47 protein-coding genes (2 of these 47 cut by a window edge) are annotated in these 57,671 nt (G+C 27.4%); 8 read left to right on the top strand and 39 right to left on the bottom strand.

The genetic code is table 11. The features are described 5' to 3' along the window. Positions 1-573 carry the 5' portion of an SDR family NAD(P)-dependent oxidoreductase gene (locus J7M87_RS11190; RefSeq protein WP_291651133.1) on the bottom strand. It extends 195 nt beyond the left edge of the window, so the window shows 573 of its 768 coding nt (coding positions 1-573); it begins with the start codon at positions 571-573; the stop codon falls past the left edge of the window. Positions 574-718: 145 nt separating this feature from the next. Next, the gene (locus J7M87_RS11185) at positions 719-1,408 is read right to left on the bottom strand and encodes a hypothetical protein (RefSeq protein ID WP_291651132.1); all 690 of its coding nucleotides are present in this window, start codon (positions 1,406-1,408) and stop codon (positions 719-721) included. A 122-nt stretch (positions 1,409-1,530) separates the two neighbouring features. Here J7M87_RS11185 and greA point away from each other — a divergent pair, with 122 nt between their 5' ends. Continuing rightward, on the top strand, positions 1,531-1,995 hold the full coding sequence (gene greA / locus J7M87_RS11180; RefSeq protein ID WP_291651131.1) for a transcription elongation factor GreA: 465 nt from the start codon (positions 1,531-1,533) through the stop codon (positions 1,993-1,995). 445 nt (positions 1,996-2,440) lie between these two features. Here the strand turns inward: greA and J7M87_RS11175 are convergent, their stop codons facing one another. The 3 genes from J7M87_RS11175 to J7M87_RS11165 all read right to left on the bottom strand — a co-directional run bounded on the left by J7M87_RS11175 (position 2,441) and on the right by J7M87_RS11165 (position 5,428). Then, complete coding sequence (locus J7M87_RS11175) at positions 2,441-3,457, bottom strand: oxidoreductase (RefSeq protein ID WP_291651130.1); 1,017 nt, start codon at positions 3,455-3,457, stop codon at positions 2,441-2,443. Positions 3,458-3,531: 74 nt separating this feature from the next. Beyond that, positions 3,532-5,064, bottom strand: a complete 1,533-nt coding sequence (locus J7M87_RS11170) for a hypothetical protein (RefSeq protein WP_291651129.1) — start codon at positions 5,062-5,064, stop codon at positions 3,532-3,534. 304 nt (positions 5,065-5,368) lie between these two features. Continuing rightward, a complete protein-coding gene (locus J7M87_RS11165; protein ID WP_097033772.1) occupies positions 5,369-5,428 on the bottom strand; it encodes an SHOCT domain-containing protein in 60 nt (19 codons plus the stop codon). A 586-nt stretch (positions 5,429-6,014) separates the two neighbouring features. Here J7M87_RS11165 and J7M87_RS11160 point away from each other — a divergent pair. Further along, positions 6,015-6,668 carry a pentapeptide repeat-containing protein gene (locus J7M87_RS11160; protein WP_291651128.1) on the top strand — a complete coding sequence of 218 codons (654 nt, stop codon included), beginning with the start codon at positions 6,015-6,017 and terminating at the stop codon, positions 6,666-6,668. A 166-nt stretch (positions 6,669-6,834) separates the two neighbouring features. Here the strand turns inward: J7M87_RS11160 and J7M87_RS11155 are convergent, their stop codons facing one another. The 6 genes from J7M87_RS11155 to J7M87_RS11130 all read right to left on the bottom strand — a co-directional run bounded on the left by J7M87_RS11155 (position 6,835) and on the right by J7M87_RS11130 (position 13,130). Continuing rightward, on the bottom strand, positions 6,835-7,830 hold the full coding sequence (locus tag J7M87_RS11155) for an ornithine cyclodeaminase family protein (protein ID WP_365845339.1): 996 nt from the start codon (positions 7,828-7,830) through the stop codon (positions 6,835-6,837). Positions 7,831-7,877: 47 nt separating this feature from the next. Next, a complete protein-coding gene (locus J7M87_RS11150; protein ID WP_291651127.1) occupies positions 7,878-8,771 on the bottom strand; it encodes a sulfite exporter TauE/SafE family protein in 894 nt (297 codons plus the stop codon). Between the two features lie 5 nt (positions 8,772-8,776). Further along, positions 8,777-9,592: a TrmB family transcriptional regulator gene (locus tag J7M87_RS11145; RefSeq protein ID WP_209738493.1), complete on the bottom strand. Its 816-nt coding sequence runs from the start codon at positions 9,590-9,592 to the stop codon at positions 8,777-8,779. Positions 9,593-9,903: 311 nt separating this feature from the next. Then, complete coding sequence (locus J7M87_RS11140) at positions 9,904-10,542, bottom strand: nitroreductase family protein (RefSeq protein ID WP_291651126.1); 639 nt, start codon at positions 10,540-10,542, stop codon at positions 9,904-9,906. A gap of 123 nt (positions 10,543-10,665) precedes the next feature. After that, the gene (locus J7M87_RS11135; RefSeq protein WP_291651125.1) at positions 10,666-12,474 is read right to left on the bottom strand and encodes an ABC transporter ATP-binding protein; all 1,809 of its coding nucleotides are present in this window, start codon (positions 12,472-12,474) and stop codon (positions 10,666-10,668) included. Between the two features lie 101 nt (positions 12,475-12,575). Next, positions 12,576-13,130: a MarR family transcriptional regulator gene (locus tag J7M87_RS11130; protein ID WP_291651124.1), complete on the bottom strand. Its 555-nt coding sequence runs from the start codon at positions 13,128-13,130 to the stop codon at positions 12,576-12,578. 252 nt (positions 13,131-13,382) lie between these two features. Here J7M87_RS11130 and J7M87_RS11125 point away from each other — a divergent pair, with 252 nt between their 5' ends. Then, positions 13,383-13,832 carry a DUF2975 domain-containing protein gene (locus J7M87_RS11125; protein WP_291651123.1) on the top strand — a complete coding sequence of 150 codons (450 nt, stop codon included), beginning with the start codon at positions 13,383-13,385 and terminating at the stop codon, positions 13,830-13,832. Positions 13,833-14,313: 481 nt separating this feature from the next. Here J7M87_RS11125 and J7M87_RS11120 read toward each other — a convergent pair whose 3' ends face one another. From J7M87_RS11120 to J7M87_RS11105, 4 genes are all read right to left on the bottom strand, one after another. Beyond that, positions 14,314-16,554: an excinuclease ABC subunit UvrA gene (locus tag J7M87_RS11120; RefSeq protein ID WP_291651122.1), complete on the bottom strand. Its 2,241-nt coding sequence runs from the start codon at positions 16,552-16,554 to the stop codon at positions 14,314-14,316. A gap of 271 nt (positions 16,555-16,825) precedes the next feature. Next, positions 16,826-17,845: a glycoside hydrolase family 130 protein gene (locus tag J7M87_RS11115; RefSeq protein ID WP_291651121.1), complete on the bottom strand. Its 1,020-nt coding sequence runs from the start codon at positions 17,843-17,845 to the stop codon at positions 16,826-16,828. Between the two features lie 200 nt (positions 17,846-18,045). Then, positions 18,046-19,128: an electron transporter RnfD gene (locus J7M87_RS11110; protein ID WP_291651120.1), complete on the bottom strand. Its 1,083-nt coding sequence runs from the start codon at positions 19,126-19,128 to the stop codon at positions 18,046-18,048. 13 nt (positions 19,129-19,141) lie between these two features. Next, entirely contained in the window at positions 19,142-20,263 is a 1,122-nt protein-coding gene (locus J7M87_RS11105) for an SGNH/GDSL hydrolase family protein (protein ID WP_291651119.1), read from the bottom strand. Positions 20,264-20,493: 230 nt separating this feature from the next. Here J7M87_RS11105 and J7M87_RS11100 point away from each other — a divergent pair, with 230 nt between their 5' ends. Further along, on the top strand, positions 20,494-21,120 hold the full coding sequence (locus J7M87_RS11100; RefSeq protein ID WP_291651118.1) for a hypothetical protein: 627 nt from the start codon (positions 20,494-20,496) through the stop codon (positions 21,118-21,120). Positions 21,121-21,252: 132 nt separating this feature from the next. On the opposite strand, the gene J7M87_RS11095 is transcribed toward J7M87_RS11100, so the two are convergent. From J7M87_RS11095 to J7M87_RS11075, 5 genes are all read right to left on the bottom strand, one after another. Continuing rightward, entirely contained in the window at positions 21,253-22,059 is an 807-nt protein-coding gene (locus J7M87_RS11095; RefSeq protein ID WP_291651117.1) for a MurR/RpiR family transcriptional regulator, read from the bottom strand. 96 nt (positions 22,060-22,155) lie between these two features. Then, positions 22,156-23,715, bottom strand: a complete 1,560-nt coding sequence (locus tag J7M87_RS11090; RefSeq protein WP_291651116.1) for a PTS transporter subunit EIIC — start codon at positions 23,713-23,715, stop codon at positions 22,156-22,158. A gap of 30 nt (positions 23,716-23,745) precedes the next feature. Continuing rightward, positions 23,746-25,074 carry a 6-phospho-alpha-glucosidase gene (locus tag J7M87_RS11085; protein ID WP_291651115.1) on the bottom strand — a complete coding sequence of 443 codons (1,329 nt, stop codon included), beginning with the start codon at positions 25,072-25,074 and terminating at the stop codon, positions 23,746-23,748. Positions 25,075-25,360: 286 nt separating this feature from the next. Beyond that, on the bottom strand, positions 25,361-26,920 hold the full coding sequence (locus J7M87_RS11080) for a PTS transporter subunit EIIC (protein WP_291651114.1): 1,560 nt from the start codon (positions 26,918-26,920) through the stop codon (positions 25,361-25,363). Positions 26,921-27,084: 164 nt separating this feature from the next. Further along, positions 27,085-28,407, bottom strand: coding sequence for a 6-phospho-alpha-glucosidase (locus J7M87_RS11075; protein WP_291651113.1), 1,323 nt, complete (start codon positions 28,405-28,407; stop codon positions 27,085-27,087). A 185-nt stretch (positions 28,408-28,592) separates the two neighbouring features. Between J7M87_RS11075 and J7M87_RS11070 the strand changes: the two genes are divergently transcribed. Then, complete coding sequence (locus J7M87_RS11070) at positions 28,593-29,348, top strand: MurR/RpiR family transcriptional regulator (protein ID WP_291651112.1); 756 nt, start codon at positions 28,593-28,595, stop codon at positions 29,346-29,348. A gap of 314 nt (positions 29,349-29,662) precedes the next feature. On the opposite strand, the gene J7M87_RS11065 is transcribed toward J7M87_RS11070, so the two are convergent. The 11 genes from J7M87_RS11065 to J7M87_RS11015 all read right to left on the bottom strand — a co-directional run bounded on the left by J7M87_RS11065 (position 29,663) and on the right by J7M87_RS11015 (position 42,618). Beyond that, positions 29,663-30,850, bottom strand: coding sequence for a macrolide family glycosyltransferase (locus J7M87_RS11065; protein ID WP_291651111.1), 1,188 nt, complete (start codon positions 30,848-30,850; stop codon positions 29,663-29,665). A gap of 32 nt (positions 30,851-30,882) precedes the next feature. Then, entirely contained in the window at positions 30,883-31,320 is a 438-nt protein-coding gene (locus tag J7M87_RS11060; RefSeq protein ID WP_365845326.1) for a helix-turn-helix transcriptional regulator, read from the bottom strand. 643 nt (positions 31,321-31,963) lie between these two features. Further along, entirely contained in the window at positions 31,964-32,506 is a 543-nt protein-coding gene (locus J7M87_RS11055) for a hypothetical protein (RefSeq protein ID WP_291651110.1), read from the bottom strand. A 340-nt stretch (positions 32,507-32,846) separates the two neighbouring features. Next, a complete protein-coding gene (locus J7M87_RS11050) occupies positions 32,847-34,097 on the bottom strand; it encodes a HAMP domain-containing sensor histidine kinase (RefSeq protein ID WP_291651109.1) in 1,251 nt (416 codons plus the stop codon). Further along, positions 34,090-34,770, bottom strand: coding sequence for a response regulator transcription factor (locus J7M87_RS11045; RefSeq protein ID WP_291651108.1), 681 nt, complete (start codon positions 34,768-34,770; stop codon positions 34,090-34,092). The genes J7M87_RS11050 and J7M87_RS11045 overlap by 8 nt, the downstream gene beginning before the upstream one ends. Next, positions 34,763-35,302, bottom strand: a complete 540-nt coding sequence (locus J7M87_RS11040) for a DUF4342 domain-containing protein (RefSeq protein ID WP_291651107.1) — start codon at positions 35,300-35,302, stop codon at positions 34,763-34,765. Before J7M87_RS11040 ends, J7M87_RS11045 begins: the two co-directional genes overlap by 8 nt. Before the next feature lie 500 nt (positions 35,303-35,802). After that, the gene (locus J7M87_RS11035) at positions 35,803-36,117 is read right to left on the bottom strand and encodes a hypothetical protein (protein ID WP_291651106.1); all 315 of its coding nucleotides are present in this window, start codon (positions 36,115-36,117) and stop codon (positions 35,803-35,805) included. A gap of 787 nt (positions 36,118-36,904) precedes the next feature. Beyond that, positions 36,905-37,447, bottom strand: a complete 543-nt coding sequence (locus tag J7M87_RS11030; protein WP_291651105.1) for a DUF4342 domain-containing protein — start codon at positions 37,445-37,447, stop codon at positions 36,905-36,907. 272 nt (positions 37,448-37,719) lie between these two features. Further along, the gene (locus tag J7M87_RS11025) at positions 37,720-38,262 is read right to left on the bottom strand and encodes a hypothetical protein (RefSeq protein ID WP_291651104.1); all 543 of its coding nucleotides are present in this window, start codon (positions 38,260-38,262) and stop codon (positions 37,720-37,722) included. A gap of 236 nt (positions 38,263-38,498) precedes the next feature. Beyond that, positions 38,499-41,906: an FtsX-like permease family protein gene (locus tag J7M87_RS11020; RefSeq protein ID WP_291651103.1), complete on the bottom strand. Its 3,408-nt coding sequence runs from the start codon at positions 41,904-41,906 to the stop codon at positions 38,499-38,501. A gap of 10 nt (positions 41,907-41,916) precedes the next feature. Beyond that, on the bottom strand, positions 41,917-42,618 hold the full coding sequence (locus tag J7M87_RS11015) for an ABC transporter ATP-binding protein (RefSeq protein ID WP_291651102.1): 702 nt from the start codon (positions 42,616-42,618) through the stop codon (positions 41,917-41,919). Positions 42,619-42,832: 214 nt separating this feature from the next. On the opposite strand from J7M87_RS11015, the gene J7M87_RS11010 reads away from it, so the two are divergent. Then, the gene (locus tag J7M87_RS11010; protein ID WP_291651101.1) at positions 42,833-43,384 is read left to right on the top strand and encodes a TetR/AcrR family transcriptional regulator; all 552 of its coding nucleotides are present in this window, start codon (positions 42,833-42,835) and stop codon (positions 43,382-43,384) included. 220 nt (positions 43,385-43,604) lie between these two features. Here the strand turns inward: J7M87_RS11010 and J7M87_RS11005 are convergent, their stop codons facing one another. The 4 genes from J7M87_RS11005 to J7M87_RS10990 form a co-directional block, all read right to left on the bottom strand. After that, on the bottom strand, positions 43,605-46,856 hold the full coding sequence (locus J7M87_RS11005; protein ID WP_291651100.1) for a sensor histidine kinase: 3,252 nt from the start codon (positions 46,854-46,856) through the stop codon (positions 43,605-43,607). Between the two features lie 245 nt (positions 46,857-47,101). Then, positions 47,102-47,896: a MurR/RpiR family transcriptional regulator gene (locus J7M87_RS11000; RefSeq protein ID WP_291651099.1), complete on the bottom strand. Its 795-nt coding sequence runs from the start codon at positions 47,894-47,896 to the stop codon at positions 47,102-47,104. 59 nt (positions 47,897-47,955) lie between these two features. After that, positions 47,956-50,577, bottom strand: a complete 2,622-nt coding sequence (locus J7M87_RS10995; protein WP_291651098.1) for a glycoside hydrolase family 38 C-terminal domain-containing protein — start codon at positions 50,575-50,577, stop codon at positions 47,956-47,958. An 87-nt stretch (positions 50,578-50,664) separates the two neighbouring features. After that, positions 50,665-52,653 carry a fructose-specific PTS transporter subunit EIIC gene (locus J7M87_RS10990; protein WP_291651097.1) on the bottom strand — a complete coding sequence of 663 codons (1,989 nt, stop codon included), beginning with the start codon at positions 52,651-52,653 and terminating at the stop codon, positions 50,665-50,667. 590 nt (positions 52,654-53,243) lie between these two features. Between J7M87_RS10990 and J7M87_RS10985 the strand changes: the two genes are divergently transcribed. Beyond that, positions 53,244-53,519 carry a CD3324 family protein gene (locus J7M87_RS10985; RefSeq protein WP_291651096.1) on the top strand — a complete coding sequence of 92 codons (276 nt, stop codon included), beginning with the start codon at positions 53,244-53,246 and terminating at the stop codon, positions 53,517-53,519. Positions 53,520-53,615: 96 nt separating this feature from the next. Continuing rightward, entirely contained in the window at positions 53,616-54,269 is a 654-nt protein-coding gene (locus J7M87_RS10980) for a FusB/FusC family EF-G-binding protein (RefSeq protein ID WP_291651095.1), read from the top strand. A 99-nt stretch (positions 54,270-54,368) separates the two neighbouring features. Here J7M87_RS10980 and J7M87_RS10975 read toward each other — a convergent pair whose 3' ends face one another. The 4 genes in view from J7M87_RS10975 to J7M87_RS10960 are tightly spaced (at most 12 nt apart) and all read right to left on the bottom strand, a layout consistent with a single transcriptional unit that may run on beyond the window. Next, positions 54,369-55,115 (bottom strand): ABC transporter permease, encoded by a 747-nt coding sequence (locus tag J7M87_RS10975; protein WP_291651094.1) that lies wholly within the window; start codon positions 55,113-55,115, stop codon positions 54,369-54,371. Beyond that, positions 55,102-55,830 carry an ABC transporter ATP-binding protein gene (locus J7M87_RS10970; protein ID WP_291651093.1) on the bottom strand — a complete coding sequence of 243 codons (729 nt, stop codon included), beginning with the start codon at positions 55,828-55,830 and terminating at the stop codon, positions 55,102-55,104. The genes J7M87_RS10975 and J7M87_RS10970 overlap by 14 nt, the downstream gene beginning before the upstream one ends. Beyond that, on the bottom strand, positions 55,830-56,750 hold the full coding sequence (locus tag J7M87_RS10965; protein WP_291651092.1) for an ABC transporter substrate-binding protein: 921 nt from the start codon (positions 56,748-56,750) through the stop codon (positions 55,830-55,832). Before J7M87_RS10965 ends, J7M87_RS10970 begins: the two co-directional genes overlap by 1 nt. A 12-nt stretch (positions 56,751-56,762) precedes the next feature. After that, positions 56,763-57,671: the 3' portion of an aryl-sulfate sulfotransferase gene (locus tag J7M87_RS10960; protein ID WP_291651091.1), read on the bottom strand. It continues 579 nt past the right edge of the window; the window shows 909 of its 1,488 coding nt (coding positions 580-1,488); its start codon lies beyond the right edge, outside the window; its stop codon occupies positions 56,763-56,765.

Raw genomic sequence — 57,671 nt, 5'->3', positions numbered from 1 at the left:
TAAGCCTGGACAAACAGAATTTACTGTTATACCAAATTGAGCATAAGATGCTGCCATACCTCTTGATAATCCTAAAACTGCTGCTTTAGATGCATTATAAGAATGTCTAATAAATACATCAACTTTATCTGCTAATAATGCGTTTATAGAGCTAATATTAACTACTTTCCCGTAATTTTGATTTTTCATAACTGGAATAACATATTTACTAACTAAATAAATGCCCTTTACATTGGTATCCATACTCTTATCCCAGTCTTCTTCACTAAGTGTATCTACTCCACCACGTACTGCTACTCCTGCATTATTTAATAAAATATCAATTCTTCCAAACTTATTAACAATAGTTTCTACCGCTACTTTAACTTCCTCTTCATTAGTGACATCGCATTTAACAGCAATAGATTCTACTCCTAAGCTTTCTATTTCCTTTGCTAAACTTTCTATTTTTTCACTTCTTCTTGCTAATACACAAACATTGGCACCTTCATTAGCATATGCTAATGCTGCATCTCTTCCAAGTCCACTTGATGCCCCTGTAACAACTGCTATTTTCCCCTTTAAGTCAAACATATTTATACCTCCCATAATTTTAATGTACAAGTTTATTTATACATTATATTATATTGTTCTTTCTTTCAAAAAAGTCTTACTCATAGTTTGTGTATATTTTTATTTTTTATTTATCATTTATTGTTAGTACTATAGAATTTAATAACTAATCATTGCTAACATCTTTTAAATCTATAATAGTATTTATTTTAAGTCCAGTTTCTTCTAATGAAAGTGATTTTAAATTAATACCCTTGAAATTATCTTTATATACTATTACATCTCCTTTATTGAATTTTACATTTATTTTTCCATCCTCAGGAAACCAATCTTTTACAAAACTCTTTAAAGCTAAATTAACTACCCAATCTGCTATTTTTAAATCTAAAAACCTTACTTCATCTATTGTTATTACTAAATTCTCCTCAGCATTAATGCTTGGCTTAACTTTTACTTCAACAGGTGTTTTTATGTTATTTAACGCTTCATAATTTACATAAATACTTATATATCCTTCTCCTATATTTATTTTTACATCTTTCATTTTTTCATTATTAGTTTTTTCTAAAAAATAATTCACTCCATTTAATATAGTTTCTTCTGGAGCAAATAACTCACCCTTAATTCCTATTGGATCCTTTATTACTTCTATATTATTTGCTTGAAGACCAGCTATTGAACTTATAAAATTTAATATTTCACTTTGATTTTCTATCATTTCTATATTATTTGCTTCATTTTTATTCTCATTTACATTTTCATCTTTACTTCGACTAAATATGTTGAATGATATAACTGCAAATATAATCAAAATAGAAAATATAGAAACTAATATTATTGCTAATCTCTTATTCATTATTTCTCCTCCTTATAACTATTTACATAATATATTATATTGCTTTTATTTAAATAATCTTTTATTTTTTTCTATATATTATATAATATTAACATGATATTTTTTGAGAGGGGTTTAGTTTTATGAATAATACGCTAACTGAAGAGAATATAAAGAAATTAAGAGAAGAATTAGAGTATAGAATGACAGTAAAGAGGGCTGAAATAGCAAAAGAAAAAGCAATAGCAGCTGCACATGGTGATAGATCAGAAAATGCCGAATATAAAGAGGCTTGTGCAAACTATAGAGAAAATGATAATAGAATTCAGTACTTATTAAATATGATTTCAACAGCAACTGTTATAGATGATGAAGAAATTGATAAATCTGCTTTAGGAATAAATAGTAAGGCTAAAATCAAATTTGTTGAAGATGATTTTGAAGATGTCATAACTTTAGTTACTGTTATGGATTCAGATCCTGAAAATATGTGTATAAGCATAGAATCAGATCTTGGATTAGCTTTAAAGGGAAAGAAAGTTGGAGATATTGTTGAAGTTGATGCTCCTGAAGATAAATACTCTGTTGAGATATTAGAAATCTTATAACACGAAAAATAGCTACCTTACAAATAAAAATGAAAAATAATTATAAATTCGAATATAATGGCTACGATAACTAGATATGTTCTATAAGCTAAATAGCTACGCAGGTATTGAATCCTTAGTGAAGTTAAGTAAAGCTATAACTGAACTTAGTATAAAGACCCATCTACTGAAGCTTGCCTAAAGTAGATACTCCTGTTAATTGGTGAAAAAACTACTATGCCAATAGTTTTGGTTAACTCGCTGCGTTCAAACAATTAAGCAACACTAATGCCTAGTAGTTCTTCCCACGCCAACTACTTCTAATGCCTGTATATGCTTATTCCGCAGTCTATTTATCTTCGCCATATTATATTCTACACTTAAACTTATAAAATGAAGAATTAACCTCATTAATTATCTGTATTAAATTAGATATTTTATTGTAATGAGAAACTACAATTCTTATTTACTTTAAATTCTTTATTCCTTCTTCTAATATTTTTAATTGCAGTAAAGTCTGTTCATCTGTTATAGTTTTATTTTTATTATTTACTATTGCTTCATATAAATCATCATATACTCTACCATAATCACCATTAACAGATTTAACTTTTTCTTCACGAATTGTTCCTTCGTCATCCATATATGTTAATGTTCCATAATGGTTAAAGGTATCAACTCCAAAATCCTTATTTGTTGGCATATAGAACACTTTTAAATGCTCTTCTTGACGATCTTTAGTTTCTTTTACAAAGCATCCCTTTTTACCATATAAAACAAAGCTAGGTCTTTCCTTTATTCTAAAATAACTAGATTTTACAGATACTTTTAATACCCCATAATATAAATCCAAATCAAAGTAGTCATTCATTCTGCCGCTTCCTAATAATTGTCTAACATCATAATGAATTCTGCCAGGCTCACCAAAATAACTTATAACTTGATCTAATGTATGACAAGCATGACCATATAAATATGAATCATATGGTGAAAAACTATTAGTTGATTCTGGAACCTCTGGACGATAATAATCAAAATGCATTTCAAGCTCCAATAATTCTCCAAGCTTTCCTTCTTCTATTACTTTTTGAACTGTTAAAAAATCACTATCAAATCTTCTATTTTGATATGCTTGAACTATTAGTCCTTTTTTCTTTGCTAAGTCAAATATTTCTTTAGCTTCATCATAAGTTTGCATAAATGGCTTTTCAACTAAACAATGCTTGTTATGCTCCAATACTAATTTTGCGTAATTATAATGACTATCTTGCTTTGTACAAACGACAATTAGCTGTATATCTTTATCATTTAATAATTCATCTAAGTTAGATGTATAGTTTACTCCATCTATTCTATCCCAAGCCTCATTTTTAGGATTTCTTTGATATATTGTCTTAATCTTTATATTTTTTCTTTGTAAAACAAATGGTAAATGATATCTATTAGTACTTTTTCCATTTCCTATATAACCAATTGTAAGCATATTTGTCCTCCGTAAAATTTATATTTTATTGAAATTATATCATTTTCCTTATAAACTTATATAGTTTTTACTATTTATTCTCTTACTTGCTTATCTTCTTCAACATATTCCCATGTACTTCCATTATCCTTTGATTGATATAATGCACTAGAATTTCCATTATAGTCCCCATCAGAACCTTGCCCAACTAACACATTAAGAACTCCATTTTCTTCATAAGGCATTTCTGGAAAATCAAATGGAGAAATAACACTTCCATTATTAAGAGTTACATCTCTTTTAGGAATATCTATTACTTCAAAAGATAATCCTCCATCTTCAGTACGATATAGATCACCATAACTACCACCACTATGAGATAAAGCTATAAATCCAAGCTTCTCATTTATAAAGGCTACTCCTGATGCTCCTCCACCTCTTCCCATAAATGGATCTTCATTTATAATATCCCATGTAGCTCCCCCATCCTTAGTTCCTTCTAAAGAATAAAATCTACTACCTGCTGCTGCCCCAACAACTCTTAATTTATATCCAATACTATCAGATAAATAAAATTCTTTATCTTCACTATTTGCTGTACTCACAGGTTTTCTATTTTCATTTTTATTTAGCTTATCGCCTTTTATATTATTTAAATCTTCTACTAAGTTATATCTAACAGGAGTATATATATCCTCTTTTCCTGGAACATATACTGAAACTGTATATCCTATTATTTCAGAATGTATTTCACCTGGTGACTTTATATTTCCTTCAGAGTCTATATAAACAATTCCTTCTTTGTTAAAACCAAAGCTTCTTTTCCCATAATAAAGAATACCATATTTATTTTCATTCCAATTACTTACCGTTTCCTTAAGGGGAATAGCTTTCATTGTATCAATTAATGGTTCTAAAAGCTTATCCTTATTAAAATCTGCATTAACATAGCCATTTAAAGATATAATAATCTTTTTAGATTTGTTACTATCATAAGAAATTAAATAACTTTCTAATTCATCTTTATCATTTTTTCCATAAAGAAAACCATAAATTGACTGAATTGTTCCATCAGAATCAAACTCAAGGCTAAAGTCGTCAGAAACATATAAAGTCTCAGGCATATGAACTTTGTCATTAATATCATTAAATAATCCTTCTATACCATCTTCATATATATTATTATGTTCAAGTTTTATTTCTTTTTTATGACCTAAATCATGTAAAACCCACGAAAGCTTTCCCCTAAAGTTTGTTGCACTATAATATATTTTTGCTCCGTAAAATACTGTTATAATAACCATAATAATTATAGCTATATATGTCCAAATAGTTTGTAGAGAAGATTTACTCCACTTCCTTTTACTGTTCTCATCAAAAGTATAATCATCTGTAGGATATTGTGGAGAAATCATATTTTTCTTTCTAATAGCAATTATTGAATAAATAATGCAAGCCAAAAAGAATAACATACATATAAATAAAATTGTAATATTATGATCAACTCTTCCAAACCTACACAGAGTATATAATTCATAAAATGATATCCAATATACAAGTATAAATATTGGATTAATTATTATAGATAATAGTTTACTAAAAATCGTGATTTGTTTACTTTTTTTCATTCCAATCCTCTTCCTCCTTGTAAACAATTAATATAAATAAATTATACACCATTTCCCAATTTACAGAATAAAACTTTTTATTACTCTTATCTTATATTTTTTCTATTCTCTATTTAACTGAAATAACTTAGCTTTTACTAAAATTAATAATTATAGTTCTAATATAATATTATCAAAATAATGAGTTTAACCCATGAAAATCTACTATTGAGATTCTCATGGGCTTATTTTATATCTGTAATATAAAATTATACTTATACCTAATAAACCATTCTTATATATGGACAATAGTTTTACAAGTAAATTAAATACCAAGGATTTGTTTTTTCTTAATATTAAACTCTTCTTCTGTGATAACACCCATATCTAATAATTCTTTAAATTTCAAAATCTCATCCTGCTGAACTATAAGCTTGTTCCACTCCTATTTTCTGTGACGCTAAATTTACCTTAGACTCATGTATATTTAAAATCAATTCATTTATTTTATCATTAATATTTCTTGCCTCGCTTTTATTTATTGAAACATTTTTTGCAATAATTATACCGCTTCCATTTTTCTATAATATTGATGCAATAAAACTTACACTCTTAATATCATCAAAAGTACATTCTTCTGTTTACATCGCTTATTTTATTAATATTCTTGAGTAAAAATTATCATGCTTGAAACCTATATTATCTTCTACAATTTAATGAAGTTCAATCTAAAAATAATTGCTTTTGGCATAGTAGCCCCTCTATGAAAATAGCTCAAGTACATACGGTACTATAAAAAAATGTCTTCTGGAAATTATTTTTTACTTCTAGTATCAATGTAATATTTCTAACTTTCTAATCTGTTCTTATTATTTATTAGTAATAATCTTAACAGTATGATAATATTAACTAGACTGAATATGTCCAAAATAAAACTTATTATATCCAAATGGATTAAGATGGAGGCACTAATGGCTGTAAATAAAAACGTAAAAAGAAATTTTCATTATAATAATATAGAAAAGAAAGATAAAAACTTTATGTATCAAAATCTTGAAAAGAGTAATTGCTATAACTGTAATTTTGCTGGTTCAAATTTTGATTATGTAAATTTTAGAGGAGCACATTTTAAATCATCTAGCTTTTTAAAATGTAGTTTTAAATGGTCTGAATTTATAGGAACAAATTTTAGAAAAAGTAATTTTAAAAATGCAACCTTTGAAAATACAATATTTGACTCTGCCAAATTACAAGATGTTGATTTTAAAGATGCTAAATTTATAAATACTATATTTGTATCAACAGACATAAGTCAAGCAAAAAATTTAGATATTGATAATCCAGAGATAAGAATTTTTGATGAAATGCCTAAAATAGAAATAAGCGAAGAACTTAAAAATGCAGCTTTTAATACTTTCAATAATAAATACATAAAAGCTTCAAGAATTTTAGATACAAAAGACGGAGATCTTAATTACTTAAACATTATGATTCTTTTAGAAAACTTTGATGAGGATACATTAATTAAAGGATTCAATTTTATTACTAATGAATTAAATAGAGAATTTTATACACTAAGTTATATAATAAAGCTTATTAAAAATATTCCAGTATCTGAAAAATAATAACTCTTGAATAATAAATTTTATTAAAAGTGGCTCACGTTTCGTTACACCTTTTGTAATTAATCTATAAATGTTATAACTTCTTCTAAGATGATTTTTTAGTCTTAGAAGAAGTTTAAATCTATTAATATCTTTATATAATTTTTAATGAGTACTCTTTTAATTTCTATAATTTAACTATCTCGCCAACCTTATTTTCTAACGCTTTTTCATAGATTCTACGAGCAGTAACAACATCTAATACACTACTTCCTACAGTTTTAAAGAATGTGATTTCATCTTCATTCTCACGACCTTGTACTTTACTTAAGATAACTTCACCTAATTCTCCAACAACTTTGTCAAAAGAATAGATACCTTTATTTACTGGTACTATTAAATCTCCACTTTCATTAAAGACACCATCTCTTGTATCTACATATACCTTTGCAGTACATACTAAATCTTCATCTATTTCTTGCATATCTGGTGTATATGAACCAACTCCATTTACATGAGCGCCCTTCTTAACTAACTTACCATTAAATACTGGCTTCTTTGATGTTGTTACAACAGTTATTATATCAGCATCGTATATAGCATCATCTGATGATTTCGCCGCTACTATCTTAACCGAAAATTTTTCTCCAAATTTTTCACTCATATTTTTTACAAAGCTATTTCTTCTTTCTTCTGAAATATCATATACTTTAACCACTTCTATATCTCTTACATTCAATACAGCTTCGAGTTGTGTTTCAGCTTGTCCTCCAGTACCAAAAAGAGCAAATACCTTTGAATCTTTTCTAGACAAAATATCTGTAGCTGCTCCTGATACTGCTCCTGTTCTTATCCTAGTTAAAAACGTTCCATCCATCAATGAACAAACTTCCCCTGTTTGATTATTCACAAGAACCATAGTTGCTGGTACAGATGTTAGCCCCTTTTCTATATTCTTAGGATATACAGAAACAATTTTTACTCCTAAAGCATTTGTATCAGCAGCATACCCTGGCATATATAAACTCTGTCCTTCACTCTCTGGTACATTTATATTTACTCTTAGTGGAATATCTGCTCCATTTTTTGAATATATCTCAAGTGCGTCTTTATCAGCTTGAATTGCATCTGACATTGTAAAAATATTTTTCATATCCTCTTCTCTTAGTATTACTATATCCATTATTTTCTCCTTTACACTGTTCTAAAACTTTTAATAAAATTTATATATTATACACTTTCTTTTAATTCTTTTATTGCTTTATTCTTTAGTATTTCTGAAATCATATTGTATGCACTATATAATAGCACAATAACCACTACCCATTGTAACATACTAACATTTAAACTTTTAACAACATATGCAGCTACAATAACTCCTAAAACTCCAAAAGTTGAAGTAAAGAATGTAATTTTACGTGAATATGAATCTAATTTAATAAATTGCATACTTCCTATTGGTACTGAAAATGTGCAAGCACCCATCATTATAGGAAATGCTACAGCTGGATTTAATCCTAATGCATATACTGTTGCCATTGTTAAAGCATATGAACCTATGCCAACATTATTAAATGCACCAAAAAGTAGAGATAAAAATCCTAACATTACAAGTTTCCAACCAGTAAGCCCTACCTCAGCTCCACCTGATGGATATACTCCAAACTTACCCATTAATATTAATATTGCTGCTATTATCAGTCCAACTGAAATAAATTTCTTTATTGACGTAACATTCATTTTAACAACAAATCTTGGTCCAATATATGCTCCTATAACTTGAGCTATTATACAAACTAATAAAGTTGTTATTTCCACATCTATTGATGATATATATATAAGTGCCATGGCTGCAACTGGTAAAACACATTGTGTATTAAGACTACCTGGCAATTTTTTATCATTAACAAATTTCATTTTTCTATAAAAAACAGTACTTACAGCAAAATCAGAAATCCCAAAAGTTGATAATACAAATATAATGAATGAAGAAATGGCCATTATAATTGGATTACCATCTTCCTTCATAAATTCACCTTTATTTTTTATTAAATCTCTTATAAATGTAATTGCAAATAAACCATTGATGATAATAACGAATAATAATACTACTTTTAATATCATTAACTTCACTCCCTTTGAATATTAAACAAATCTCTCACTCCAAGCATTTTACTACCAAAACTTCTTTTTTCCTCATCACTCATTCGTTCAATTAATCTGATACAATATGCATCATGTTTTATGTATTCATTAGCAAAGAAAACCATACTATCATTACTTGTATAGATTCCTTCTGCAACTTTATCATTTTTAATTGTTGCATAAAACATTTCTTTTGAATCAATAGTAACAGTTATCCATCTTCCACCTATATCATTAATCTTATTTACTTCAAATCCATGTCTATAGAAATAAGGGATGCTCGTACTGTATTCTTCTTTAGAATCATACAGAACCACTAATACTTTTCCTAATTCTTCTTGCTTTCTACGTAAAATCTCCTCAAGTTCTTTTGACAAATCTTCTTTCCAAACCTGAATCAGCACTTGTTCTTGTGAATTTCTTATCATACTAAAGCATTTTGCAAGCAAGTTACTATATCCTTTAACTTGCCAAATTTGTTCATTATCAACTTTTTCATCAAAATGCTTTAGCTCAGATTCTAATTCTAAAAGTATATTTTTATTTTGATTTTTAAGATTATTTATAACGCATTCAACGGATTCAGCCTTATATAAAGAAGACTTCTCTACATGAGTTACCATTACAGCACCTTTTTGAATTAAAATTTCCAATATATTATATACTTTAGATCTAGGTACTCCTGATATTTTACTTACTTCATATCCACTTCTTGGACCATTTTGTAATAATGCAATATAGATTTTCGATTCTGATTCAGTAAAATTAAAATGCTTTAATAAATTTATAATTTTTTCCATATTTACCTCCAAATAATTCATAAAATATTAAATATTAATTATTATAACACATAACTTCATTATCGAATTATTTATCGGATTTTGAATATAGTAGCTACCTTTAGTAACTACTATATAACTTTGTTTAAAATTTGTCAATATATATCTACATTAATTTTTAATAAAAAAATAGTACCCAAACTGAAATAAATTTAAATTATCCTAGTTCGGGTACTATTTTCTCAAAATCACAGTATACTATTCAGTCTTAATATTTAAACTATACTAATTTCATACACTTTATTTATTATAGATTAAATATATTTTTGTTATTAATCTATAAATGTTATAACTTCTTCTAATGGTTTACGTGGTGGCTGTTTTGGAGTATTTTCTTCAGGTACTCCTAAAGCAACCATAGACATAAGCTCATATCCCTCTTTATTAAAGTTAATTAAACTCTCTATTTCACTTTTTGCATGTGTAGGTCCAGTCATATAACAAGTTCCATATCCCATTTCTGTTGCTGCTAATAATATATTTTCTACTGCTGCTCCTATTCCTTGTGCTGCTGATTGTGGTGATAATAATACATCTAAAACTTCTTTTGGTGCATTATTTTCTTTTAATATTTTATATTCTATCATTTTATATTCACTACCATATACTAATATCACAACAGGTGCATTTTTAAAACATGTATAATAATTTATTACACTCATATGTCTTTTAAAATCTTTTTCATTTTTTGCAAGTTGTCCGATTCTTTCATGGCTTTTAGTAACTATGTTAGCTACTTCATCTATTACTTCTTTATTTTGTAACACAACAAAATGCCAATTTTGTTGATGCTTTGGAGATGGTGCATAAGTTCCCGCCTTTATTATCTCTAATATATCTTCCCTGTTCACTGGTATGTCCTTAAACTCTCTTATGCTTTTACGATTATAAATAAAATCCAAATTTGTCATTAGATATTTCTCCTTAATTAAACTTAATGCTAAAGAAATTATAAAGAAAAAGGTATTTTACGTCAACTTTTTAAATTTCCCGCTATACCTTATTCTTATTAAATATGAATTAAAATTTATAACTTAAGCTTTTCTAAATTGAGTATCATATAGTTTCTTGTAAAGTCCACCTTCTTCTAATAGGTTCTCATGCTTTCCATTTTGAACTATCTTTCCATCTTCAAAAACTAAAATGTTATCTGCTGATAAAATTGTAGATAATCTATGAGCAATAACTATACTAGCTCTACCTTTTAATAATGGCACTAATGCTTTTTGTATATACATTTCAGAAACAGAATCTAAGGAAGATGTTGCTTCATCTAAAATAAGAATTTTAGGATTTTTTAAGATTACCCTAGCAATAGATATACGTTGCTTTTCTCCTCCCGATAGCTTAATTCCACGATTTCCTACAATAGTATTATATTTTTCTGGAAGAGACATTATAAAATCATGAATATATGCTGATTTACATGCTTCAATTATTTCTTCATCAGTTGCATCTTCTCTCCCATATCTTAAGTTTGCCTCAATTGTATCATTAAATAAATACGGCTCTTGCATTACTATACCTATTTGACTTCTAAGAGACTGACGCTTAATATCACTAATATCAATTCCATCAATCTTAATACTCCCTTTAGAGACCTCATAAAGTCTTGGTATAAGGTTTGTAACAGTAGTTTTTCCTACTCCACTTGCACCAACTAATGCAGTCATAGTATCAGGCCCTATAGAAAAGTTTATATTATGCAATACCTCAAGCCCCTTCTTATATGAGAAGGAAACATTATCAAACTCAATATACCCTTCTATATTTTCAAGATTCTTTGCATCTATCTTATCTGACTTTTCCTCTTCCATATCAAAATAATCAAATATTCTTTGGAATAATGCCAATGATCTTGTAACATCAATATGAATATTAGATAATTGAGTTACTGGTCTATATAATCTATCTAATAAAGCAACAAAAGCAACTATTTCTCCAATAGACATCTTATCTTGCATAAATAAATATCCACCATATAAATAAATTATCATAGGTCCAAGGGTAATAAAAATACTCATAGTCATAAAGAACCATCTTCCAGCTAAAGATTCTTTAATTTGTAAGTTTATAACCCTTTTATTAGTACTTTCAAATTGATTATAAGCCTCTTTTTCTTTAGTGAAAATTTTCATTAAGGTTGATCCACTAATACTTAAAGTTTCTTGAACTAGTTGATTTAATTCTCCAAGCATTTTTTGACTATCTAATGCAACTTTCCATCTATATTTACCAACCTTCCTTGTTGGTAAAATAAATACTGGCAATATTATCATGCTTATAATCGCTAACTTAAAATTCATTGACAATAATAATACCATAGTAGTAAGAATGGTTAATATACTACTTAGTGCATTTACAACAGTTGTTTTAAATATATCTTGAATACCTTCAATATCACTAGTCATTCTAGTAATAATTTCTCCAGGTTTTGAAAGAGAAAAGAAATTCATGGACATATGTTGTAAATGCTTGTACATTTCATTTTTCATATTATAAATAATATGCTTAGATATCCAAGTATTGATGTAATTTTGCCAAACAGATACTAACTCCTTTAAAACCGTTGCTCCAATACATGCAAGTATAAACATTATAAGTAAGTACATACTTCTTTGTGGTAATGCCTTATCAATTATATTCTTAGTCATTATTGGTGGTATTAGCCCTAGTAGTGATACAATAAAAAGTAATGTAATTGCTAATAATAATTGCTTCCAGAAAGGCTTGAAGTACTTTACTATCCTCAATAAAATTTCCTTAGTTATTTTTATCTCCTTATCTTCCTCTCTGGCAAATCTCATTTTATTGCCTCCTTGTCCACCAAATCCTCCTGCCATAAATTTTCCTCCATTTATATTGTTATTTATTATAAAAGCTCCACAAAATCTCCTAAATTATAATTTATATAAATACAATAAATATCTAATCTCTTATTAAACTATAATAAATTTTTCTTGCATCCATGATGATGGTATCTTCCTTCTCTTTCATAGTTTCTATGATGTCCTCTATGCCCATGATGAACTCCTCCACATTTATCATCATTTTCATCTATATTATTTAGTGACTCAAGGTTTTTGTTTACTTTGTTTATCATACCTAACATCACTTCTTTTTCTTCAATAGTTAAACAATTAAAGATTGAATTTGATAATTTGCTATTTACTCTTGTAACTTCTTCTAATTCTTCCTTTCCAGCTTCAGTTAAATAAACATGCATAATTCTACGATCATTTTCATCTTGCTCACGCTTAATTAATGAATTTTTCTCTAAGTTAGATAACATTTCTGTTAATGATGATGGGCGCATATCCAGCATTTCTGCCAAATCCCTTTGTATAATCCCATCATTTTCTGAAATCAAAGCTAATAATTTCATTTTTCCACGATGAATTCCATCCTTTGATTTCATCACTTTATGTCTACTTCTATGCATATATCTATTTAATCTTTGCATTGCATCATATAATTCACTTGAAAACTTATCTACCATGTTTTATTCCTCCAAATTATTTTTAATTATTTAGGTCCCTAACTAATTAAAGTATATGCTACTATTTCTATAATTGTCAACAAAAATATTTAGGTACCTAATTATATTTTTCTAAACTTTCTTACTTCTTAATTAGTAAAGAGAATATAATAAATCAAGATAAAAATATATTGTTTAATGATATTTATATATTGATTAATGATAACCATTGTATTATTATATAAGTTATTAATGAATAATTGAGGTGATATTATGAAACAAAAAACAACAGTTTTTTTCAAATTAGCTATTATTTTTATTAGTATAACTGTTTTTGCTTTATGTGTATTTGGTTTTTATTTTTTAGCTAATAATTCAGCAAATCCAGATTATGCCTATATACTATATCCAATTTTAATAGGTATATATACATCAGTAATACCGTTTTATATTGCATTGTATAAATCTTTTAAACTTTTAAGCTATATTTCCAAGAACAAAGCTTCCTCACAAGCTTCTGTTAAAGCTTTAATTACTATAAAATATTGTGCAATTACAATCAGTACCTTGTATTTATTAGTGATGCCCTTTATTATTCTATTGGCAGATAAAGATGATGCACCAGGAGCGATACTGATAGGAGCCTTACCTATCCTGATTTCAATAATAATTGCAGTATTCGCTAATGGTCTTAAAAAGAAGTTACAGAGAAGTATAGAATAGACAGGTTACTATTGGCTAATGTTTTTTATATCTCACTATATTAAATTCCAATATAAAGGCGAAGATAAATAGTATATGTTCCATAACCTTAAATAGCTACGCATGCATTTAATACTTAGTGAAGTTAGCTAAACTTAATATGAAAGCCTATCTACTGAAGCTTATCTGAATTAGATGTTCATATTAAATTTCAAAAATCTGCTATGCCAAGAGTGTTGCTTAACTCGCTATGCTTAAACAATTAGGCAACACTAATGCCTAATAGTCTTCCTTCACCAAGTACTTCAAATTGCTTACCATATGCTTATTCCAAAGTCGATTTATCTTCGCCAACTTATATTCTGCAACTTTACTCAGTTAAATTAAGAATTGTATTCAATATTATATAAAAATCGAAAAGTTAATACATATCCTTAAGTTTAATTCTCATTTTATAAATAATGTGATTCAGTTATAATCTAGAATATATTTCATAATAAAGTTAAGAAATATATTTTGCTGTTAATGATTCTTTACAGTTACATAGTTCCTTTGGTGTTCCTTCAAATATTATTTCTCCTCCTCTTGTTCCACCCTCAGGTCCCATATCAATAATCCAATCTGCTCTTTTTATTACATCTATATTATGTTCAATAATTATAACTGTATTTCCGCTATCTACAATCCCCTCAATTATATTAACAAACTTTTCAATATCAGACATATGAAGACCTGTTGTAGGCTCATCTAGAATATATATTGAACTTTTATTATGTAATTCACTAGCAAGCTTTAACCTTTGGCACTCACCTCCAGATAACGTATCAAGTGTTTGACCTAAAGTTAAGTATCCAATTCCCATATCTTCAATAGATTGTAGCTTTGTTTTTATTGGTTTTATATCAAAAAATTCTATTGCTTCTGTAACTGACATTTCAAGGACTTCTATTATGTTCTTTTCTTGGAATCTATAATCTAAAACTTCTTTTCTAAACTTTTTACCTTCACAAACATCACAAGTACTCTTTATATTTTCCATAAATGCAAGATTTGTTTCTATAACCCCAGTTCCATTACAGTTTTCACAAGCTCCTTCTGAGTTTGAGCTAAATAGTGATATATTAACATTATTTACTTTTGCAAAAGCTTTTCTTATATTATCCATAATTCCACTATATGTTGCTAAACTAGATCTTGAATTAGCTGATACAGGACTTTGATCTATTAGTACAGCATCTTTATTTTGCTTTAAAAATTCATATTTAATTAATGTACTTTTTCCAGACCCTGCAACACCTGTTACTAAAGTTAATATTCCTTTTGGGATTGTCACAGATACATTTTTCAAATTATTCTTATTACAATTTATAACTTCTAAGTATCCCTTATGTTCTCTTACGTTTTCCTTAATAGTTAAAGCTTTATTTAACGCATTGCCAGTTAATGTACCTGATGTAAGCAGATTTTCATAGCTTCCTTCATATACAATTTCTCCACCATATCTTCCTGCTCTTGGACCTACATCAATAATATGATCTGCAATCTTTATAACATCTGGATCATGCTCAACAACTATTACTGTATTACCTTTATCACGTAATTTTATTAAAAGATCATTTAGCTTATGTACATCTCTTGGATGAAGCCCTACACTTGGTTCATCAAATATATACATTAAATCTATAAGATTACTATTTAAGTACTTTACCATTTTTATACGTTGGGATTCACCACCAGATAGTGTTGATGTTTCTCTATCTAAAGTTAAGTACCCAAGTCCTATATCTATTATATTGTTTAATTTTTCTGTTATTCCTTTTATCAAAGGTGCAGCTTCTGGCTCATTTATTTCTTTTATCACTTTAACTAATTCATCAATTTGCATACTAGTTAAATCTGCAATATTATACCCATTAATTAAACAATCATAGACTCTTTGATGAAGTCTTTTTCCATGGCAAAGAGGACATTTATCTTCTATAAGTAACTTACTTAACTTTTTCTTTGTTGCTTCAGATGTATCTCCTTGCTTACCTAAATATAATCTATTAAACTTATTCATTAATCCTTCATATGTTATATTTGTTGTACCTGTTTCATCTATTTGAATTTTATGTGACTCTCCATATAAAAACTTTTTCAATTCTTCCTTTGAATAATCCTTTATTTTCTTATCATTATCAAAATAGCCTGATTGAACAAATATCTTCCAGTGCCAAGAACCTACTCCAAAACCTGAAAGTAAAATAGCTCCTTCATTTAAAGACTTATCCATATCAAGTATTTCATCCATATTAGGAACTAACTTTTTACCAAGTCCCTCACACTCTTGGCACATTCCATTAATATCATTAAAGGAAAACATATTGGCTTTACCTATATAAGTACTTCCAAATCTTGAATATAAAGCTCTTAAATATGAATTTATATCTGTAATAGTACCTAAAGTTGATCTTGAATTACCTCCAAGTCGACTTTGATCAATAATAATTGGTGTCGATAAATTTTCTATATGATCCGCCTTAGCTTCACCATACTTAGGTAAAAAATTTCTTATGAAAGCACTAAATGTCTCATTTAATTGACGCTGTGCTTCCTTTGCAACTGTTTCAAAAACAATAGATGACTTTCCTGAACCAGATACCCCTGTAAATATTGTTATTTGCCTCTTAGGTATTTTTAATGAAACATCTTTTAAATTATTTTCCTTACAGCCCTTTAAAACTATAAATTCTTTATCCATCTTTATCCCTCCTATATGTAGTAATTTCTTAATATACTTAAAGTAGGTTCTCTTATTTAGTAAGCAATAAATTTAGATGAAGAATTAAACTTTCTAAGTACTTCTTCTAAATCACATTAGAAATTATATCATATAACATAAATTCTATTGCTACAGTGTAGAGCTTATGCTTGTTGCTTTATCAAAAAAATAAGAGCCATTATAATATTATAACGACTCTTATATAAAGGTATAGCAAAATTTATAAATATATTTTTTTATTAACTAATAATTATTTAAATTCTATATCATCTCCATATACTAACTCAGAATTTTCTTTTATATATTGAACTAACTCATCAACTTGTGTATATGCTACTGCTACATAAGTATCTGCTGCTCCATAATAAATAGCCATTCTTCCAGTTTCAGCATCTTGCAATGTTGCACAAGGGAATGCTACATTTGGAACAAATCCTGTTGTTTCATAATCCTTTTCTGGAGTTAATAAGTAATCTCTTGTTCTATATAAAACTTTTGAAGGATTTTCTTTATCTAAAATTGCTGCTCCCATGCTATAAACAAATCCATTACAAGTTCCAGATACACCATGATAAATCATTAGCCATCCTTCTGATGTTTCTATTGGAGTTGCTCCTCCTCCAATTTTAGTTCCTTGCCACCAGCCTGAACCACCTTTGCTCATAACTCTTCTATGTCTTCCCCAGTGAACTAAGTCTGGACTTTCACTTATAAATATATCTCCAAAAGGAGTATGTCCACTATCACTTGGTCTGCTTAAAAGCATGTATTTTCCATTAACTTTTCTTGGGAATAAAACTCCATTTCTGTTAAATGGAATAAATGGGTTTTCAAGTCTAACAAATTCCTTAAAGTCTTTTGTTGTTCCAAGTCCAAGTGCAGCTCCGCCAAATTCAGCACACCAAACAATATAATAAGTATCTTCAATTTTAACTAATCTTGGATCATAAGAGTAGTTTGGTTGGTAATCATTACCATCTTCATCTTTCCAACGAATTTCTTCATCCTCAATGTCCCAAGCTAGTCCATCTTTACTTCTACCAACATGTAATTGTGGCTTACCATTTTTATGGTCTGCTCTAAATATTCCTATAAATCCATCTTCATAAGGTAATACTGCACTATTAAATATTCTTGCTGATTTTTTTGTAGGATTCCAGTTTATAATTGGATTACCATCATGTCTCCATATAACTCCATCGAAGCCTTCTGGCTTGTCTTGCCAAGGCATATTGCATAATTTTTCTCCAAATATCTTTACGTGTTCCATAAAAATCCTCCCAATCTTACTATCTTTAAATTAAATATTCCTATATTAGATATAAATTAATAATTTTACTAGCTAAATAAACTTGTTAACAATTACATATTAAATTTACTATCTATTAACTTTAATTTCTATATTTAAGCTGTTTATACTTTATTATTGTTTATATTTCTGTAATAATGTTATATTTTTAAACAACAAACTTATTTCCATATACTTTCTCCAAAAGATTCTATATAGCTAGTTAATTCATTTGCCATTTCTTCTGCTTCTGGAATTCTTATATGACCTGGAGTTCCACACCCATTTCTTTTAAACTTATATCTAACTATCTTTTCATCATTTAACTTATCAACCATTTCATCAAGAGCATCATCCCATCCCTTACTATGACATAAAATAGTTGTTATAACTATAAATAGAGCCTCTGGATATTTACTTCTTAAATCTGTTATTATTTCAGCATATTTAGATTTCCATATTTCTCTCTTTCCCTTATCATCATCTATATAATTTTCAGGATGAGCATCATTTTGTCCTAGTGCCATAATTACTACATGTGGTGTATATCTTGAAAAATCCCAATCATTACAATATCCAAGCTCTGGATTATATCTAAGCTTATTATAAGTAAATTCTACCCCTAAATATCCTCTATCCGGATTAAAATAACCTGTTCCATCCATTACTGCAATTCCACCCTGAGCATTATTATTAATTTCTGCTACTAAGTTTCTTGCTGTTATCATTGAATATGAATACCATGAATTAGAGTAAATTCCTTCATGCCCTTCTGGATCTACTTTACCAATATAATCAACTGCTTCAGATACTTCTCCTGCTGAAACTGAATCACCAAAGCACTCAATTCTTCTATTATACTTTTGTTGTGCTTTTTCTGTATAAGAATCTTTATCTATTATGATTCCATAAAAATCAAAATAATGAGCTGAATCAGATCTTTTATACAAAACTAAATCATGTAATTTATCCTCTAAACCTTCTGCAATATCTATTACTATATCTTCATAGTGATCTTTTATTACAGCTTTACCTTCTATTTCATTATCAATAATAAATCCAATAGCATTTTCATAATGATTATGATAATTCTTTAAAGAGACTTTTAAACTTGTCCCGCTAAATTTAATTTTTATCATGCTACCAGCATAAATAATTGTTGGCGCCTTAGAATTTTCAAAATCAATTCTTCCCATATATTTATAATGAGAATTATCAGCTTCTACAAATTTATAATCCTTCATATTAAATTCTTCTAAGTACATAACCTCTTTCCTCCTAAGATACTAAAAATCCCATTATATATGTTTCCGTCGCATTTTCTTCATCAACTACACTTATTTCAATTCTATGATTAGATATATTTTCAGATTCAACTAATAACTCTGTTGCTGAATAGTCTCCCCATCCATCTTCAAAGTAAGTATCAATTATAATTGGATCATTTTCATCTACTATTACTTCCATTTTACCTGCTGATTCTTTAACTGATTTTTTGTATAATAAAAATATATTTTTACCTTCAATATCAACTGATAAGTAAGCTGTATTTCCTTTTTCTAAATTGCATTTCCATCCATCCTGAAATATTTGGAAACCTTTATTGTCTTCAACAAAACCTTTTATTTTGCTGACTTCTAAACACTTATTATTTTCTATAAATCCATTCTTATATTTTTCTCCAAATACTGTGCTTTCAAAATCAATTTCTTTTTTAGCAATTTTAGTATTATCAGTTTTATTTATATCAGCTAATAAATTTTTTATAAAATCAATTAATAGCTCTGATATTATGAAATGACCATAATCATTTGGATGAACTTCGTCAGTAGCTACATCTTCCCATTTAAAATTTCCTTTTTCTATTTCTGAATGCACTGTATTTCTAAAACTTATCATAGGAATATTATATTTTTTCCCAATTTCTATTTGCTGGTCTTGTACATTGCTTCCATCGAAATTACTCATAAATACTTCCACTATAGCTGGAGGATTTTTCACTGATAGTATTCTCCTTACTAAGCTTTCATAAGCCACCTTGTCATAAATCATACTTTTATCGTTTACAGCAAAGTCAATAAATATTATATCCGGCTTCTTATCTAATACTTGTTTTTGAACTCTATGAACCCCTATAATTGATCCAGTTGCTCCAACCCCTGCATTTATAAAATTGACATTTGTATTACTAAATGTATCTTTAAACCATAGATATATCTTACTTGCATAGCAATCTTCCTGCTTAGTTGCATTACATCCTTGAGTTATAGATCCACCTAAAAAGGCTACTGTTATTTCTTGCCCACTTTGAGCTTTCTTTAAAACTTCAATAATGCTCGACATATCCCCTTCACTAACTAATGAATTCTTTATCATTTCTTTAGTAATTACATACTCCATATTATACCTCCATAAAAACGTAAATATAAATTGTTAAGGTTCTACATTTAAATTGTATATCTTTTATTTTATAAAGTATATATCTTCTTATTATTTTTATATAAATCTGAATAATTGTTTATAATCATCTCACAAATTACTTAATTTAATTAACATTTTATTTGCACATTTTATATACTGTAATATGAATCAAAAGATAAAATAATAATTATTATGGAGATGAGATAACTATGTTAAGTAAACTAAATACTGAAAATCCTTTTATACCATCAGGAAATAATGTAATACAAGAATGTTCAAGTCTTTTATATAGAATACCAGTTTTTCTAAGCCATCCAAGCAGATTAAATTCAATTCAACAAGAATTTGTAAGTACTATCATTATGGAAATCAAAAAAGCTTTGTTACTTCCTAGAACCCTACCTGTTACTGAACAATATCCTGAACCACCACTCACTAATATAAGAAGGATGATATTATCAAGCTATGGCTTTATAGCTCTTAATCTTGCTCAAAGAGAAGTTAGAGCGTTAGAAAACAATTTAGGAGAAGAGTTAAACTTCACAACCTGGGAAGGTAGTCCTTTTGCACAAATTGAACCTGCCATGGCTTTTCAATTTGGTCTTCCTATGCTTTTAATTAGAGAATCAACTGTTGAACAAACTGGAATTTGGTCCTTTGGAATAGGGCCTTTCTTATTGCTAGAATGGAATCCGAATTTACCTTTAGAGGATTTTTTTAATAGTACTGCTTGGTTACAAATTTTTCAAAATTGGATTTCTCAAGTTAGAAATGGATTTTATCTTCAAACTCAACCACCTTTTAGATATGCTTGCACTAGAGATGGCGTGAATTAATATAGAAATATAGTAATATCTTAAAATATATAAATCTAGGGGGCTGTCTCATAAATCTATTTAATGTATAGTGTAAAATTGTGCGACAGCTCCCATATATTAAAAACTACACTTTACTTTAATTTGCTATATTTATTGATTATATAAATACGCATAATATATATATAAAATATCAACTATACTATTTAATGCATGATCTTGGATTATAGCGGTTTGAAACTGATCCATTTTTAATGAACTCACTAATAATCTAATTTCCTTAAATGAGTCATTACTTTCTCTTTGTGATGTAATCCAAATTATTCTTATATTCTTTTCTCTTAGCATTGTATGTATCTGTTTTATATGTCTTGTTGTACCTGAAAATGATACTATTATTGCAACGTCATCTTTTTTCATATTCTCTATAGCTAATAGTTGACTCTTTAATGTAGGAAAAGAATATGTTGTTTTATCTAAACGAGTAAACTTTTCACTAAAACTTTTAGCAATAATATTAGAAAAAGAACTTCCGAAAACATAAATAGCTTTGGCTTTATTAATCCACTCAACAACTTTAAGTAATTTTTCTTCACTAATTAGCTTTTTTGTTTCATTAAAAGATTTATGAACTGATTCGAAATAATTTTCTAAAATATCATTACTATTGATATCTACTTCATAATTATCAATGCTCTTATGATTTATTTCCCCTTCTAAAAATTCATTATAAACAATAACATCTTCCTTTAATTCCTTAAAGCTTGAATTATTAACACGCTTGCAAAATCTAGTTACCGTAGCTGCTGAAGTGTTGCATTCTTTTGCAATATCAAATATAGTCATTTTAGGTATTTTTTCATGGTTATGTAAAATATATTGAGCTATATAACTATCAGTAGAAGAGTATTCTGTTATTTCTTCTACGCATCTTTTTAAATTAGAAAAAAATGAGTACATGATTCCCTCCACTTATTGAATGTATACAATTATATTATACATTCTTAAATATAAAAAATATAGGATAGTAAAAACTAGCCTATATTTTTTATAATATTACTCTAATCCTAAGAATTCTCTCATTTCAGTCTTATAAACAGAAGCCTTATTTCCATAAATTATTTGTACTCCATCTGAAACCTTAACGATTCCATTAGCAGACAATTCATTTTTAAAGTACTCATTTGGTTCTATTATTGATGTATCTTTCAATGACAAACGTAATCTTGTAAAACATGCTTCAACTTTTAAAATGTTTTCCTTACCACCAACAGCTTCTACTATTCTAGGAATTAAATCCCCTGTATTACTTTCACTTAATGTATCCTCTCTATTTTCTTCAACTTCTCTTCCTGGAGTTTTTAAGTTAAGTTTAATTATTACAACTTTAAATACATAATAATATATAACAAAGTATATAGGTCCAAAAATAAGTAACCAATACCAATTTGATCCCTTATCAGCATTTAGTATTCCGTTAAATATCCATGATAGTAATGGTCCTCCAAATGCTGATGGTCCAGCTACATTAAATGAAACAAGATAAGTAATTACATAAGCTATACCTGATAATAATGCGTGTACTCCAAAAAGTATAGGTGCTACGAATAAGAAACTATATTCTAATGGCTCTGTAATTCCCATTAAAGCACAAGGTATTACTGCAGCTATCATAAGAGAAGCTACTTTTTTTCTATTCTTCTTATGCGCTGTTTTATATATAGCAAGAGCTGCTCCAGTCAAACCAAACATTGCAAATAATACCTTTCCATTCATTACATAACGACTTATATTTATGTCAAACATAGCTCCTGGAGTATTTAATATAGCGTTATATATATTAACTGCACCTTCAACTATTTGTCCTCCAATCTCCATTATTCCGCCAAGTGATGTAAAGAAGAATGGTAGATATATAAAATGATGTAAACCAAAAGGTAGTAAAATACGTTCAGAAAATCCGTATACAAAGGCTCCAAATACACCTGTTGAATTAATAAATTCGGAAGATAACTGTAAAGCATTTTGAATTGGTGGAAAAATAAATGATAACCCTATTCCCACAAGACTTGCTACAATAATAGTAATTGCTGGTATAAAACGAGTTCCATTAAATATTCCCAATACTGCTGGTAATTGAATCTTATAATATTTATTATGAAGATAACTTACTACAAGACCAATTATTATTCCACCAAATACTCCTGTATCTAGTGTTACCACACCTAAAATTGCCTTTTGACCTGTTATTAAATTACTTGTATCTATAATGCCCCTAGCAATAAGAAAACTCCCCATAACAGTATTCATTGTCATATATCCTAAGAAACCTGATAATGCTGCTGTAGCTTTCTCTGACTTTGCATATCCATAAGCAATACATATAGCAAATATTATTGAAATATTGTTATTTACAACGTTCCCTGCATCTTTCATAAGTTGAAAAAGCAAAGAGAAAAAACTATTATTTAAAAATGGAGCTACTTTAACTAAACTCGCATTAGTGAATGCACTCCCTATTCCAACAAGTATCCCTGAAATAGGAAGTAATAAAACTGGTGCCATTAAAACTTTACCTAGCTTTTGGAATGAGCTAAATAATTTTTTCTTATCCATAAAAATCTCCCCCTTATCCTTGAATCACTACTATTTTAACTCTGGCCAGTAATCACCATTTGCTTCAATCAAGTCATCCAATATTTGTCTTGCAACTGTTGTAGATGGTACTGTTTTATTTATTGCTATAGCTTGTAAAGCTTTCTCGTAAGAATTTTCAAAATATGCATCAACTGCTAATTTTTCTGAAGCTACTTGATTTTCTATCATTCCTTTATAGAAGGTTGAAATTGCAGGAATTGATATAGGCTCTGGCCCCCATGAACGTATATATGCAGGTACTTCTACCATAGCATCAGCTCGAATATTAGGAATAGCTCCATTATTCTCAACGATTACTAGGAAACGTTCTCCCTTATTGTATGCAATAGATGCTGCTGCATCAACTATAAAATCTCCGAATACTGTGAACTCTTGTAATGGGCTCTTATACGTTTCTGGTGATTCTAAGTATTTTTTATGTTCTGCAAACATCTCTGTTTCACGGCCTTCTATAACCATATCTGCTCTAGTACGATTTATATCCATCTTGTCTACCATATCTGATGAATATAAATAGTATTGAAGATAACTGTTTGGTAAATATTCTGGATAATCCTTCACTATCTTAGCATACTGTTTCCACGTCTTTTGCCAATCTGGATCTTTATGATGTTTATCACTTGAAGCTGTCATTCCAGAAGTTAATATCATTTCTCTTAACTCTGGTAAACGATCATTTCCATCTTTATCAAATAAAGCTGTAAACCATCCAAAATGGTTTAATCCAAAATAACATGGATCTAGAGATTGCCAGCTTTCTAAACCTAACATCTTAGAATAAGATAGTAGAATAGCTGTTGGCATATCACATATATTTAATACTCTCTCATTATTAAATTCTCTTCTTGTAGCTTCTGCAACAACAGCTGCTGGATTAGAGTAATTTAATACCCAACAATTAGGAGAATATTTTTTTGCCATCTTTATCATATGAATTATAGCTGGAATCGAACGCATACCATAAGAAATTGATCCTCCAGGTCCACAAGTTTCTTGTCCAACTACTCCATATTTTAATGGAATTTTTTCATCTGAACTTCTTAATTTTAGCCCACCTTGTCTAATTTGAGCAAAAACAAAATCTACACCTGTATAAGCTTTTTCTTCATCTGTTGTTACAATTACTTCAAGATCAGGATAAGTTTCTTCAATAAATTGTTTCATAATATCATATACTAAATTTAGTCTCTTCTCATCAATATCAAATAGAGCTAATTTTCTTAAAGGAAAATCATCCTTTTTTTGTAATAAACTTTGTATTATACCTGGTGTGTGTGTGCTTCCTGCACCAACAATAACTACTGCATTTTTTTTCATTGCAATCATCTCCTTTTTGTAAATGTTTTCTCTTGATGTTTATACTATATCATGTGAAATAAATAAAAATTGAAAAATTTCACATTATGAAATTTTTGTTACTCATACTTTTATATAAGATGAAAACTATCTAAAATCTAAATTTGATTCGAAATTTATTACTTAATATGAAAAATCTCTCAATTTAAAATTGAGAGATTTATCTATCTATATAGTTCTTAGTTAAAAAATGATTTTTTATTGTAAAATTTATAATAAGATATTTAATAATAAGCTTTTAATCTAATTACTCAACACCTAATACTTCTCTAATTTGAGTTTTATATACATCTGCTTTAGAACCATAGATAACTTGTACTCCATCACTTACTTGAACAACACCATTGGCACCAAGCTTTTTCCAAAGATTCGCATCTCCTACAATTTCTTTATTCTTAACCTTTACTCTTAATCTTGTGAAGCATGCATCAACATGTAGTATATTATCTTGTCCACCTAGTCCCTCTATAATATCGTATAATACATCTGCTTTAGATAAATTATTATTTTCTGATGTCTCATCTACTATTTCATCTTCTCTTCCTGGAGTTTTATAATTAAACTTTAATATCATAAATTTAAATGTAAAGTAGTATAAAAAGAAGAAAATAATCCCTAAAATAGGTATCCAAATCCAGTTTGAACCCTTATCAGCTTGCATTATACCATTAAATATTGTACTTAAGAATGGTCCTCCAAACGCTGATGTTCCTGGAACGTTTACTTGTAGAATATAAGTTAAGAAATATGCAAGTCCTGAATAAAGTGAATGAACTACAAATAACATTGGTGCTACAAATAAGAATGAATATTCAATCGGCTCTGTAATCCCTGTAAAGAAAGCTGGTATTGCTGCTGCAATTATTAACCCTCTAACTATATTTTTCTTTTCTGGCTTTGCAGTCTTATACATTGCCAAAGCCCCACCTATTAAACCAAATGCAGCTACAATTATTTTACCATTCATTATAAATCTTGTTACATCAATATCAAACATTGCTAATGGAGATGCTAATTGAGCTTGGTATATGTTAACTGCTCCCTCTACTATATTTCCATCAATTATTGCTGATCCACCTAAATTAGTGAAGAAAAATGGTAAATAAACAAAATGGTGTAATCCAAAAGGTAAAAGCGCACGTTCTGATAAACCGTAAATAACTGTTCCAAATGCCCCTGTAGAATTAATTAAATTACTTAATGAAGTTAATCCCCCTTGAATCGCTGGCCAAATTCCCGCCATTATAAAACCTAAAATTAATGAACATAATATTGAAATCATTGGTACAAATTTTGTTCCACTGAAAATCCCTAATACTGGTGGTAATGCAATATTGTAAAATTTATTATGTAGGAAAGCTACCATAAAACCTACTATAATTCCACCAAATACTCCAACATCTAATGAAGGTATTCCTAAAACTAATGATTGACCTGTAGTTAAGCTACTTGGATTAAGCTTTCCTAAATGCATTAATAAAGTACTCATAATATTATGCATAGTTATAAAAGCAATCACTGATGCTAATGCTGCTATTCCTTTTTCTTTTTTGGCATATCCAATTGCTATAGATATAGCAAATATTATTGGTAAAAAATTAAATACTGAATTTCCTGCTGATTTACATAAATTAAAGAATAACCTCAAGTAATCGTTTGCAAGCAATGGAAATGTACTTACTAAATTTGTACTTGTAAATGCTGCTCCAATCCCAAGTAAAATACCCGCTATTGGTAGTAACATAACTGGTGTCATAAGAACCTTTCCTAACTGTTGAAAGGCTGCAAAATACTTTGAATCTTTCATAAATGATGTCTCTCCCTTTTTATAATATTTATATGACCTGACTAAGATATTGTCATTTCTCTTTCTATTCAACATATACCTCAATCAGGTCAATTTTACTATTGTATTATTTAGTCAATTTATTAACTTATATCTTCTTTTAATATTTTTAATTTATTTAATTATTACTTAAATTCTGGCCAGTATTCTTTATTAGCTTCAATCAGTTTATCTAAAATTTTTCTTGCTTTATATGCGTCTACAATTGTTCTATTTAAAGTTAATGCTTGAAGTGCCTTTGAATAAGATCCTTCAAAATAAGCATCTACAGCTAACTTTTCATAAGCTAATTGTGCTTCTATTAAACCTTTATAGAAGGTTCCTATCTTTCCTACTCTAAGTGGTCTTGGTCCGTTAGCTGTTAATACTGCAGCGACTTCTACCATTGCATCATCTTGAATATTTGATATTGCTCCATTATTTTCTACTATTACAATAAAGATTTTCCCTTGATTATATGCTATAGATTCTGCAACTTGAATCATAAATTCACTATGTGCATCATTATGAACCATTTCGCATCCTTCCATAGTTCCATGATCAATTACTTTTTGGCACTCTTCAAATACTCTTTTTTCTCTACCATCCATAACCTCATTTGCTCTTGTATATTCTGGATTTAATTTTTTCACCTTGTAATCTGGATATAAGTAGTATTGAAGATAAGTATTTGGTAAATAATCGCTAAAATCTTCACACATGTTCTGAACCATGCCATACGTATCTAACCAAGATTGATCTCTTTGTTCAGCATCAACAGGCAAGAATCCTCTTTCTTTTATTAAAATCTTTAATTCTGGTACTAAATCATTACCTTCTGAATCATAAAGATTAGTGAACCATCCAAAGTGATTTAATCCAAAATAGACAGGTTCAAAATCCTTTGAATCTCGTCCTAATATTCTTCCATAAGATCTCAAAAGGTTTACAGGTTGATCACAGATATTAAGTATTCTCTTATCTTCTGGGAATTCTCTTCTAATTGCTTCAGCCACTATTGCTGCTGGGTTAGTATAATTTAATATCCATGCATCTTTTGAATAAGATCTGATATCATTAACTGTATCTATCATATCTCTAATAGATCTTAACCCGTAAGCAAATCCACCTGCTCCACAAGTTTCTTGTCCAATTAGTCCCATGCTTAGTGGTATCTTTTCATCCTTTTCTCTCATTTCATATCCCCCAGTTCTCATTTGCATAAATACAAAATCAACCTCATTATATGCTTCTTCAACCTTAGTTGTATATTTAAAATCCAATTCAGGATACTCTTCTTTAAATAATACCTTAGCAAATTCTCCTATAACTGCTTGTCTTTCCTCATTTATATCAAATAGAACTAATTTATTTAATGGAAATCTTTCCTTCAATTTGCATAGTGTTTGTAATAAACCTGGTGTCCAAGTACTTCCCCCACCAACTAGTGTCACATTAAATTTCTTCATCTCTACCAACTCCTTAGATTAAATTATTGTTTGTAGTGCCAGCTACATGTATAATTATATTAGGCATGAAAATGTTTTTAAAGGCTCTTTATACCTTTATCAATTTTATTCAAAAATTAAAAAATTTTCATTTGATGAAATAATTTTCACTACGAGGCTATCACTAACTTAAAAGGGGACAAACAATGGATTTCTATAAAATGATAAGTACAAATACAGATAAACTAAATAAAAATGAATTAGATATTTTAAATTTTTGCATGAAACGTGCTAATGATATTAAATCAATTAAAATTAATGATTTAGCTGAAAATACCTATACATCTCCAGCTTCTATAGTTCGTTTCTGCAAAAAGCTAGGTTTTGCAGGTTTTGCAGAATTTAAAGCATCTTTTGCATTAAATATAAAAAGTTCCGAAGAAACTTTTAACAATCACTTTAATGAAAATTCACCTAACCTTTTTAAAGATATAAATAAATCTATTGAACTTATTAATGAAGATATTTTAGAAGAAATCTTAGATCTTTTACATAATGCAAATAGAATAGAATTTTTTGGAGAAGGCTCATCTAGACTAGTTTGCTCTGAGGTAGCAAAGAAATTTAGAACCATAGGAAAAACAGCCTTTAACTATGATGATAGTAGTATGATGTACATAGCTGCTGCATCTTTAACATCCAATGATCTTATCTTTGCAGTCTCTATGTCAGGAGAAACTATACAAGTATTAAAGGCATTAAATATAGCTAAAACTAGAGGTGTTAAAATAATATCGCTTACCGATTTAAGCAATAATTCTCAATCAAAACTTGCTGATAAATCCCTTTATGTTACTTCAACATCTTTTGTTCGCAAGAATTATAACATAGTTTCTCGTACTCAAGCTCTAATAGTTTCAGAGTATATATTTTTTAGATACCTTGAAAAATATATATATTAAAGTAAAATAAGAATGCTCAAGATTTTTTAATAGAAGCGCTTGGTTAGAAAATTTTTAAAATTGGATTTCTCAAGTTAGAAATGGATTTTATCTTCAAACTCAACCACCTTTTAAATATACCTGTACTAGAGATGGTGTGAATTAATGTAAATATGTAAGAATTCAATAATCTTAAAATATATAAGTCTAGGGACTGTATAAACTTTATTTTATACAGTCCCATATACTAAAAATTATACTTTAATTTAATTTTTTACTTAAAAAATCAATAACTATATCTATAATTATATTTCATATTAGGTCTAATTCTATATTTAAAAGTTATTAGATTTACTATGACTTATAAGACTTATCACTGTATCTGCTGCTTCTTTATATCCTCCTGCACTTCTAAAGCTCTTTCCTAATTTTTCTGCATTTTCTTTATATTTATTGTTCCTTGTAACCTCCAATAATGCTTCCTTAATGTATTTAGGGTTATTACCTTTTAAAACTATTCCAGCACCCAAATCAGCAACTCTCCTACATACCATACCTTGTTCTGATTGCCTAGGATACATAACCATAGGAACTCCATAATATAAACTTTCATTAACACTATTCATTCCGCAATGAGTAATAAACACATCTACATTTTGAAGAACTTTAATTTGCTCTACACTGTTTTTCACTTCAAAATTACCTGGTATAATACCTAGTTCCGAAATTGAAGTTCCCTTTCCAATTGACATAACAACGTCTAAATCACAATCTTTAAATGCATTAATACAGTTTTTATAAAATTTAATATTTTTATTATTTACAGTTCCAAGTGAAATATATATTTTCTTACGCTTTCTTTCTTCTTTTTTAATTGTAATATTTGCAACCGATGGTCCTACAAAATAATATTTCGAAGAAAAGGTGTCTACCATTGGCTGAAATTCCTTTGATGTATATACAATAGTGTTTGTTTCATTATCATTTTGAATTATAGAAATAAAGTCCTTAACATAATATCCATGACTTCTTAATAATTCTAATTTTTTATTAATTCGTCCCACGCCTAAAATCATACGGATAATTTCTTTAAGCCCTTGCTTCATCATTTTTGCTGTATATTTATTAAATGCAAAAGTTGTTGTTGAACATATATAAGGAATATCCAATTTTTCAGCAAATAATTTCCCCCAAAAGCATAAAGAATCTGATACAATACAGTCAGGTTTAATACTTTCTAATTCAGCACATACTTTTTTATCTAAAGCTATAGTTGTATCCACTACCATTTCTATTAAAGCTGAAAAATCCTTACCTATTTTTTTCTCATCTTGTGGACGTAATTCTGGAAGATAATCATCACAGCTTATAAAATTTGCACCTGCATCTTGAATTTTATCTTTAAATTCATTAAATGAATAATACCATACTTCATTGCCTCTAATTACTAATTCTCTTACTACTTCAATAGTAGGATTTGTATGTCCACTTGCAGGAATACAAAAAAATACTATTTTACTCATCTCAAATCATCCCTTATCAATTTATTTTACTACTAATCATTATTTTCTCTTGGAATTCCTATTTCTCCTATGAAGTTTATTAAATTCCTTTGATGCACAATTGCAAGTCCTCTATCTTCATCTCCTAATATCAATAGCTTATCTCCTGAATTAATATTAAAAACTTCTCTTGCATCTTTAGGAATTACAATTTGCCCCCGCTCTCCAACTGTAACAGCTCCAAAAAAGTATTTTCCTTTTGGTGGTATTACAATGCCTGACTCTTCTTCTGAATGGCTAACTAAATTATCTATTGTTACATTATATAATTTTGCAAGTTCAGTACAACTAATTATATCAGGTGTAGATTCGCCACTTTCCCATTTTGCAATAGATTGTCTTGAAACATTTATCTTTTCTGCTACTTGCTCTTGAGTATACTGATATATTTTTCTTAACCTTTTTAAATTTTCGCAAATCATATTTATCATACCTTTCATACTTATTATATTTAACTTTACACTTAATTTCTATCAACTAATCTTAACATCAAAGTATATATTCATAGCATTATTTTAAATTAATTATACAAAAATAATAAATAATTATGCCAAAACCAGCTTCCAACTACCTTACATTGCTACTACAAACAAATAAGCTATATATTACTAATTTGCTTTAATTTACACTTGCTTTTGAGTGAATATCAAGAACTTTTTACGCAAATAATAAGTATTAAAGTAAGGTGGTGATATATATGGGTAGTTCTCAATATAACAAAAATAAAAATAACAAGAGTAATTTTGGGAAAAATAGGGACAACAATAATAAAGATAAGGGAAACAACCAAGTAAAGTAGATAATGAATTAAAGCTTCCAACTAATAAAAAACTCTAATAAATTTTTCACTTCTTTTATTAATAACCAAAGTGACAATAAATATAGTATTTATTTTATATTTATTGTCACTTTTTTCATAGAAAATATTCATTAATTATTCTATCTAGTACAAATATTAAATTATTGTAACTTAAAGTAAATTTGTTTTTAATTGTATAAAATAAAAAGCCACTAAAATCTCAGTTTATTTTAGTGGCTATCATTATATATCAATAATTAAAATATAAAAGTTTTTTAAGTTATCCTAAAATATGTTTCGATATAAGCTATCATATTGTCTCCTAAAGTAAGATAATAATATACTGGTATTAAATATGATGAATAAAATAATTTTTTTGCTTCTTCTCTATTACTTTCCAACTCTCTTATTAAATTTTGTTGTTGTCTTATACTTATAACAAAACTTCCAGCTACAAATAAAATTTGTTCTGAAAAGAATACGTCTGAAAAAGAATCTTTATATGAAACTTTATGATTTTGTAAATTTTTCTCAATAGTCTCAAATTGTTGTATATAATATTCTAAATCTTGATTAATAGATTTCAAATCTTCTGGAGTTGAATCAGCATTTATGTTTATAGCACTTAAATTTTTTCTTATTGTTTCAATTTCTCGTAAACTTCTTACAAGCTCTTCCTTATTTTTCAAATCTTCAACTTTTGGTCCATATGGTGCTATTGGTGCTATTTGTTCTGGTGGTTGTGCATACGCTATATTAGACATAGTTAATGTTAAAATTATTGCGTATATTATTATGCGGCCTATTTTTTTCTGCATTGTTCTTTACACTCCTTTAACAACATCATCTTAAGTTATTTATTAATTTTATTTTATAAATCTACCATATATATTTTTAGTTTGTTTTAGGTATTTTATTCTGATAAAAATCAAAATAAAATCTTATTCAGAATACTCATTTTTAAATACATCTATAACATTTTTTTTCTCATAATTAAATTTTAATAATTTTATAGTTTGCATCTTAAATCAAAAAAATATATAATAAAGGAACCCACAAAAATCTAATAATTTGATTTGGGTTCCTTTATTAATACTATATTATATTTAAAGTAATAAACCTCTTTTGCCTTTTCTAGTTGTTATATTATATATTCCACTACTTTCTAGGAAGTATAACAGTTATTCTTGTACCTATGTCCTTCCTACTTAAAACACTAAAATATCCATTATGGCTATCAATAATCCATTTAGCAATAGAAAGCCCTAGTCCTGTACCACCATTCTTTCTAACCCTTGCAGTATCTGCTCTGAAAAAACGTTCAAATATGTGAACTACGTCCTTTTCATCCATTCCTATTCCATTATCTTGAATTGAAAAATAAGGTTCATTTTTATCATTTTTCCCACATCTTAGTATTATATCTTCACCTTTATCTGTATATTTGGCTGCATTTTCTATTAATATTCTAGCTGTTTGTTTAAGTAATGATATATCACCATAAACTTTTATATCTTCCGAATCTATATATGTGTATGCGTGATATTTATCTATCATTTTAGACTCTTCCAATACTTCTCTCATCATATCATTTAGAGAAAACTCTATTATCTTAAGTTGAGTTTTACCATTAATGCCTCTAGCTAAAAACAATAACTGCTCTACTAAGTTCTTCATATTTTCTGATTCACTTTTTATAGCTGCAATAGATTCTTCTAATACTTCTTCATCATTTTTTCCCCAACGATCTAGCATATTAGCATAACCTTGTATTACAGAAATAGGGGTTCTAAGCTCATGTGATGCATCTGATACAAATCTTGCTTGTTGCCTGTAAGATTCTCTCATCCTATCTAATAAATTATTAATTGCTTCCTCTAACCCTTGAAGATCATTATCTCCAATCTGAATCCTTTCATCTGATGTAATAGGACTAATCTTAGATATAGCATCTTCAAGACTTTGAAACTTTTGCTCATCAAAAGCCATATCACTAAGCCTACTTGCAGTTTCTGCTATTTCATTAAGTGGTTTTAAAATTCTTCTTTTTTTTGAAGTACCAAAGATCATTTCATTTAATAGTATTATTAATTCTATAATTCCAATAGCACCTATTCCTCTTATAAGAAGATTTAGAAAAGTTGTAGCCTCTTTTATCATCACTTTTCCATTATCAAAAATAACTTTATAACTTGCTGTTTCTATAGGATAAAATTTAAATGACCTTTGAGCATTTTTTACAAACTCACCATAAAAGCTTAATTCGCTTTCAATACACCAAACTCCAATAAATAAACCCACTATGCATATATCAATTAAAAGAAACTTGAAAAATAAATCTCGTACAAAAATAGAATTTAGCTTTATTGCAATAGATGTAACATTTTTATTTTTACTTTTTTTACTCATCTTTAATTACGTACCCCACACCACGAACTGTAGTTATTATTTTCACCTTAAAAACATCATCTATTTTTGTTCTTAAATATCTTACATAAACATCTATAACATTTGTTTCTCCAATATAATCATATCCACATACCTTCTCCATAAGTGTACTTCTAGTTAGAACTATATTCTTATTTTCCATTAATATTTGTAATAAATTAAACTCTCTATTAGTAAGCTCTATTTCTGTGCTATCATACATTACTTTATGTTTCATTTTATCTAAGGATAATAAACCACATCTTATTATGTCTTCATCCTTTTTTACTGTAAGTATTCTCTTTTTAAGTGCTGTTCTTATCCTTGCAAGTAACTCTTCTATTGCAAATGGCTTAGTTATATAATCATCTGCACCTGCATCAAGGCCTGATACTTTATCCATAACTGCATCTCTTGCAGTAAGCATTATAACCGGAATATCGGAAATCTTTCTAAGCCTTCTTAATACTTCAAGTCCATTAAGTTCTGGAAGCATTATATCAAGAAGAACCAAATCCACTTCACCTTTTTCTGCAATTTCAAGACCTGTTCTACCATTATTAGCTTTTACTATTTCATATCCTTCATGTTTTAACTCAAGCTCAATAAATCTTGATAATTTTTCTTCATCTTCAACTATTAAAATCTTAATCATTCTTAACACCCTTTTTAAACTTCTCTTTTATATCTTTTACGTACTCTGAAATCTCATTTAATACTTTATTAATCTTATCTGTATTAATGCTATTTGCATATACATAAAATTCTATATCAAAAAATAATCCAACAATAATTAAAGGTATAATAATCCAAAACATAAAAAATGAAAGTATAGCAACTACTGTAAGGGGAATCTTTAAAAATATTTTATCCTTCTTTTTTATTTGCAAGAAAATATTATTACCAATATCTATAAACTTACATATAGTCTCAAAAACTCCTTGAAAGCTATTTGGAGCTTCATGCTTATATTCCTTATTATTTCTAATTACTTGACTTTCCCCACCATACCTTGATTCATTAGTATAAAAAATGCTAATAGAAGGTTTTTCTACTCTCCCAAGCTCTTCTAAATATAATAAAGCATCTAATATATCCCAATTATTATTTTCTAAAACTGTTTTGGCTTCTTCATAACTTATATTCGTTTTTTCTCTTAATTTATCTATTAATTTAATTTTCTCCATAAATAGACCTCCATATCTATGGCTTAAAGAATAACATATATTATTTAAATTTTACTATTTTACTTGCTATAAGTATATTAATTTTTAAATAAATTGTATTATAATTTTACAAATAAATATCTGGTAGATAATTTGAATTTATTGCTAAGTAATTAATATGATTTGTTCCTTGAAAATTCAATAGTACAGCCTTTATAAAAAAATGTTATAATTCATATAAAATTATATAGATAAATTAAGGCATAAAAGTGGAATTTTATAAATAAAAGATGTGTATGAGTATGATATTTAATTTTGGACTAAACTTTAAATAAAAAGAAAAATATTAAAGTATAGTTTATAAATTAATATTAAATAAAATACATAACGTATTAAAATGCTTCATTATTAATATTAAGAGTATGCGGTATGTTTTAGATCATAATTCAAATAAAAATTGAATGGACTACATAAGTAATCCACTCTATATAGTTAGAAATATAATGGAAATTAGAACTAGACTAAGATATATAAATATTTCCTTTACCAACTATTACAATTCTATAGTCTGGCTTTAAAGCGGTTAAGTTAAATTTATCTGATTTAGGAGGAAGACGAATAGATTGAAGGATTATTTGATTTTCATCAAATACTTGTAAGTAAATACTATCAGTTTCAGAAATATTTTGTACTATATATTTATTCTCTGGTGATAAATTAAAGTCAGAAACTTGATAGACTCCTTCATCAAATATGTTTACAGCATATGCTGATTGAGTAAATATACCAAAAGATAAAGAAAAAGAAATTAAAAGCATAAAAATAAACTTTCTCATTATAACAACCACCTTTCAAAACTAGTTTGTGCGCATAGACATTAAATATACAAAATAATAAATAGACTCGAGCTTTGAAAATTGAATAGTACTGTATTAGAATTAAAGGAGATTGCTAGTTGAAAAGATAAATAAGTTTCAAAGTTTTATTATTTTTCTGATGGTTTTGTTTGGAATTCTACTTGGTGAAATAGCTCCTATACAAATTTATTCATAATATTTAATTATGCCATCATTAACAATAATGTTGTTTTTAGTATTTATACAAGTCCATTTAAGTGAAATATGAAATTCATTTAATAATATAAAATTTACATCTACATAAATTACTTTTATTGCCTGTATATATATTATTATTAGGTGGAACTAGTATATCTATAAATGTTATAAGCTTAGGTAACGGAATTGTCATTAGTTTAATAATGATAAATAAGATACTCTCCCCTTTTTCACTATTAAATTTAAAATTGGCAAGGATAAATAGGATATGTGAACTAAGCATATAGCGAGCAAGTAGAAACACTGGGCTAAGAAAGAACTACTAGGCCTAAGTATCGCCTAATTGTTTGAACACAGCGAGTTAACCAAAACCCTTGGCATAGTAGTGATTCTTTCTCCATCTTATATTTTCAATTTAGATTATTAAATTAGAATTGTATTCGATATTATATAAAAATCAGAAAATTAAGGATTTTTGAATAAAAATGTGCTTTACACTAATTTAATCTTAGTTTTGCAAAGCAAAACATGCTTAACCTTTTCATTCTTTCGCTCTTTGATTTTTCCATTATTTTTCATATCCTTCTTTAAAGTCCTTTTTAATAGTATCTGCTGATTCTGATACTTTTTCAAAAACATTATTTACTCCATAATAATTGATGTTCGAACCAACTAATGAATATTTATATCCACAGAATAATCCAATTACTAATAATACCAGAGTTGGTACAGATAAAAATACTAATAAAAGTATTGATATTGTTAATGGTATTCTTATTGGCTTTTCATTTTCTTTTTTAATCTCAAAATAATTCTCATTTCCCTTTTTTATAACTTTACCTACAAACTTAAATATTCTACCTATTATTTCACCAATTCCACCATATCTTTCTTCATGCTTTTTACTCTTTTCCTTTTTTTCTTGCTTTTGATCTTCTTCTTTAACCTCAATTATTGTAGTAGTTTCATTATTTTCTATTTTTCCATTTCTCTCTAAATATATAATAGAATCTACAACATCCCAGTTGCACTTTTCTAATACTTCTATTGCCTCTTCACGAGTTACATTAGCCTTTGCAATTATAATTTCAATCATTTCATTTCTTTCCATTTGATTTACCTCCATGTATTTGTTAATCATTCATCATGGTTATATAATACTGTCTGAAGATTAATCTAAAATATAAGAAAGATTAAAATTAGATTAAAAAATTAAAACTTAAAATTTAAAATTTTAAATTTAATAACAAAGGCTATCACAGACAGCCGTTTAATGTAAAACTTAAAATGAAATTAGTGTTTCATAATGAAAAACTTAAATTCATTATACATTCTACATTTTTAACTGTGTGACAGCCCAATTATTTTTAATTAACTTTTTTCTTAATTGCTTAAATATCTAAATTCTATACTTGTTAAAAGTAATGCACCAGCATAGTCATTATTGGATGCAATACGTGCAACACTTAAAAGAGCAAAATCTTCTGTCCTAATAACATTATTTAATTCAAACTCTAATACATAATGATTATATTGAAAATTTCCTGGTGAATTTTGTATTGGAATATTAACTCTGTCAATAGTCCTTAAATCTGCTATATTTACTACCCCATTAGCCCTAGTAAATAATGATGAAAGTCTGATTGCAAACCTATTTCCAGTTGGGGTATTGGAGTTGTCAGTTAATAAATGAACAAATACTTTAGCCCTTCTAGCCCTTCTAGCATCCCTTGGAACACTAAAAGTTAGTGAATACTCATCTGTATCCCCTTGAGGAAGAAGCCATCCTAGTATCCTAATACTTGAATTAGCACTTCCAAGAGGTACAGTATCAGGTGAAGTTTCTTCGGCATCATTCATTGTTCCAGCATTAAATATTAATGATTTAAATTCTAATTCATTATTAAAACAATAATCATTTAACATCTTGAATCACCTCAAAATTATTAAAAACCTTATGTTATATTATATTACACAGTTATAATTATGTTACTAACCATTAATTAATATATATTTAATCCTAGCTTTTTATTTTCTTATAAAAATATCATAAGTAATCTACTCTAAATAATAAAAAAACTTACTCATAATCTGGCTATAAGTAAATTAAAATATTAATAGCTAAAGGGAATCGCGAAACGCGACCCCCTTTAGTATGACTTTTATTCTATAGATTTCAATGCATCTACCATATTTACTTTTTTTAGTTTTAAATGCATCATTATCATAACTAATATGGCAAAAAACATTGTAATTAACCCAGAAATTATATAACCAATAATGTCTACAGTTGGTATCATCATCATATTATCCATTTCTGCTGTACTTACTAAAAATACATATAATATTTTCCCAAGGAATGAACCTGCAAGTATTCCTAGTATCGTTAGTATTATATTTTCTCTAAATATATACATTGCTACCTCACTATCATAAAAGCCTAATACCTTTATTGTGGATATTTCTCTTATACGTTCAGATACATTTATATTAATTAGGTTATATAATACAACAAAAGCTAAACTTCCTGAAGCAACTATTATTACTATCATAACTAATCCTAAATCAGCAGATTCACTTAAACTTCTCATCTTTGAAGCAAGTGTAACATTTATTACTTTATCATTATCCATAAGAGTAGTAGATAATTTACTATCATCTTCTCTATCTGAATTTAATTTTAGTAACTGTGCATTATATATTGGATCATTATTAAATATTTCTTTATAATATGCTGGTGATAAATATATATAATGTCCAGCATAATTTTCTATTATATTATCTACTTTAACTTCATGATCATTATTATCCGAATCTGTTACAATTATATTATCACCCACAGATGCATTTAAAATTTTTGCAAGTTTTTCATTTATAATTACACCATTATTTGATAGTTTGTACTGTGTACCACTTTCTCTATCATTTAATAATATATAATCATTTAAGTCATCTGTATTTTCAGGTACATACATAGTGGCAGTTTGCTTACTTATACCTTCTTTAGTAAATGTAACTGAATCTTGGTAAATATTTAAGCTACTTTCATATCCTTTCAAGTTCTTTAAAGATTCACTGTATTCTTCAGTTTCTTTTTCAATATTCTTATCATTAAATACAACCATAGCATCATATTTTATTAATTTATCAAATTGAATATCCATAACTGAAGAATTAGATTTTTCAAGAGCTAACCCTGCTACAAGCATAGCCATACATCCTGATATACCAAGTATTGTCATTAACATTCTTTGCTTATATCTAAAAAGATTTCTAAAAGTAACTTTTTGATTAAAGTTTAATCTTTCCCATAATGGTGTAATTCTTTCTAACAATATCTTCTTCCCAAGCTTTGGAGCCTTTGTTCTCATTAAATTAGAAGGATTTTCTAGCAATTCTCCTTTTAATACAATTAAAGCTGCTCCTACTGTACAAACTATTGATGCCACTAAAGATTGAATTATATATGATAGATAAAAGTTTATTTTTATATCTGGTAAAGTAAATGCAGATGAATATGCTTGTTTTATTATATAAGGAAGCATAGTACTTCCAACTAATATTCCAATTATACTTCCTGCAACACTTGCTAATGCTGCATAAACTATAAATTTTCTAGCTATTTCTAAATCTCTATATCCTAAAGCCTTTAGTGTTCCTATTTCCACTCTATTTTCTTCTACCATTCTAGTCATTGTAGTTAAGCATATAAGTGCTGCAACTAAAAAGAAAAATACAGGAAATACTGAGGCTATTTTATCTAAACTGTCAATTGAACCTTTATAAGTTAAATAACCAGGATTATCCTCTCTGTCAAAGAAATAATATTTACTATCGTCTAAATCATTTAACTTCTCTTTTTCTTCATCTATTTCTTTGCGTCCATCTATTAATTTTTCTCTATTTTCTTTGATCTCCTTTTCTCCGTCAAGAAGTTTTTGTTCTGAATCTTCAAGTTCTTTTTCAGCCTTATCAAGTTCTACCTGCCCTTGTTTTTTACCTTCTTCAAGATCTGCTTTTCCTTTTATAATTTCTTCTTGAGCCTTATCTAATTGCTTTTCGGCCTCTTCAAGTTGTACTTTTCCATCATTAAAGATACGAGCTTGCTCTTCATAAGCAGTTACTCCTTGCTGATACTTAATTATTCCAGATACTAAAACTTCTAATTTATATTTATTTTCACTTAAAGTTTTACTAGCACCTTCTATACTACTTGAAATATTAAGTGCTAAAGAAATATTTGCTGGATTTTGTTCTAAAGCATTTACTAATTCATTTAGACCATTTAGCCCTAAACTAGGGTTAGATATAACAATTTTCCAATATTGAATTTTCTCATTTGAAATTTTGTCACCTTCTTTAAGATTACTTGCTGTTTCTTTTATATCCTTAGAAAGTGCATCATATGTTCTAATCAAAGTATTTAATCCTTCTATTTGATTTTCATACTCTTTTGTACTTTGAGTTGGATCAATTCCTTGATTTAAAAATTCTTGTTTCGCTTTATCAAGTTCAACTTTAGCTGATTGAAGCTTTATTTCACCATTTAAAAATTGTTCTTTTTGCTTATCTAGTTCATTTTGCCCATCAACTAATTGCTTTTCACCTTCAATTAGTTTCAATTCACCATTTTTAATTTCTTGATTGTACTTTTCTACAGCTTCTTCATATTGATTTTTACCGTCACTAAGTTGAATCTTACCATCATCTATTTCTTTTTGTGCATCTTCAAGCTTTTTTTCACCATCTTCTATTTCTTTATAAGCTTTATCAAGTTCTTTTTGTGCTTCTAATTTTATTTCTTCAATTCTTTCTATAACTCTATTTGAGTATAAATTTTCAAGATATTTATTATTTTCTTCCATCTTTTCTTTATACTCATCACTATATGATCCGATATCTTCTACATTTTTAAATCTTACATATATCTCAGTGTATACATCCATAGATATATCACTGCTATTTAAAATTGCAAAATAATCTATACTTCCTTTTCCAACAGTAGTTGTCCCTCTAGATATATTTTCTATATACATAGGACTTTGTACAAATCCAACAACCTTAAAAGTTTTCTTATTAAAGTATTCATCTAAATCTACATCAGATTCTATTATATAATCATCGCCTATTTTTAGATTTTTATTTTCCTTTAAAGCATTTTCATCTAAAGCTATTTCTCCACTATTTTCAGGTAATCTACCTTCTGTAACCATAAGATTATTCATATTGGTAGAATCATTTGAACTATATTCCATAAATCTAACAACATTATTTGTATTAGTTAAATTCACATCTACACTATGTGTTGCATAGTAATCTAGAATTTTATCGTTATTTTCAAGTAACTTTAAATCATTATCATTAAGCCCTATACTAGATACTATCTTGCTATCCATTAAATTTTGTTCGCTAAAAAATTCATTTATAGACTCTTTTAAGTCTGGTCCAGTGGATTTTATTCCAGCATAAAAGGCTACCCCTAAAAATATTATAGCTAATATAGAAATGAATCTTGCTTTTGAAGATAATATTTCCCTTGTTATTGATTTTTTATATGCTGTATTTTTCATTTTTTATCCTCTACCACTCTATAGAATCAACTGAAACAGGATTTTCATTTACTTCAATACTTTGAACCTTTGCATCCTTAATTCTTATAACTCTATCTGCAATTGGTGCAAGTGCTGAATTATGTGTTATAACAATTACCGTTGTTCCTGTATTTTTACATGTATCTTGCAAAGTCTTTAAAATCTGCTTACCTGTTTTATAGTCAAGGGCACCAGTTGGCTCATCACACAAAAGTAATTTAGGATTTTTTGCTATTGCTCTAGCTATTGCTACTCTTTGCTGTTCTCCTCCTGATAACTGAGATGGAAAATTACCTTTTCTATGACCAAGTCCAACTAACTCAAGAGTTCTATCAACATCTAAAGCATTTTTTGTAATTTGCGTAGCAAGTTCCACATTTTCTTTTGCAGTTAAATTTTGTACTAAATTATAAAATTGAAATACAAATCCCACATCATATCTTCTATAATTTGTAAGCTGTTTATTGTTAAACTTTGATATATCAACATCATCAATAATTACCTTACCTTCATCACAAGTATCCATTCCTCCAAGTATATTTAGTACAGTTGTTTTTCCAGCTCCACTGGGTCCTAAAATAATAACAAATTCTCCTTTTTCTATTGAAAAATCAATACCGTTATTTGCTATTATAGTGTTTTCTCCAACTTTGTATCTTTTATATTCATCTCTTATTTCTATATATGACATTTTTCTCTCCCTTATCCTTATCTATTCAAAATACTAAATGTTATTAAATAGACATCTTGTTTGCTTAATACTACAATACTTAGTATAATTAAAATATAATGTAGTTACAATAATCATATATTTTCGTAATGTTATTAAATATACACTTTTGTTATTTTTGTTTATTTATTAACATATATTTAATTTTTAATAAATACTTAAAAGGATGATTTAAATGGCAGGAATTAAAGGAAATAGAAGAACTTTATATACTAAAAAAATAATTAAAGAAAGTTTAATTGATTTGCTTCAACATAGAAAAATTCATGAAATTACTGTTACTGATATATGTAAAAAATCAGATATTAATAGAGGCACTTTTTATGCTCATTATAAGGATGCTTATGACCTACTTAAATCAATAGAAGATGAATTATTTTATCAGATTTCCGAATATATTGAAGAAACTCCTGTTGAAGATTATAATAATGTTTTATTACTTAAAGCTCTTGAATTAATCAAAGAAAATAAAGAGTTGTGTAAGATATTATTTAGTAAACATATGGAAAATAATATTATGGATCGTATTATCTATGTAGCAAATAAGGCTCAAATTGATAAGCTTGTTAACAATTCTCAAGTTAATGAAGTATTTTTAGATTATTTTATAAAATACGCTATAGGTGGAGTTGTTTCAGTTATTCAAACATGGCTAGAAAAAGATTTAAAGGAATCACCTAAAGAAATAGCTAAAATTATAAATGATATTATTTCTTTTCATCCTTAATATTTTTACATTAAGAATAAAATCTACCTTTTGATATTTAATTGAAATAATTCATCTATACAATTCATATTTTTGTGCGCAATATATTAACTAAAAATTTAAAATTATAAAAAATAAAATAAGCTAGATGAAGTATTAATTACATAATCTAGCTTGTCTCTTATATACTTTATTTAAATCTTAACCAATTATAGTATTAGCTATTACAAATAGTAATTTCTTATATAGCGGGAATTACTAAAGTAAATTTACTACCTTTATTAAGTTCACTTTCAAGTTTAACATATCCATCATGAAGCTCGACTATATACTTAACAAGAGTAAGTCCAATTCCGCTACTACTTACTTTTGTAACACCTGTTCCTTCAACTTGCGAAAACCTTTTAAATATAAATCCTTGATCTTCTTTGGATATTCCTATCCCTGTATCTTCAACGGAAATTTCAATATTATTTTCAATTTCTTTAATATATACTCTAATTTCTCCACCTTCTGGAGTGAATTTAACTGCATTTGCTAATAAATTAATTACGCATCTTTCTATTTCATTACCATCGCAAGAAATAATTTTTTCTTCCATATCAGGATCAACTGTAAGAGTTAGACCCTTTTCTTCTATAAATTCACTCATATTAAGAGCCGCTTCTTCCACTATATATACTATATCATTATTTTTTTTATTAATTTTATACTGACCTGTCTCTATTTTAGAACTATCTATAATATCATTTATTATTTTTAACAGATTGCCACAGTTTTTACTTATAATATTCATATATTTATTAGATTGTTCCTCTGTTATACATTTATCTTTACTAAGTGTATTTATTAACTGCACTGTTGAGGATATAACATTTATTGGAGTTCTAAGTTCATGAGATAAATTCACAAAGTAATTATTTTTAAGCTTTTCTTTATTTATTATTTCTTCGCTTAACTTTTTATTTTCTTCTAGTTGCTTATTTAATTTTATCGTCTTTTTTTCTACTAATCTTTGTAATATTTTAACATAATAAATTATACAAGCACTAACTATTATTATTATAAATATATATACTAAATATGCAAAAGGCGTTTTCCAAATTGGATTTTTAACTCTTATATTAATACTTGTCTCTTTAGTTAATTCACCGTGACCATTTCTAGCCCTTATTTTTAAAATATAATTACCCGGTTCTAATAATTTAAAATCTAAATTACTTTTAGAATCTATATATATCCAGTCTGAATCAATTCCTTCAATCATATATTCATAAGTTATGTTATTTAAATTTTCGTAATTAGGTACGAAATAATCAATTGACAAATTTTTATCTTTATAATTCAAAACTAAATTATTACCATCATAAACAACTTTATCTTTTCCAATGTAAATATCACCAATTACAACTTCATTGTTATTTGACTTAGGAGTAACTATATCATCTGGATAAAAATATGAAAAACCATTTGTACTTCCAAATATCATCATACCATCATTAAGCTTAATGCTTGAATTTAAATTAAATTGATATCCGTATAAACCATCCATTCTTGTAAAGTTTATTAATTCTTCTTTTTTTATATCAAATTTATTTAACCCTTTATTTGTGCTTATCCAAAGATTATCATTATTATCTATTAAAATTGAATTTATAAAGTTATTTGTTAATCCATCAGCAGTAGTATACGAAGTAAATTTATTTGTTTTTATATCAAGTTTACTAAGCCCTATATTGGTTCCTATCCATAGATTTCCTGAATTATCAAACGTCATACAATTTATATAATTACTAATTAAGGAGTTTTTATCTAGAGATTTATTGGTATATTGTTCTATAACCCCCTTTTCTTTGTGGTATTTAACTACTCCTATGTCAATTCCACCCAGCCAAAGAATGTCTTTGTCTTTATAATCTGGCAATATATATTTTATATGCCCAGGGTTTATATCAAACTCCATTAACTCTTTACTATAATACAATTTTTCTCTAGTAATAATATTATAACTATAAAAATCTGCTGTAGATGCCAGCCAAATAATCTCTCCATCACTATATACATAATTTATTTCTGTGTAATAACTATCTTCAATTAGTTGATAAGCATACAATGATTCTTTGGTGTTAACTAATACAGCTCTCTTATCAGTTATAATAAGAATATTCTCATCATTTATTTTAAATAAACTCTTTATATATTGATTACTTAAATCTATTCTACTATCATCTTTATATATTTGATCCACTAAATTTCCCATTGTTTTATCAAATATATATATTCCGTTATACTTAGTAGCTAACCATATATATTGATTATCTTGCAATATAGAAACTATATTTTTATCACTTAAATATATTTCCTGGGGCAAGAAATCAAATTGATTATTATTATTTAATATATTTACGCCTTTATCTGTTCCAATCCATATTGTCCCATTAAAATCCTCATAAAAATATGTTATAACATTACTATTAAGGGAATTAACGCCATTACTATCTTTCTTTAATATATCAAACTCTTGTCTGTCATTTGAATATCTTAATACGCCCTCACTACTAGCTATCCATATATTATTTTTACTATCGCTTAGAATATAATTATTATTATAAATTTCTCTTTCTTTATTTTTATTAGTATAAACATCATAATTTTTTTTTTCTTTTAAATCATATTGTTTGATTCCACTATCATTAAATATCCATGCAACATCTCTTTCTTCTTCACCTATGTTATAATTAAGAATGCCATAGTTTGTAGAAATCCATACGTTACCTAAATTATCAATTTCTATATGACAGATAAATAAATTATCTGCATACATTTTAGAACCACTATAGACTATTTTTGAATTTTTATCTATAATATTTATTCCATCTTTTGTTCCTACCCATATTGTGTTATCTTTACCTTCTTCTAAGCAAGTTATATATGAATTAGTTAATGAATTTTGATCATCTTTATCATTATAAAAAGCCTCAACCTTTTCATTTTCAATATCTATTTTCATTAATCCATTTTCAGTGCCAACCCACATAATATTTTCATCATAACTACTCTTTAATAAAGAAGTTATTTTTAACTCCCCTAAATTATATTTATCTATAGAAAGGTCTTTCATTCTCACAATATTATCTTTATCTCTAACTAAAAAATCTAAACCCCGATCAGTTCCTATCCATAGATTCCCCTTCAAATCTTCCTCGATCTCAGTTATATATGTTGAACTCAAAGAATTTTTATCTTCGTAACTAGAATTATATATTTTTATCCGTTCACCATCATACCTATTAAGCCCATCTACTGTGCCTATCCACATATACCCTTTACTATCTTGAAATATTTTGGTTACATACTCATTTGAAAGTCCATCGTCAATAGATAGCTTCTCAAACTGCTCTTTTCTAAATGTTTCTGCTGACACCTTGATAGGAATTAAATTGTATATTATTACACTTATTAATAATATCCATATTAGTAATTTTGACTTCATATATTTACTCCTTCACACTCCTAAATCTCATGTATCTTTAGTAAGACCGTTTCTATATTTATGTAATTAACACTTCCCTTAAATCATACCATTATCATTATATTAATTCACCTTAATTTGCACAAAATATATTTTAATATATACCGCACTATACCTTATATCATAGTAGATATTATTAATTCTAATAAAAAAGGTCTGCTAGCCAATTATTTTTAAATCATTTGCTAGACAGACCTTTAACTATATTATTTATTAAATACTTTCTCTGTTGAAACCCACTCATCAAGAACTTCACTATACTTCCTAACATAATAATAATGAATAAGATCTATTTGAATTAATATAGGTATTTGTGCAGATATCATTCCTGTTGATTCTTCTCCAGAAAGATTATCTGTTATTATACTAATATCTGCGTATTCAACTATCTTACTATTTCGATTCCCAGTAATAAGAATAATATTTGCGCCTTTTTCTCTTAAAAGTTTAGCACACTTTTGAAGATGCTTATTTCCTCTTAATGTAAAGATAAATACAAGATCATTTTCTTTTATTAAAGTTGATGCCATTTCTATTGCATCTTTATCATATATTACTTCTACAAGCTTACCCATTCTTGAGAATCTAAACTTAAAATCTTGAGCTGCAGTAGCACTAAGACCTAATGCAAATATATGCATAAACCTATTATTATGTATAGCTTCACAAATTTTCTCTACTTTATCTCTATCAAAATTTGTATCAATATTATTGAAAATTTTAAAATAGGAATTTTGTAAATCTGAAGATATTTTATTCGACTTTATACCATTATTTTCTTTTAAGTGTTCACTATATAAATATACAAGTTCTTTATAATTATTTAATCCTATCTTTTTACAAAACCTAGTTATAGAAGCAGGAGAGACACATAACAATTTAGATAATTCATTTATCGATTTTGGTTCTCTATTATTCAAAAAATACTCTGCTATTTGCTCCTCTACATAAGTGAAATTTACCTTTGCGTGAGTTATTCTAAGTATAATTTCTTTTTCCATAGTATCCTCCAAAACAATTATTATACCTTAATGTTATATGTCTCTTATTAATTAATCAACTAAATATTTATTTTTAAAGTTTTAATTTCTCCACTTTTAAATTTACCAATATTGATAAATCCATCTATATCTTCTTTATTAGATATATTCTTATTGTTCATATTTACCCATTCATAGCTTTTGCCCTTTAAGGCTTTAATATTTCCGCCATCTATAAATTTATCTGTGTAATTCACAAATCTTATAGTAAATGAATTCTTATCTACTGGTATTATTGAAGTTACTACAATATCTTTCAAGTCGTTACAATCTATAATACCTTTTACTTCTTCTAGCTTATTTTTTAATGGATGCATAACGAAGTATTTCAATGTATTAGTAAACCTATTTATTTCTTGAATTTGATAATTTGGAATAGTAATGCTGTAGTTTTTCCAAATCTTATTTATCTTTGTTATATTAACTTCATTATTTATAGCAATAGCAAATTTAAATTTAAGTTTTTGTTTTAATTGACTATCTGGTGTTTCTATATATCTAAATTCATTTCCTGAAGCAATACCAGGTCTTCTAATTAAATCAGGTTTACCAAGGAATCCAACACCTCTAAATAATGTTAATGCAATATTTGAATTTTCTAATATCTCATATTCTTTTATTCCTTTTGCTAACATAAATACAGATTTATTTTCTTCTTCAATACCAACGAAATGTAACATTGGATATATTGGTGATGGCTCTTCTTTCCAACCAAGCTCTCTCCAATCATTTATATGAGCTGGAACATTATCTCTTCTAATTGTACCAAATGAAGTATCACTTATACTTTCTTTAGAAGTAATATCTGTTCTAAATACAGCTCTCATTCTGTGATCACAAGCTTTATTATCTATTTCTAAATAACATTCTATTATCTCTTTATTAGATAAAGTTAATATAAGTTCATATGGTATTTCTGTATTTCTTATATTTTTCTCTCTATCTTTAAGATTCATAGGAACTTTAAATTCTCCTGAAATTTTTATTTCCTTATAAAGTTCTCCATTATTAATATCTACTTTTGCATTTTCGAAATTTAAGTTATATCTAAAATCGTATTTCTCTTCTGGTGGTGAATAATCATAAGTATCACCATCATCACCTGATTCTTCAATATATAAGCAATCTTTTAGTTCTCTATTATTTATTTTATCTATGATATTAACTCTACCATCTACAACTTCAACTTTATAGAAACTATCTTCTATAAAATTATTAGAAGTTTTTTCTTTTATATTTATTTCTTCTTCTAATTGAATTACTTTCAATACTTCTATACTTAATGGCTCTAAAGAACATTTTATAGCAATTTTAGATACATAATAATATAAGCTCTCATCATATTGAGATTCATCCTTTTTAAGGCTTCCTGCATATTCTCTCTTTATGTCAAGTAGTTGATGTTCAATAATATTTCCATTTTTATCTTTAATTATAAAGTTTTTAGTCTTTGTAGTTACTATAATCTTGCTTACTTCTTCTCTATTGTGTGGTAATGTATTAAATAAAATTATATTATCCTCTTCAATGCCATTAATGGATTCACTTATCTTTCTTATAATATAGTCACAAGCTGAATATGATAGTTGATCCGCCTCTATAAGTCTTGCTAAAATACTTCTATTAGTTTTATCACTATTACATCCACATGCACTATCATGAGCATGATTCATTAATAATTTTTTCCAAATCTCTTCAATCATTTCTATCTTTGGATCAATACCTAAGTTTTGAGCAATAACCATAAGGGGCTCTAAATGATAAATTAACTTTCGTTCTACCTTATCATTTAAATATTTATGATCATATCTTGATGAATAAATTGATCTATGGATTTTAGAATTAGATGGATTGACAAATTCACCTTTTACTTCTATTAAGTCATCCGCTTTCTCTAGTTCATCAAAGAATTTATTACAATCACTTTCTATATACTCAAAATTATTTTTACTTCTTTCATTATAGTAAGCAATTCTTTCTTTTAAGTTAAAATCAACATACCTTTGGTCTCCCCCAACAGGTAATAGAATATTTTCAGTTTGAGATCCATCTAAAATAGTTTTCTCAAGCTTTTCTACATCATCACTATAAATTAAATTTCCACCATAAAAATATCCATTCTTTATGTTGTAAACTAGAAGTGAACTATCATCTTCACCTTTCCATATAAATTCTCTACTCGGGCAAACATCATTTGCTACCCCTCTCCAGAAAATGCTTCTATTAATATCAAATCCATTTAAAATCTTTGGTAAATCTTTAGTTTGACCAAATGAATCTGGTAAATATCCTATTTTTAAATAATCACCATACTTTGATGCACTCTTAATTCCATAGAATAAATTTCTTACTATTGATTCTCCATCTATAATTAATTCATCTGTTTGTGTATACCACGGTCCTATTAATAACTTTCCAGATTCAACAAGCTTTTTTACTCTTTCAAAATTACTTGGTATAAACTTTATATATTCCTCTAATATACTTAACTGCCCATCAAGAAGATAAGTTTCTAAATCACCATTTTCTAATGCTTCCATTACTTCATCCATATGATAAATTAATTGTATAATTGATTCATTTGAAGTAAAGTACCATTCATAATCCCAATGGGTATGTGGATAAACGTGTATTTTTTTCATTATCGGTCTCCTTTATTTAATATGCTCCTATATTAAATATCCACTAGAGCTTATTAATAATCTCCAGTGGATTTATTTATTTATTTATTAAAATTTTATTTCTTTTACTAAGTCATATAAACGCTTAGTATCAGTTTCAGTAGTAATATTATTTCTAAAATCATCATTTAATAATTCTTTAGCAATAGTACTTAATACCTTAAGGTGATTTTCTGCTCCATCCTCTGGAATTGTTAGAGCAAAAGCTGTTGTTATTCCTTGCCCATCTAAAGAATCCCATTCTATTTTATTTTTGAATTTTATTAAAAATACTCCTGGTGCAATAACTGTTTTATTTTTACTATGAGGTATAGCTATACCATCATTAAACCCTGTTGTTGCTTCTTTTTCTCTTTCATGCAATCCATTATAAAAAGCTTCTTCATCTTTTACATATCCATGCTTTTTAGCTATTGAAGCAATAAATCTAAATGCTTCATCTTGTGTAGTTGAATTTTCATCAACATATATGTGATTTTGCTCAAATAACTCTTTGTCTGAATTTATATTTCTTTCAATGATTTCTTTTGTATCAACTTCTATTTCTTTTAATTCTTCTATCTCTTCTATGTCTTCCTCTTCTACTGGTTTTCTCCAGAAACCAATTATTAATGCTGTTACTAAAATACCTGCTGATATACTTAAAATCCAAGTTATAAATGGAATTGGTTGTTCTATATACCCAATTATTGCTCCTAAAGGTGATCCAATTCCTCCATAGAATTTAACTCCGAATATTGAAACAAGTCCACCAGCTAATGCTGATCCTGCAACTGATGCAGTAATCATTTGAACTGGATTAGAAGCTGCAAATGGAATAGCTCCTTCCGTAACACCAACCATTCCCATACCAAAGGCTGAACTTGCTGATATCCTTTCATCCTTAGTAAATTTATTCTTAAATAATACTGATGCTAACCAAATTCCTAATGGTGCAACTGAAATTGCTGCTTGTGATGCTGTTTGTGGAACAAAATTTGCATTTGCTATACCAAACTTAGCAACTGTATCTGTATAAACTGCTGTACCAAATATAAGTGCTGTTTTATTTACAGGACCACCAAAGTCAAATCCAATCATTGCTCCGATTATTGCCCCTATTATAAATGGAGCCCCTGCAAATGTTTCATTTAATGTAGTTAATCCACTATATAATCCATCCATTAAATTGGCTATTGGAGTTCCAATTAAATAAGTTACTATAATCATTATTATCAATGTAGCTATTAATGGAATTATCATTATTGCTAATAATGGTTGTAGTACCTTAGGCCATTTAATTTTCTTTAAGCCTTTTACTAAATAACCAACAATAAATGCAACTAAAATTGCTCCTAAGAAACCTCCACCTGTTTGAGTTCCTAAATATGTTGCATCATTAACTAAATATGCTCCAATCATTGCTGGTGCAATTGCAGGTTTGTCTGCTATAGAGTTAGCAACAAATGCTGCAAATAATGGTATCATTAATTTAAATCCAATTTGTCCAACTTCGAAAAGCTTAGACATGAAGAACCCAATTTGAGTTGATTTATCAAATCCCCAATTTACTATTTGACCAAGTTCATTTTCTTGGAATGCAAATATATTTGCAATTGCAAGTAATATACCTGATGCAATAACCATAGGTGTCATATATGATATACCACTCATTATATGCTTAACAAAACTACTTTCTGTTTTTCCTAATGTAACTTTACCTACTTTAGTTCCCTTTGCACCAAAAACTGTTGCTTCCTTGTATGCTCTATCTATTAAACCTTCTGGATTCTTAATTGCATCTATTGACTTTACTGATAAAATTCTTTTTCCTGAGAATCTCATTAAATCAATATTTATATCTGCTGCTATGATTACTAAATCTGCGTCTTCTATATCTTTTTCAGTTAATACATTCTCTGCTCCAATTGATCCTTGAGTTTCGACTTTTAAATTATACCCCTTTTTCTTTCCAGCTTTAATTAAGCTTTCTGCTGCCATATATGTATGTGCAATACCTGCTGCACATGCTGTAACTGCTATAATCTTTCTATTCATAAATCATTACCTCCTCATCACAGTTCCAATTATGCCATCACTAACTCTCTATGTAAACCTTTTGAATCCCTTTAGTATAAGTTTTCTTTTTTTCTTTTTTTATTGAAAATATTTTCACATTTTTATTATTTTTTATTATCTTTTAATTAAAACATAATAATATTTTCATTCATAAATTACTTCTATAATTTTTTCAAAATAGATAAGGCTCTATTATATTATAATTTAAATTGATTAACTTCTTAATCACCGTAATTTTATAATTAACTTTTTTATCTGTTCTTTCAAAATATATTCTAGTTTTATATTCTAACTAATAAAAAGCTTTTATTATTATTTGTTAACTATGCTATAATATTTTTAAGTTTTTCATATTAGGGGGTGTTTTTTAATGAAGGGTTATAATACGTTCAGCCTTAAATCAGTTTGCTCTTTGCAAAGACTACAAAAGTCAGCTATGCTTTGTTTAGAGCTTAAACTGTTTAATTAGCTGAAAGCTTTATACTTTTTAAGTTCTGTAACACATAGTTTATTGTATTCTTTGCCTTAATTCTTTATAAAAAAATTAAGGAGATTAAGGAGTAAGAAAAATGAAATATGCAAAAGCAAATGATGTGTTACCAGATGAAATAATTGAATTAATACAAAAATATGTAGATGGAAAATATCTTTATATTCCTAAAAAGAGTGCTACGCATAAATCTTGGGGCGAAGAAAGTGGCATAAAAGCCTCATTAAAAATTAGGAATAATGAAATTTATGAAAAGTATCTTAAAGGTTATAGTATTCATGAATTATGTGAAGAATACTTTTTATCTGAAAAAAGTATAAGAAGAATAATTTATCTGCAAAAAAATTGCTCATAATTATTTCAGAATCATTTAATAGCTTGAATATATCTTATAACCACTATATTCTTATCTTGTAAAACATAAAATAAGTTTAATAAGTGAGGAAAAATAATGGAACCTTTTATTAAAAATCATGAATTTAACTATATAAAAAGGTGTATGAAGGATTTAAATAATTCTTTGGTATTATGCGTAGATAAAGATATTATTCAAGCTAATAAATTATATATAAATCAAAAAATATTAGATAAACTTTCAAATTTATCTAAGGAGCAAAAATATCTACTTGATATTACAAATATAAAAGAACAATATCAAATTGATTTTTATTTAGAAAAATTACTAAATTACGTATATGAATCACCTAGTATAACAAATGCACAAATCAATAGATTATTTAAAAAAGAGAAAAAATTTAAATTACCTAGTGAAGATATTCTTAATTCAAAAAATACTTACTTAGGATGGATCGATAATCAAATAAGAAAGTTATTTATTGTTTATAATTTAGATGGAAATCTTGTTGGTATGGCTTGTAGAATATCTAATCCAGAAGCTAAAAGCTCTCATAGATGTGTACTTTGTAATCATATTGGCAAAGAAAATGAAGTAGCATTTGTTTCACCTATATGTAAACAGTCATCTAAAGATGCTTATAAATCTATAGGATTTGATATCTGTTTAAATAGTAAAGATTGTAACGAAAGAATAGTTTCCACTGATAAAATTGAAGAGCTTTTAAAAACTGTTAATAATATAAAATAAATGGACATCTCAAAATGATTTTAAAGTAATTTTCAAATTATTTTGAGACATCCTATTCTATATTTTTATTGGAAACATAAAAATTTAGAAGTAACGTTTTTATTTTGATTCCCATTTACAAATTCTATTTTGTAAAATATCAATTATCTTAAACATAGTTATTCCTAGAAGGCTTATTAGAATTATTCCAGCATACATTCCTTCATAATCTACCTTAATCCAAGAGTTCATAATATAATATCCAATTCCATACTTAGTAGCATAATTTTCAGCCAAAAATAACGCTGCTATACTCGAACCCAATGCTATTCTAAGAGATGTAAATAATCTTGGTAAAGTTGCTGGAATATATATATGCTTTAGCATTTGAGCTTTTGATAATTTTAAAGACTTTGCTGATAATATTAATTCTTTTGGAATTTCTTTAGCACCATCTCTAACTGATATTATTATTTGAAAAATAGCAATAGCTATTATAAGTACTATTTTTGAAGTATTACCAAGCCCAAAAAGAATCATAAACACTGGTAAAAATGCTATTCTAGGCACTGGAAAAAATAAATATACTATTGGACTAATTAAATTGTCTATTTTATTATTTATTCCAATTAATAATCCTATTAAATATCCTAAAGTTATAGTTATTATCAAAGCTATAAGTAATCTAAATAAGCTTGTTACAAGATGGGTAGACATAACTTTAAATCCTACTTGATATAACTTTTTTAATACATCAATTGGATTAGGAACAACAAATGAATTTAATATTATATGAAGTAAATACCAAAATACTAATACTACTGATATAGAATAAATATATTTATATACTTTTTTAAACCTTGTCATAAGTCCCATCCTCAAGCCTTTCTAAAATAGTTCTTATTTCATTGCACTTATCAAAGAAATTATAACTTTTCCTTGCTTCTCCTTGCCCGTAGTATGGATTGTGAATAATTTCTTTTATTTCTCCATCTATCATAATAGCTATCTTTTTACCTAGGATTACAGCTTCTTCAATATTATGGGTAACTATAATATATGACATATTATATTCCTTTTGTATTTTACATAATAAATTTTGAAAGTTTTCTTTATTAATTGAATCTAGCGCTGATGAAGGTTCATCCATTAATAATAATTCTGAATTTAAAACTAATGCTCTTGCAACTGCTGCTCTTTGTTTTTCTCCACCACTAACTTCAGAAGGATATTTCTCTAAAATATGTTCAATATTTAATTCTTTAACTATCTTTTTTGTATATTTTTCTATATCTTCTTTAGATGAATTTCTTATTAAAAGACCTAATTGTATGTTTTCTTTAATTGTCTTCCAAGGAAAAAGACCATTACTTTGTAATATGAGACTAGTATCATTAAATTTATTCGAAATATTTCCAGATTTATTTTCTTTTAAATCTGCAATAGATAATAAAAGTGTACTTTTCCCACATCCTGATGGACCTATTATTGAAAGTGTTTCACCTTTAGCTAAAGAAAAAGAGATGTTTTTTAAAATATCTCTTTTCTCATAACTAACATATAAATTATTTATTTCTAACATTACTTAGCTACATAATCCTTTGTTACTATATCTTTGTAATCTAAGTTTAATTCATTTCCTTGTAATTTTTCAGTCCACTCTTCAATTTCTTCTATGTAATCTTCATCTGGTACTCTTGTTTTATGATATGTTGGTAATACAATTAAATCTTTTATTTGTGGGTTTAACTCTAACTTTGAAATTAAAATATCCTTTGCTTCCTCCGGATTATTTACTATATCTTCAATAGCTTTGTTATAAGCATTATGGAATCCCTTAACAACATTAGGATTATTATTTATAAATTCATCTGTAAATATAATTGCATTTGGAGTGTAGTCATCTGGATCTCCATATACTCTCTTTTCTAAGCCCTTAAGCTCTGCGTTTGAAGCTAAAGGTTCTGGTAAAACTGCCATATCTATCTTATTTTCCATTAAGGCTTGCATTCTTAAAGGCATTTCATTAATGAATACTTTTTCTACATTGTAATCAGTTAAATATTTATCTGCTAAAAAGTTTATTACACTAACTTCCATTAATCCAACTTTAACATCTTTTTTTTCTTCAAAATCCTTTGATAATACAATTGGGAACATTCCATCAGTAGTTGTAGTTATCTTAGCTTGTAATCCACCATTAACATTATTTAAGAATTGAATCATACTAAGCATTGCAGCATCAAGTTCACCTGCTTGAATTGAACTTTGCTTTGTAGCTCCATTTGTGAATATTTCTAATTCTAGATTTACACCTTCTGCTTCAAAGTATCCCTTTTCTTGTGCTAATAAAATTGGTGCTGAATCTGCAGCTGACATTACACCCAATCTAATTGTATTATTCTCTTCTACTTTTACATTATTAGAAGTACATCCTATTATTGAAATTGTCACAACTAGTGATATAGCTACTAATAATAAATTTTTCCTAATATTCTTCATAATGTTTCTCCTTTAGTATAAATTCATTTTTTCTGCTCTATAACATTTATAGCCTATTGCCTTAGTTATATCTGTGTCTTTAATTTTCATTTCAAAAACTACTTTATCATTTGCTATTTCTATTATAGTAATTTGATTTTTCATTCTATTACTTTTCATATCATCAATTGGATTACCAAATATATCTTTAGTTATACCACCAAAGCATATTAATCTATTATTATTTTCAAGAACTCTAACTGCCCCTAAATATGAACAATACAGTTCGTTACCTCTTTCTTTACCATACTGCCATACTTGCTTAACCGTCATATTTTCTTCATCTATTTCATATTCAACTGCACGACTATAGTTATTATGTGCTAAAACAGCATCTTCTAATTTATAGCTTCTAAAGTTACCATTATCAAATATAACAAGATTTCTATCATAAGTTAATGAAGGAGTATGTTGAGCATAACTAAACTCAAAATTATCACCTATTGGATTAAGTAAATACTTTTTAAGTTCATCATTCCATCCATAATGAGGCGCTAATATCCACTTTATTTCAGATGTATCCTTGTTAAACTTAACTACAGTACTTTGATTTCTAGATGATGCAATTATACAATTACTTTCTTCATCATATACTAGTGAGTTTAAATGTAACCAATCTAATGGATGGTTTACAGATATTTTATCAATAACAGTTTCTCTATTGAAATCTAGTATTTTTCTAAAATCCCATTCATTAATTACTTCTTTAGTTTTTCTATCTATCTCTACTAATAAATCCTGTTTAGTATTTTCTCTTTGAGTAATCGCTAAAAAGTTTCCATTTGTTAATTCTATAACATCATGATGTAAACCAAACCTTATAGGAAAGAAATTTTTTATTCTTCCAAGCATATCAATTTCTATAAACCCAGATGCAGTATA

The sequence above is a fragment of the Clostridium sp. genome (assembly GCF_017888565.1).
Classification (GTDB): Bacteria; Bacillota; Clostridia; order Clostridiales; family Clostridiaceae; genus Clostridium.
Note: the sequence above shows the minus strand (reverse complement) of the source record. Positions and strands in the feature narration are given on the sequence as shown.

Excerpts from the sequence above, each read along its gene's own strand:
- J7M87_RS11045 (WP_291651108.1), bottom strand. The coding sequence starts at position 34,770 with ATGATTAAGATTTTAATAGTTGAAGATGAAGAAAAATTATCAAGATTT.
- J7M87_RS11040 (WP_291651107.1), bottom strand. The coding sequence starts at position 35,302 with ATGGAGAAAATTAAATTAATAGATAAATTAAGAGAAAAAACGAATATA.
- J7M87_RS11010 (WP_291651101.1), top strand. The coding sequence starts at position 42,833 with ATGGCAGGAATTAAAGGAAATAGAAGAACTTTATATACTAAAAAAATA.
- J7M87_RS11155 (WP_365845339.1), bottom strand. The coding sequence starts at position 7,830 with ATGGATATAGTAATACTAAGAGAAGAGGATATGAAAAATATTTTTACA.
- J7M87_RS11090 (WP_291651116.1), bottom strand. The coding sequence starts at position 23,715 with ATGGATAAGAAAAAATTATTTAGCTCATTCCAAAAGCTAGGTAAAGTT.
- J7M87_RS11115 (WP_291651121.1), bottom strand. The coding sequence starts at position 17,845 with ATGGAACACGTAAAGATATTTGGAGAAAAATTATGCAATATGCCTTGG.
- J7M87_RS11140 (WP_291651126.1), bottom strand. The coding sequence starts at position 10,542 with ATGACAAATTTGGATTTTATTTATAATCGTAAAAGCATAAGAGAGTTT.
- J7M87_RS11035 (WP_291651106.1), bottom strand. The coding sequence starts at position 36,117 with ATGAGAAAGTTTATTTTTATGCTTTTAATTTCTTTTTCTTTATCTTTT.
- J7M87_RS11085 (WP_291651115.1), bottom strand. The coding sequence starts at position 25,074 with ATGAAAAAAAATGCAGTAGTTATTGTTGGTGCAGGAAGCACACACACA.
- J7M87_RS10965 (WP_291651092.1), bottom strand. The coding sequence starts at position 56,750 with ATGAAGAATATTAGGAAAAATTTATTATTAGTAGCTATATCACTAGTT.
- J7M87_RS11130 (WP_291651124.1), bottom strand. The coding sequence starts at position 13,130 with ATGGTAGATAAGTTTTCAAGTGAATTATATGATGCAATGCAAAGATTA.
- J7M87_RS11065 (WP_291651111.1), bottom strand. The coding sequence starts at position 30,850 with ATGAGTAAAATAGTATTTTTTTGTATTCCTGCAAGTGGACATACAAAT.
- J7M87_RS11185 (WP_291651132.1), bottom strand. The coding sequence starts at position 1,408 with ATGAATAAGAGATTAGCAATAATATTAGTTTCTATATTTTCTATTTTG.
- J7M87_RS11055 (WP_291651110.1), bottom strand. The coding sequence starts at position 32,506 with ATGCAGAAAAAAATAGGCCGCATAATAATATACGCAATAATTTTAACA.
- greA (WP_291651131.1), top strand. The coding sequence starts at position 1,531 with ATGAATAATACGCTAACTGAAGAGAATATAAAGAAATTAAGAGAAGAA.
- J7M87_RS11170 (WP_291651129.1), bottom strand. The coding sequence starts at position 5,064 with ATGAAAAAAAGTAAACAAATCACGATTTTTAGTAAACTATTATCTATA.
- J7M87_RS10990 (WP_291651097.1), bottom strand. The coding sequence starts at position 52,653 with ATGAATAGAAAGATTATAGCAGTTACAGCATGTGCAGCAGGTATTGCA.
- J7M87_RS10975 (WP_291651094.1), bottom strand. The coding sequence starts at position 55,115 with ATGACAAGGTTTAAAAAAGTATATAAATATATTTATTCTATATCAGTA.
- J7M87_RS10995 (WP_291651098.1), bottom strand. The coding sequence starts at position 50,577 with ATGAAAAAAATACACGTTTATCCACATACCCATTGGGATTATGAATGG.
- J7M87_RS11095 (WP_291651117.1), bottom strand. The coding sequence starts at position 22,059 with ATGTACTCATTTTTTTCTAATTTAAAAAGATGCGTAGAAGAAATAACA.
- J7M87_RS11080 (WP_291651114.1), bottom strand. The coding sequence starts at position 26,920 with ATGAAAGATTCAAAGTATTTTGCAGCCTTTCAACAGTTAGGAAAGGTT.
- J7M87_RS11110 (WP_291651120.1), bottom strand. The coding sequence starts at position 19,128 with ATGTACTTAGAAGAATTTAATATGAAGGATTATAAATTTGTAGAAGCT.
- J7M87_RS11015 (WP_291651102.1), bottom strand. The coding sequence starts at position 42,618 with ATGTCATATATAGAAATAAGAGATGAATATAAAAGATACAAAGTTGGA.
- J7M87_RS11000 (WP_291651099.1), bottom strand. The coding sequence starts at position 47,896 with ATGGAAAAAGAAATTATACTTAGAATAACTCACGCAAAGGTAAATTTC.
- J7M87_RS10970 (WP_291651093.1), bottom strand. The coding sequence starts at position 55,830 with ATGTTAGAAATAAATAATTTATATGTTAGTTATGAGAAAAGAGATATT.
- J7M87_RS11125 (WP_291651123.1), top strand. The coding sequence starts at position 13,383 with ATGAAACAAAAAACAACAGTTTTTTTCAAATTAGCTATTATTTTTATT.
- J7M87_RS10985 (WP_291651096.1), top strand. The coding sequence starts at position 53,244 with ATGAAATATGCAAAAGCAAATGATGTGTTACCAGATGAAATAATTGAA.
- J7M87_RS11120 (WP_291651122.1), bottom strand. The coding sequence starts at position 16,554 with ATGGATAAAGAATTTATAGTTTTAAAGGGCTGTAAGGAAAATAATTTA.
- J7M87_RS11070 (WP_291651112.1), top strand. The coding sequence starts at position 28,593 with ATGGATTTCTATAAAATGATAAGTACAAATACAGATAAACTAAATAAA.
- J7M87_RS11150 (WP_291651127.1), bottom strand. The coding sequence starts at position 8,771 with ATGATATTAAAAGTAGTATTATTATTCGTTATTATCATCAATGGTTTA.
- J7M87_RS10980 (WP_291651095.1), top strand. The coding sequence starts at position 53,616 with ATGGAACCTTTTATTAAAAATCATGAATTTAACTATATAAAAAGGTGT.
- J7M87_RS11075 (WP_291651113.1), bottom strand. The coding sequence starts at position 28,407 with ATGAAGAAATTTAATGTGACACTAGTTGGTGGGGGAAGTACTTGGACA.
- J7M87_RS11060 (WP_365845326.1), bottom strand. The coding sequence starts at position 31,320 with ATGATAAATATGATTTGCGAAAATTTAAAAAGGTTAAGAAAAATATAT.
- J7M87_RS11100 (WP_291651118.1), top strand. The coding sequence starts at position 20,494 with ATGTTAAGTAAACTAAATACTGAAAATCCTTTTATACCATCAGGAAAT.
- J7M87_RS11135 (WP_291651125.1), bottom strand. The coding sequence starts at position 12,474 with ATGGCAGGAGGATTTGGTGGACAAGGAGGCAATAAAATGAGATTTGCC.
- J7M87_RS11030 (WP_291651105.1), bottom strand. The coding sequence starts at position 37,447 with ATGGAAAGAAATGAAATGATTGAAATTATAATTGCAAAGGCTAATGTA.
- J7M87_RS11105 (WP_291651119.1), bottom strand. The coding sequence starts at position 20,263 with ATGGAGTATGTAATTACTAAAGAAATGATAAAGAATTCATTAGTTAGT.
- J7M87_RS11175 (WP_291651130.1), bottom strand. The coding sequence starts at position 3,457 with ATGCTTACAATTGGTTATATAGGAAATGGAAAAAGTACTAATAGATAT.
- J7M87_RS11160 (WP_291651128.1), top strand. The coding sequence starts at position 6,015 with ATGGCTGTAAATAAAAACGTAAAAAGAAATTTTCATTATAATAATATA.
- J7M87_RS11145 (WP_209738493.1), bottom strand. The coding sequence starts at position 9,592 with ATGGAAAAAATTATAAATTTATTAAAGCATTTTAATTTTACTGAATCA.
- J7M87_RS11020 (WP_291651103.1), bottom strand. The coding sequence starts at position 41,906 with ATGAAAAATACAGCATATAAAAAATCAATAACAAGGGAAATATTATCT.
- J7M87_RS11050 (WP_291651109.1), bottom strand. The coding sequence starts at position 34,097 with ATGAGTAAAAAAAGTAAAAATAAAAATGTTACATCTATTGCAATAAAG.
- J7M87_RS11025 (WP_291651104.1), bottom strand. The coding sequence starts at position 38,262 with ATGTTAAATGATTATTGTTTTAATAATGAATTAGAATTTAAATCATTA.
- J7M87_RS11005 (WP_291651100.1), bottom strand. The coding sequence starts at position 46,856 with ATGAAGTCAAAATTACTAATATGGATATTATTAATAAGTGTAATAATA.